Origin of the sequence: Sphingobium aromaticiconvertens, from assembly GCF_037154075.1 — a bacterium.
Taxonomy (GTDB): domain Bacteria; phylum Pseudomonadota; class Alphaproteobacteria; order Sphingomonadales; family Sphingomonadaceae; genus Sphingobium; species Sphingobium aromaticiconvertens.
Window position 1 is genome coordinate 1,697,902 of record NZ_JBANRJ010000001.1, and the last position, 57,671, is coordinate 1,755,572.

General features: G+C 61.0%; 49 protein-coding genes, 1 tRNA gene and 1 pseudogene (2 of these 51 only partly in view). 24 read left to right on the forward strand and 27 right to left on the reverse strand.

Annotated features, from left to right (window positions below; genetic code table 11):
- From guaB to WFR25_RS08085, 3 genes are all read left to right on the forward strand, one after another.
- On the forward strand, positions 1-573 hold the 3' portion of the coding sequence (gene guaB / locus WFR25_RS08075) for an IMP dehydrogenase (protein ID WP_336970011.1). It extends 885 nt beyond the left edge of the window; only the last 573 of its 1,458 coding nucleotides appear in the window; its start codon lies beyond the left edge, outside the window; its stop codon occupies positions 571-573.
- Positions 574-662: 89 nt separating this feature from the next.
- Positions 663-1,835 carry an RsmB/NOP family class I SAM-dependent RNA methyltransferase gene (locus tag WFR25_RS08080; RefSeq protein WP_336970012.1) on the forward strand — a complete coding sequence of 391 codons (1,173 nt, stop codon included), beginning with the start codon at positions 663-665 and terminating at the stop codon, positions 1,833-1,835.
- A 79-nt stretch (positions 1,836-1,914) separates the two neighbouring features.
- Positions 1,915-2,436, forward strand: coding sequence for a tetratricopeptide repeat protein (locus WFR25_RS08085; protein ID WP_336974780.1), 522 nt, complete (start codon positions 1,915-1,917; stop codon positions 2,434-2,436).
- Positions 2,437-2,460: 24 nt separating this feature from the next.
- Here the strand turns inward: WFR25_RS08085 and WFR25_RS08090 are convergent.
- A pseudogene (locus WFR25_RS08090) lies at positions 2,461-3,201 on the reverse strand (response regulator); the annotation flags it as partial.
- Between the two features lie 276 nt (positions 3,202-3,477).
- Between WFR25_RS08090 and WFR25_RS08095 the strand changes: the two are divergent.
- A complete protein-coding gene (locus WFR25_RS08095) occupies positions 3,478-7,149 on the forward strand; it encodes a DUF7149 domain-containing protein (RefSeq protein ID WP_336970014.1) in 3,672 nt (1,223 codons plus the stop codon).
- 191 nt (positions 7,150-7,340) lie between these two features.
- Here WFR25_RS08095 and WFR25_RS08100 read toward each other — a convergent pair whose 3' ends face one another.
- Positions 7,341-8,087, reverse strand: coding sequence for a DUF6118 family protein (locus WFR25_RS08100; RefSeq protein WP_336970016.1), 747 nt, complete (start codon positions 8,085-8,087; stop codon positions 7,341-7,343).
- Between the two features lie 17 nt (positions 8,088-8,104).
- Positions 8,105-11,098: a Ti-type conjugative transfer relaxase TraA gene (traA, locus tag WFR25_RS08105; RefSeq protein WP_336970017.1), complete on the reverse strand. Its 2,994-nt coding sequence runs from the start codon at positions 11,096-11,098 to the stop codon at positions 8,105-8,107.
- Positions 11,099-11,270: 172 nt separating this feature from the next.
- On the opposite strand from traA, the gene WFR25_RS08110 reads away from it, so the two are divergent.
- Together WFR25_RS08110 and WFR25_RS08115 are read left to right on the forward strand one after the other, a co-directional pair.
- Entirely contained in the window at positions 11,271-11,576 is a 306-nt protein-coding gene (locus tag WFR25_RS08110; RefSeq protein WP_336970019.1) for a conjugal transfer protein TraD, read from the forward strand.
- Positions 11,577-11,598: 22 nt separating this feature from the next.
- On the forward strand, positions 11,599-11,829 hold the full coding sequence (locus tag WFR25_RS08115; RefSeq protein ID WP_336970021.1) for a conjugal transfer protein TraD: 231 nt from the start codon (positions 11,599-11,601) through the stop codon (positions 11,827-11,829).
- Here the strand turns inward: WFR25_RS08115 and WFR25_RS08120 are convergent.
- Together WFR25_RS08120 and WFR25_RS08125 are read right to left on the reverse strand one after the other, a co-directional pair.
- Positions 11,826-13,340 carry a HEPN domain-containing protein gene (locus tag WFR25_RS08120; RefSeq protein WP_336970023.1) on the reverse strand — a complete coding sequence of 505 codons (1,515 nt, stop codon included), beginning with the start codon at positions 13,338-13,340 and terminating at the stop codon, positions 11,826-11,828. The two genes, WFR25_RS08115 and WFR25_RS08120, sit on opposite strands and share 4 nt — an antisense overlap.
- Complete coding sequence (locus WFR25_RS08125) at positions 13,337-13,981, reverse strand: hypothetical protein (RefSeq protein ID WP_336970024.1); 645 nt, start codon at positions 13,979-13,981, stop codon at positions 13,337-13,339. Before WFR25_RS08125 ends, WFR25_RS08120 begins: the two co-directional genes overlap by 4 nt.
- Before the next feature lie 180 nt (positions 13,982-14,161).
- Between WFR25_RS08125 and WFR25_RS08130 the strand changes: the two genes are divergently transcribed.
- The 6 genes from WFR25_RS08130 to WFR25_RS08155 all read left to right on the forward strand — a co-directional run bounded on the left by WFR25_RS08130 (position 14,162) and on the right by WFR25_RS08155 (position 19,552).
- Positions 14,162-14,308, forward strand: a complete 147-nt coding sequence (locus WFR25_RS08130; RefSeq protein WP_182913834.1) for a hypothetical protein — start codon at positions 14,162-14,164, stop codon at positions 14,306-14,308.
- Positions 14,309-14,616: 308 nt separating this feature from the next.
- Positions 14,617-15,711, forward strand: a complete 1,095-nt coding sequence (locus WFR25_RS08135) for a patatin-like phospholipase family protein (RefSeq protein WP_336970027.1) — start codon at positions 14,617-14,619, stop codon at positions 15,709-15,711.
- A complete protein-coding gene (locus WFR25_RS08140; protein WP_336970029.1) occupies positions 15,704-16,720 on the forward strand; it encodes a cyclic GMP-AMP synthase DncV-like nucleotidyltransferase in 1,017 nt (338 codons plus the stop codon). The genes WFR25_RS08135 and WFR25_RS08140 overlap by 8 nt, the downstream gene beginning before the upstream one ends.
- Entirely contained in the window at positions 16,721-18,424 is a 1,704-nt protein-coding gene (locus WFR25_RS08145) for a ThiF family adenylyltransferase (RefSeq protein WP_336970031.1), read from the forward strand. It abuts the gene before it with no gap.
- A 4-nt stretch (positions 18,425-18,428) separates the two neighbouring features.
- The gene (locus WFR25_RS08150; protein ID WP_336970033.1) at positions 18,429-18,935 is read left to right on the forward strand and encodes a Mov34/MPN/PAD-1 family protein; all 507 of its coding nucleotides are present in this window, start codon (positions 18,429-18,431) and stop codon (positions 18,933-18,935) included.
- A 386-nt stretch (positions 18,936-19,321) separates the two neighbouring features.
- A complete protein-coding gene (locus tag WFR25_RS08155) occupies positions 19,322-19,552 on the forward strand; it encodes a hypothetical protein (RefSeq protein WP_336970035.1) in 231 nt (76 codons plus the stop codon).
- A 121-nt stretch (positions 19,553-19,673) separates the two neighbouring features.
- Here the strand turns inward: WFR25_RS08155 and WFR25_RS08160 are convergent, their stop codons facing one another.
- Positions 19,674-19,994, reverse strand: a complete 321-nt coding sequence (locus tag WFR25_RS08160) for a helix-turn-helix domain-containing protein (protein ID WP_336974783.1) — start codon at positions 19,992-19,994, stop codon at positions 19,674-19,676.
- Positions 19,984-20,409, reverse strand: coding sequence for a type II toxin-antitoxin system RelE/ParE family toxin (locus WFR25_RS08165; protein WP_336970037.1), 426 nt, complete (start codon positions 20,407-20,409; stop codon positions 19,984-19,986). The genes WFR25_RS08160 and WFR25_RS08165 overlap by 11 nt, the downstream gene beginning before the upstream one ends.
- A 424-nt stretch (positions 20,410-20,833) precedes the next feature.
- Here WFR25_RS08165 and WFR25_RS08170 point away from each other — a divergent pair, with 424 nt between their 5' ends.
- Positions 20,834-21,037, forward strand: coding sequence for a helix-turn-helix transcriptional regulator (locus WFR25_RS08170; RefSeq protein WP_093082076.1), 204 nt, complete (start codon positions 20,834-20,836; stop codon positions 21,035-21,037).
- 59 nt (positions 21,038-21,096) lie between these two features.
- Here WFR25_RS08170 and WFR25_RS08175 read toward each other — a convergent pair whose 3' ends face one another.
- From WFR25_RS08175 to WFR25_RS08200, 6 genes are all read right to left on the reverse strand, one after another.
- Positions 21,097-22,332 (reverse strand): tyrosine-type recombinase/integrase, encoded by a 1,236-nt coding sequence (locus WFR25_RS08175; protein ID WP_336970039.1) that lies wholly within the window; start codon positions 22,330-22,332, stop codon positions 21,097-21,099.
- A 95-nt stretch (positions 22,333-22,427) separates the two neighbouring features.
- Positions 22,428-24,254, reverse strand: coding sequence for a PAS domain-containing protein (locus tag WFR25_RS08180; RefSeq protein WP_336970040.1), 1,827 nt, complete (start codon positions 24,252-24,254; stop codon positions 22,428-22,430).
- A gap of 115 nt (positions 24,255-24,369) precedes the next feature.
- Complete coding sequence (gene rsmA, locus WFR25_RS08185; RefSeq protein ID WP_336970042.1) at positions 24,370-25,215, reverse strand: 16S rRNA (adenine(1518)-N(6)/adenine(1519)-N(6))-dimethyltransferase RsmA; 846 nt, start codon at positions 25,213-25,215, stop codon at positions 24,370-24,372.
- A 5-nt stretch (positions 25,216-25,220) separates the two neighbouring features.
- Positions 25,221-26,252 (reverse strand): 4-hydroxythreonine-4-phosphate dehydrogenase PdxA, encoded by a 1,032-nt coding sequence (pdxA, locus tag WFR25_RS08190; RefSeq protein WP_336970044.1) that lies wholly within the window; start codon positions 26,250-26,252, stop codon positions 25,221-25,223.
- The gene (locus WFR25_RS08195) at positions 26,230-27,552 is read right to left on the reverse strand and encodes a peptidylprolyl isomerase (RefSeq protein ID WP_336974786.1); all 1,323 of its coding nucleotides are present in this window, start codon (positions 27,550-27,552) and stop codon (positions 26,230-26,232) included. Before WFR25_RS08195 ends, pdxA begins: the two co-directional genes overlap by 23 nt.
- Before the next feature lie 175 nt (positions 27,553-27,727).
- Positions 27,728-30,052 carry an LPS-assembly protein LptD gene (locus WFR25_RS08200; RefSeq protein ID WP_336970045.1) on the reverse strand — a complete coding sequence of 775 codons (2,325 nt, stop codon included), beginning with the start codon at positions 30,050-30,052 and terminating at the stop codon, positions 27,728-27,730.
- A gap of 161 nt (positions 30,053-30,213) precedes the next feature.
- On the opposite strand from WFR25_RS08200, the gene WFR25_RS08205 reads away from it, so the two are divergent.
- The gene (locus WFR25_RS08205) at positions 30,214-31,659 is read left to right on the forward strand and encodes a leucyl aminopeptidase (protein WP_336970046.1); all 1,446 of its coding nucleotides are present in this window, start codon (positions 30,214-30,216) and stop codon (positions 31,657-31,659) included.
- A gap of 92 nt (positions 31,660-31,751) precedes the next feature.
- Here WFR25_RS08205 and WFR25_RS08210 read toward each other — a convergent pair whose 3' ends face one another.
- Positions 31,752-31,907, reverse strand: coding sequence for a hypothetical protein (locus WFR25_RS08210; RefSeq protein ID WP_336970048.1), 156 nt, complete (start codon positions 31,905-31,907; stop codon positions 31,752-31,754).
- 120 nt (positions 31,908-32,027) lie between these two features.
- Between WFR25_RS08210 and WFR25_RS08215 the strand changes: the two genes are divergently transcribed.
- Both WFR25_RS08215 and ndk read left to right on the forward strand, forming a co-directional pair.
- On the forward strand, positions 32,028-32,465 hold the full coding sequence (locus WFR25_RS08215; protein ID WP_336970049.1) for a DNA polymerase III subunit chi: 438 nt from the start codon (positions 32,028-32,030) through the stop codon (positions 32,463-32,465).
- A 108-nt stretch (positions 32,466-32,573) separates the two neighbouring features.
- Positions 32,574-32,996, forward strand: coding sequence for a nucleoside-diphosphate kinase (gene ndk, locus WFR25_RS08220; RefSeq protein ID WP_336970051.1), 423 nt, complete (start codon positions 32,574-32,576; stop codon positions 32,994-32,996).
- A gap of 81 nt (positions 32,997-33,077) precedes the next feature.
- Here ndk and WFR25_RS08225 read toward each other — a convergent pair whose 3' ends face one another.
- Together WFR25_RS08225 and WFR25_RS08230 are read right to left on the reverse strand one after the other, a co-directional pair.
- On the reverse strand, positions 33,078-33,743 hold the full coding sequence (locus WFR25_RS08225) for a hypothetical protein (protein WP_336970053.1): 666 nt from the start codon (positions 33,741-33,743) through the stop codon (positions 33,078-33,080).
- 7 nt (positions 33,744-33,750) lie between these two features.
- The gene (locus WFR25_RS08230; protein WP_336970055.1) at positions 33,751-34,422 is read right to left on the reverse strand and encodes a glutathione S-transferase family protein; all 672 of its coding nucleotides are present in this window, start codon (positions 34,420-34,422) and stop codon (positions 33,751-33,753) included.
- Positions 34,423-34,570: 148 nt separating this feature from the next.
- Between WFR25_RS08230 and WFR25_RS08235 the strand changes: the two genes are divergently transcribed.
- Entirely contained in the window at positions 34,571-34,783 is a 213-nt protein-coding gene (locus WFR25_RS08235) for a hypothetical protein (RefSeq protein WP_336970057.1), read from the forward strand.
- On the opposite strand, the gene WFR25_RS08240 is transcribed toward WFR25_RS08235, so the two are convergent.
- The 5 genes from WFR25_RS08240 to WFR25_RS08260 all read right to left on the reverse strand — a co-directional run bounded on the left by WFR25_RS08240 (position 34,784) and on the right by WFR25_RS08260 (position 39,637).
- On the reverse strand, positions 34,784-34,975 hold the full coding sequence (locus WFR25_RS08240) for a hypothetical protein (RefSeq protein WP_336970059.1): 192 nt from the start codon (positions 34,973-34,975) through the stop codon (positions 34,784-34,786).
- Between the two features lie 77 nt (positions 34,976-35,052).
- Positions 35,053-36,621, reverse strand: a complete 1,569-nt coding sequence (locus WFR25_RS08245; RefSeq protein ID WP_336970060.1) for a DHA2 family efflux MFS transporter permease subunit — start codon at positions 36,619-36,621, stop codon at positions 35,053-35,055.
- A gap of 4 nt (positions 36,622-36,625) precedes the next feature.
- On the reverse strand, positions 36,626-37,801 hold the full coding sequence (locus WFR25_RS08250) for an HlyD family efflux transporter periplasmic adaptor subunit (RefSeq protein ID WP_336970062.1): 1,176 nt from the start codon (positions 37,799-37,801) through the stop codon (positions 36,626-36,628).
- Positions 37,798-39,219 (reverse strand): efflux transporter outer membrane subunit, encoded by a 1,422-nt coding sequence (locus WFR25_RS08255; protein WP_336970064.1) that lies wholly within the window; start codon positions 39,217-39,219, stop codon positions 37,798-37,800. The genes WFR25_RS08250 and WFR25_RS08255 overlap by 4 nt, the downstream gene beginning before the upstream one ends.
- Positions 39,212-39,637, reverse strand: a complete 426-nt coding sequence (locus tag WFR25_RS08260; protein ID WP_336970065.1) for a MarR family winged helix-turn-helix transcriptional regulator — start codon at positions 39,635-39,637, stop codon at positions 39,212-39,214. The genes WFR25_RS08255 and WFR25_RS08260 overlap by 8 nt, the downstream gene beginning before the upstream one ends.
- Positions 39,638-39,892: 255 nt before the next feature.
- Here WFR25_RS08260 and WFR25_RS08265 point away from each other — a divergent pair.
- The 5 genes from WFR25_RS08265 to WFR25_RS08285 all read left to right on the forward strand — a co-directional run bounded on the left by WFR25_RS08265 (position 39,893) and on the right by WFR25_RS08285 (position 41,932).
- Positions 39,893-39,966 (forward strand) — tRNA-Gln (locus WFR25_RS08265).
- Positions 39,967-40,240: 274 nt separating this feature from the next.
- A complete protein-coding gene (locus WFR25_RS08270) occupies positions 40,241-40,711 on the forward strand; it encodes a helix-turn-helix domain-containing protein (protein ID WP_336970068.1) in 471 nt (156 codons plus the stop codon).
- Between the two features lie 48 nt (positions 40,712-40,759).
- Complete coding sequence (locus WFR25_RS08275; protein ID WP_336970070.1) at positions 40,760-41,125, forward strand: hypothetical protein; 366 nt, start codon at positions 40,760-40,762, stop codon at positions 41,123-41,125.
- 32 nt (positions 41,126-41,157) lie between these two features.
- Positions 41,158-41,595 carry a hypothetical protein gene (locus tag WFR25_RS08280; protein ID WP_336970071.1) on the forward strand — a complete coding sequence of 146 codons (438 nt, stop codon included), beginning with the start codon at positions 41,158-41,160 and terminating at the stop codon, positions 41,593-41,595.
- Between the two features lie 70 nt (positions 41,596-41,665).
- Entirely contained in the window at positions 41,666-41,932 is a 267-nt protein-coding gene (locus WFR25_RS08285; RefSeq protein ID WP_336970073.1) for a hypothetical protein, read from the forward strand.
- A 181-nt stretch (positions 41,933-42,113) separates the two neighbouring features.
- On the opposite strand, the gene rpoC is transcribed toward WFR25_RS08285, so the two are convergent.
- Both rpoC and rpoB read right to left on the reverse strand, forming a co-directional pair.
- On the reverse strand, positions 42,114-46,370 hold the full coding sequence (gene rpoC, locus WFR25_RS08290) for a DNA-directed RNA polymerase subunit beta' (RefSeq protein ID WP_336970075.1): 4,257 nt from the start codon (positions 46,368-46,370) through the stop codon (positions 42,114-42,116).
- An 83-nt stretch (positions 46,371-46,453) separates the two neighbouring features.
- Complete coding sequence (gene rpoB / locus WFR25_RS08295) at positions 46,454-50,635, reverse strand: DNA-directed RNA polymerase subunit beta (protein WP_336970077.1); 4,182 nt, start codon at positions 50,633-50,635, stop codon at positions 46,454-46,456.
- A gap of 365 nt (positions 50,636-51,000) precedes the next feature.
- Between rpoB and WFR25_RS08300 the strand changes: the two genes are divergently transcribed.
- Together WFR25_RS08300 and WFR25_RS08305 are read left to right on the forward strand one after the other, a co-directional pair.
- Positions 51,001-51,411, forward strand: coding sequence for a MerR family transcriptional regulator (locus WFR25_RS08300; protein WP_336970078.1), 411 nt, complete (start codon positions 51,001-51,003; stop codon positions 51,409-51,411).
- Between the two features lie 40 nt (positions 51,412-51,451).
- A complete protein-coding gene (locus WFR25_RS08305) occupies positions 51,452-53,254 on the forward strand; it encodes an acyl-CoA dehydrogenase C-terminal domain-containing protein (protein WP_336970080.1) in 1,803 nt (600 codons plus the stop codon).
- A gap of 34 nt (positions 53,255-53,288) precedes the next feature.
- Here the strand turns inward: WFR25_RS08305 and WFR25_RS08310 are convergent, their stop codons facing one another.
- The 4 genes from WFR25_RS08310 to WFR25_RS08325 form a co-directional block, all read right to left on the reverse strand.
- Positions 53,289-54,659, reverse strand: a complete 1,371-nt coding sequence (locus WFR25_RS08310; RefSeq protein WP_336970081.1) for a cell wall hydrolase — start codon at positions 54,657-54,659, stop codon at positions 53,289-53,291.
- Between the two features lie 18 nt (positions 54,660-54,677).
- Positions 54,678-55,595, reverse strand: a complete 918-nt coding sequence (gene cysK, locus WFR25_RS08315; protein ID WP_336970083.1) for a cysteine synthase A — start codon at positions 55,593-55,595, stop codon at positions 54,678-54,680.
- Positions 55,592-56,893, reverse strand: a complete 1,302-nt coding sequence (locus WFR25_RS08320; RefSeq protein WP_336970085.1) for an MFS transporter — start codon at positions 56,891-56,893, stop codon at positions 55,592-55,594. Before WFR25_RS08320 ends, cysK begins: the two co-directional genes overlap by 4 nt.
- Before the next feature lie 170 nt (positions 56,894-57,063).
- On the reverse strand, positions 57,064-57,671 hold the end of the coding sequence (locus WFR25_RS08325; protein ID WP_336970087.1) for a helicase HerA-like domain-containing protein. 1,024 nt of this gene lie beyond the right edge of the window; 608 of the gene's 1,632 nt are visible here — the last part of the coding sequence; its start codon lies beyond the right edge, outside the window; its stop codon occupies positions 57,064-57,066.

Here is a 57,671-nt window from a genome sequence, read left to right on the forward strand (position 1 = left end):
ATCGGCCCCGGTTCCATCTGCACGACTCGTGTCGTCGCGGGTGTGGGCGTGCCGCAACTGACCGCGATCATGGATTCGGCGGAGGAAGCCGCCAAACATGGCGTGCCAGTCATTGCTGATGGTGGCCTGCGGACCAGCGGCGACGTGGCGAAGGCGCTGGCGGCTGGTGCTGGCTGCGTCATGGTCGGGTCGCTGCTCGCGGGCACAGAGGAGGCGCCTGGCGAAACCTTCCTTTACCAAGGCCGCGCCTATAAGAGCTATCGCGGCATGGGCAGCGTCGGTGCGATGGCGCGCGGTTCGGCCGACCGCTATTTCCAGCAGGACATCAAGGACCAGATGAAGCTGGTGCCCGAAGGGATTGAGGGGCAGGTACCCTTCAAGGGACCGGCCAAGGACGTTATTCACCAATTGGTCGGCGGCGTGAAGGCGGCGATGGGTTATACCGGCAGCAAGACGATCAAGGAACTGAAGGAGCGCGCCCGCTTCGTCCAGATCACCAATGCGGGACTGTCCGAAAGCCATGTCCACGACGTCACTATCACGCGGGAAGCCCCCAACTACCCGACGCGCTGAAAATCCCCCTCCCGCTTGCGGGAGGGGCTAGGGGAGGGCCTATGTCTACTATTTATCCCCGGCTCCTCGCTCAACGGAAGCGGTAAAACATGACACCCGCCGCCCGCGTTCAGGCCGCGATCGACTTGCTCGACGCCATCATTGCCGCTGCGCGCGATGGTGGTCCGGCTGCCGACACGCTCATCGCGACCTATTTCAAGACCCGTCGCTATGCCGGATCGAAGGACCGCCGCGCGGTGCGCGAGCATGTTTATGCCGCCATCCGCCGCACCGCCGATTGCCCGGAGACGGGACGCGTCGCTCTGATCGGCCTTGCCCGCGAACAGCCGGACATCGCCGCGCTGTTCGACGGATCGTCCCACGGCCCCGCACCGATCATGCCGGAAGAGGCGGGCGCCGCACCTGGTATCGTTCCGAGCTGGATCGCGCCGCTGATCGCGCAGCCGGTGGAGCAGGAAGCATTGCTGGGCCGCGCGCCGGTGGACCTGCGCATCAATCGCCTGAAAACCACGCCCGAAGCCGTGGCGCCGGATTTCCCCGACGCTACGCCGATCCCCGGCCTCCCCGACGCCCTGCGCCTGCCTGAAGGCTGGCCGGTCGAGCGCAGCGAGGCTTGGATAGCAGGCCGCGTCGAAGTGCAGGACGCCGGCAGCCAACTTATCTCCATGGCCTGCGACGCGCAGGCCGGCCTGACCGTCATCGACCTGTGCGCAGGGGCAGGGGGCAAGACGCTGGCTCTGGCCGCGGATATGGCCGGGAAAGGTCGCCTGATCGCCGCCGACTCGATCCGCTCGCGGCTTGCGCGCCTTGCCCCCCGTGCCGAGCGGGCAGGCGCATCGGGTATCGAAACCCTGTTGCTTGATCAGGGGCATGAAGGCCGCGCCCTCGATGCATTCGCGGGGCAGGCCGACATTGTGTTGGTCGATGCGCCCTGTTCGGGCACCGGTACCTGGCGGCGTAACCCGGAGGCGCGCTGGCGATTGACGCCCGCGCGACTCGACCGGCTCGTCTCTGAACAGGCGCGTATTCTTGATTTCGCCGCGCCACTGCTGGCGCCAGGTGGCCTGCTCGTCTATGCCGTCTGTGCGCTGACGGATCGGGAAGGACGCGATCAGGTGGAGGCTTTTCTCACCCGCCATCCGGGTTTTACGGTGGAAGCTGTACCCGTAACGATGGGCCGTGTGCATGGAGGTGGTTGTCTTTTGACCCCCGTGCATGATGGCACCGATGGCTTCTTCTTTGCGCGGCTGCGGCATGGCTGAAAAGGCCGCCCAAAAACAGGGCATGGACATTGGCCTGCAAAGCCGCGAAAATCAGCCGGAATCGCTGTTGGAGACCTTGATGCGTTTTACCCCTGCCTCGATCGCCCTCGCGGCCCTGCTGACCACCGTGTCCAGTGTGGGCCTGACGCAGCGGCCTGACGCGCAGATCGAACCGCTGTCGCTCGAATGGATGCGGGCGGGAGAGGCGGCGAGCAAGGCGGGCAATCTGTCCGGCGCAGTTGATGCCTATGAAAGCGCGCTGGCGGTCGATCCGCGCAACCGTGCCGCTTATGTGGCGCTGGCGGACGTCGCGCGCGCGCAGGAATTGCCGGGCAAGGCGATTCGCCTGTATCGAGAGGCGCTGCTGCTCGACCCCACCGATGTGAACGCGCTGGTCGGGCAGGGTGAAGCGATGGTGGCCAAGGGCGCTGTCGCCAAGGCAAAGGAAAACCTGGCAGTCGCGCAGAAGGCGTGCGGTGCCGATTGTGCCCCGGTAGGCAAGCTGTCGGCCGCGATCGCGAAGGGCGCGCCCCCACCCACGGTCCTGAGCGTTAAGGACGTGATACCGGCACCGGCCACACCGCAAACCGAAAAGCCGTAAAGCTCAAAAATCTTGTAATAGGTGTCAGTTCCGGCCTTCACATAACAGCCGCTCCACTCGACCAGTCAGTTCGTCGACCGCGAACGGCTTTGTGACGACTTCCATGCCCCGTTCGATATGGCCGTGGTTCAGCACGGCATTTTCGGCATAGCCGGTGATGAACAGGATCTTCAGGCCAGGCTTGAGCACGCGTGCGGCTTCGGCCACTTGTCGCCCATTAAGCCCGCCAGGCAGGCCGACGTCAGTAATCAGCAGGGCCACATCAGACCGCGATTCCAGGATTTTCAGCCCGGACGGACCATCGCCTGCTTCAACACAATGATAGCCGCGTTCTTCCAGCGCGTCGACGATCAGCATCCGCACCGATGGTTCATCGTCCACCACAAGCACTGTCTCGCCCGCGCCCTGTATCGGGGAGCCTGCCTTCTCCGGAAGCACTTCCTCCACCTCCTCGCCCAGATGGCGGGGGAGGTAGATGCACACCATCGTGCCCTGATCGATCTCGGAATAGATGCGGACGTGACCAAGCGACTGGCGTGCAAAGCCATAGACCATCGACAGACCCAGACCCGTGCCCTCGCCGATCGGCTTGGTGGTGAAAAAGGGATCAAACACCCGCTCGATGATCGTCTTGTCTATGCCGGTTCCGGTATCGCTGACGCATAGCGTTACATATTGGCCGGGTTCGATGCCTCGCTCCAGTGCAGCCCGCCGATCCAGCCATTTGTTGCCAGTCTCGATCGTGATCGTGCCCCCTTCGGGCACCCGGTAATCCTGGTAAGGTACTGAGTTTACATCGACATTTAGTCGATGTAGGTTTTTGATACCATCATAGATGCCATCTGTCCATTGGGTTTGTATCGGTTGAATTGACATTTCACGGCGAGAGAATGTCCTGCCGAGAAGGTCGAGTGATGGGTCAGTGGCATCGGGTTAGCAGACCCACATCAGCAAGAAAGTGCTCACGACCGTTTGCCTATCGCCCGAGAGCCGCTAACTGTCGCGCAGTCGGCAATTCCGCCCGCCGCAGGCTATGATACTATGAACCTCACGATCCACAGTCCACGCGAAGCGCTCGGGAAAGCAGACCGTGCGTTCAAGCCAACCCGGCAGCAGATTGATCGATTCAAAGCCGAGTTGCTGAAGCTTCTAGACCACAGCAATCCTGCGGAGACCGAGGAATATCACAAGAATTTAATAGCCGACTTTCTCAAGCGGACCTATTTTTCGCCAGCCTTCTTCATCAATACCAAGGGCAGGACTGACCTCGTTATTCATACCGGCACGGACGCCTCGCACCCCGTGGGAGTGCTCATTGAAGCGAAACGCCCGGCCAACGCCCACGAGATGGTCCGGATCGACCAGCTCAACACGAAGGCCTTCCAGGAGCTTGTCCTCTATTACATGAGAGAACGTTTCAACCACAATCGACGTAACTTGGGCATAAAAAACCTCGTCGTGACTAATGGTTGGCAGTGGTTCATATTTTCAGCAGAGGTTTTCGAACGCGAGTTCGCTCAGAATTCGCGCTTCGTTCAGCTATACACTGACTTTGAGGCGGGCCGCCTAGCTGGCAAGACGACGGACTTTTTCTATAAGGAGATAGCCGCGCCTGCTATCAATGCGATTGAAGGCGATATCCGCTTCACCCATTTCGACATGCGCGACTACCATGCAGCGATAAGGGACGATGTCTCCGGCAAAGACGACGATCTCGCCGTGCTCTACAAGCTGCTCTCCCCCGCATCACTCCTCCGGCTCCCCTTCACCAACGACAGCAACACCTTGAATCGCGGGTTTTATACCGAGCTGCTGCACATTATCGGCCTCGTGGAGACGCGACAAGGCAGCAAGCCGATAATTTCGCGCAAGCCAGTGAAGGATAGAGAGCCGGGCTCGCTCATCGAGAACACGATTGAGCAACTCGAAAGCTTGGACAAAATCCAGAGGATTACCGAACCATCGAGATTTGGAGCGACGGGTGATGAACGCGCGTTCAACGTCGCTCTGCAACTGTCACTGACTTGGGTTAACAGAGTGCTGTTCCTGAAGCTTCTCGAGGCTCAACTGACGGCCTATAATCGCGATCCGGGCGGAGCTCGATTTCTCGGTGTGGAGCAGGTTTCCAGTTATGAAGAGCTTAACCGACTGTTTTTTCAGGTGCTTGCGCGTCGACCGGACGAACGCAGCTCTAATATTGCGGCAAAATACGGTCACGTCCCATACCTAAACAGCTCACTGTTTGAGGTGACTGATCTTGAACAGGAGACGGTTGTTATCAGCAACCTCGAGAATCGTAGGCTACGGACTACGACATCGACTGTCCTACGCGACGAGGTTGGCCGACCGATCTCAGCAGATCTCACCGCCCTAGAGTATTTGCTCAGGTTCCTCGACGCCTATGACTTCTCCAGCGATGCCGACGGCGAAATCCGGGAAGACAGCCGCACGTTGATCACCGCACCCGTGCTCGGTCTCATCTTCGAAAAAATCAATGGCTACAAGGACGGCTCTTTTTTCACGCCGGGCGTCGTCACAATGCACATGTGCAGGGATGTCGTTCGACGTGCGGTCCTACAGAGATTTAATGACCTTAAGGGTTGGAATTGCGAAACCTTTGGTGACCTCTACGATCTTATCGACGACCGCGCGGAAGCAAACTCCATTGTGAACGGCATCCGGATTTGCGACCCAGCGGTAGGATCAGGGCACTTCCTTGTCTCCGCCCTCAACGAGTTGATGGCGCTGAAGGCAGACCTGCGAATTCTCCAGGACCGGGCAGGCAGGCGTCTTAAGGAGTACAGCGTCGAAGTCATCGCTGACGAACTGTTGATCACCGACGAAGAGGGGCAGCCCTACCGATACCAGCGCGACAGCCCCGAGAGCCAACGCGTGCAGGAGGCACTATTTCACGAGAAGCAGGCTCTCATCGAGGGTTGTCTGTTTGGGGTCGATATTAATCCGAATTCCGTGAATATTTGCAGGCTAAGACTATGGATCGAACTCCTTAAGAATGCCTATTTCCGGCCGGACGGCACACTGGAAACGCTTCCCAACATCGACATCAACATACGTTGCGGAAACTCCCTCCTGTCGCGCTTTGATCTTGATGCGGAGATTGGAGGCGCTTTGAAGAAGAAAGGTTTGCGCATCTCCGACTACCGGTCGGCAATTACTTCGTACCAGAATGCTCGAACCAAGGACGAAAAGCGCGAGATGCGCTCTTTTATTGATGAGTTGAAAGGCGGCATCCGAAACGAGATCCTTCACAACCATCCGCAGGCGCGCAGGCTGCGGAAGGCTAAAGTGGATGCTTCGTTCCTTCGCGACCAACATCGCCTGTTTGAGAACGAAGCGGAGAGGAAAGCGAGGACCGCGAAGCTAGCAAAATTGGAACTTGAGATTGCGTCAATTGAGAGGCTGCTAGAGCAGATCAAGACGGATCGGATGCTCCGCGATTCGTTCGAGTGGCGGTTTGAATACCCGGAAGTACTAGACGAGGACGGTGCCTTCGTCGGCTTCGATGTGGTGGTTGGCAACCCGCCATACGGGGTGTCAATTACCGGCGACGAGCGTGAATACCTCGTCCGCAGCATTGGCAAAGTGCCCGACTACGAAATCTACTACCTTTTCCTGAATCGTGGGCGGCAGATCGTCCGGCCTGGCGGTAAGCTGGCCTACATTCTGCCAAATTCGTTCCTCTTTAATGTGAACGCGGCTGACTATCGGCTATCGCTGCTGCAGAGTTGGCATGTGGACGAGGTTGTGGACTGCACGGCTGTGCAAATCTTTGACGACGCCGTCGTGCGGAACGCAATTCTTGCTACTACGAAAGCCGCCAGCGCTCCCGCTATCGGCTACAAGGAGACAGCTGGCGCTGCCGATCTAGCGGAACTGCTCGCAAGACCGATAAAATATATACCTGCATCGAGACTACAGACGAACAACGTCAACTGGGGCCTGCTGTTCAAGCTGGATGAGGACGTGCTCGACTTGGTGCAGAGGTTACGCACTTTCTCAAGGTTAGAGGAATGTTTCGAAGTTTCTCAAGGTTACATCCCTTATCGCCAGAAAGACCTCGTCGTCCTGCATGGAAAGGAAGAGGCTGCAGCTATCGTTAAGGAAAGGAAATGGCATGCGCAAAGCGCGATTGATGAAACCTACATTGAAGAACTCTGGGGTCGATCGCTGAGCCGCTATAGTCATACACCCACCGGTTCTTTTGTTCGCTATGGGCGACATGTCGCTTCCTACGTTGACATGCGCTTCTTTGAGCAGCGTCGGCTTCTGGTCCGGGAGATTACCAATCCGCGGGTGATGGCGACGCTAGTCGAGGACACGTTCGTCAACGACCCGCAGATCATATCGATCATACCAAAAGGTGATACGCCGCTGGACGTTTTGTGGGCCATCCTCAACTCACGGCTTGCCAGCTTCTACCACTTCAGCGCTTCGCCTAAAGCGACAAAGGGTCTGTTCCCCAAGATCCTGGTCATCGACGTGCGCGCATTCCCAATACCCGCCCGGATTGAAGGTACGGAAAGCGAGGCCATCACCAGAATGGTGTCCGATGCGTTCCGACTGAAAGCCGCCGAGAATATCACGGAACTCGCCCGCGTGGAGGGCGAGCTGGAGGCAGCGGTAAACAGGCTCTATGGTCTGAGCGCCAAGGATGTGGCAATCATAGATCGAGAACTGCTGGGGAGGATTTGAGCCATCGCTTCACCCGTTCGCGAATTGAGAATGACACATAGCCTGCATCCACCACCCGGCATGAGCCGTTAGTGCCCTTTAGTCGGTCTGATAACCTATATCGCGCGAATTGCTAACATTCCTGTAAAGTCTACATTTAATGTCACAGCCAAGCGATATTCATGCTGGAGGAGTTCTGCCTTGCAAGAGCCTCAACGCTTCCTGATGCTGATAGTGCATCGCACTGGCTCCTTGATTTTGGCAGCCGCATGTTCGCACGCGGTAATGGTATCCCGGTTTTCGTCTGCCATATCGGCGGCGTTGACGATTGCCTCCCATGCTTCGGGATTATCGGTTCGCATTAGACGAATACCGGCATCCCATAAGGTAGGCTCGCCTAGCGTGCGACGGGCAACCCTTTCCGGCCAGAGCCAGCTTTGCGGACCGATGCCGGCCGCCCAGCCGGGATAGATCAGCCACAGAAGCGAGATGGCCACTGCCGCGCCGCTAACGCAATAGAATATGTGCCAGCGCTGTTGCTGTTTGGTCCGAGTGGCTCCGACCGCGCGCATCTGATCCGCATGGGCTTGATGATGCAATTCCAGCGATTTCTTGATGGTCGCCTTGTCCGTCTCGCGTGCGGCATCCGCCGCCACATTAATCCGCTCCGCCATGCTCTCCGGCGTCAACTGCATGGCAGGTGCATCCATGATTGTTTTCGTCTGCCCCGCCAAAGTCGCGAGATAGCCGTTCATCTTGGCGAGTGTCGGCCCATAGTCGGGGAAGTCGAGGCTCTGCTTCTCGACGGCGATATGCTCAAGCGCGCGGGCCATCACCGCCATGCGCCCTTCAAGCCGTTCCTCCATAGTGGCGACGCGCTCCGAGAGATGCGCGAACGCCTCGGCGGCGGCATTGGGCCGGGGTTCCGGTTCGTTCAAAAGGCTCTGCTCGTCGTCCATATCATGGTCTCCTTGGGTTAGCGGCTCATGCCGCGACTGATGTCGCGTCCGTGATCGAAGGGGATGGAGGATGCGAGGTCGTGGGACAGGCTGCGGCCCGCCTGCTGGCCGATCTCAAGCCCCAGCTCCCGGCTGCGCAGGCCCAGCACCGATTCAAGCTGGGCGTCGCGTTCGAGACTTTTCGCCATGCCCGCCATCTGTTGCACGGCACTTTTCGCGCCCCGGAAATTGCCGTCGCGCACAAGCTCGGCATGATGGCGCTGCAACTGCTGCCACCCTTCGACGAACCGGTCGGCGCGCTGGAACGGGTCCATGCGGATTTCGGTCTCTAATTGCATCGCCCGCACGGCGGCCTGGCTGCGCCCCTCGGCGGCCTCGCTGACAAGCTCCGGGCTGCTGCGGAATGCGCTGCTGAGGTCCGACGAACCTTCGGGGCGGATTGCGTCCAGAGCGTCGCGCGCCCTGTCTAACGCCTCGCGCTGATGCGGCATGGCGTCCAGACCCTGCGCGCGGGTCTGCTGGATCGCTTGCCATGCCTTGGCATAGCGCTCCACCGCACCGCGCACGCCGCCAGCCCGAAGCGGCTGCGCGTCATGTTCGGGCTGACGCTGGACGGCCCGCTCCTGCGCTGGCAGTTCGGCCTTGGGCTGGAAGCCCGCAAAAATGTCGCGTTCCTGCTGCGGCTGCATAATCGGCCGGAAACTGTCGAACATCCCCCGCGCCTTCTCGACAATGGGCCTGACGATTTCCGCGATCCGCTCGCCAAAGCTAATGCCGCGACGCTCGGCATATTCCCTTGCGGGGTCGGATTGTCTGTAATCGGTGGCCATGTCCTTGCCGCGCTCGCGCGAAAGCGTGCGGACAAGCCGGGACTGATCGCGAAAATCGTCGCGGCCATAATGAACCGTCATGCCGTCGCGATGGCGGGACATGGCGACATAAGCCCCATGCCCATCCATGCCCGGTGTCGCCAGCACATGCGCCCTGGCCACGGTCATGCCCTGCGCTTTGTGGATGGTGGCGGCATAGCCATGGTCGAGGTCGCGATAATCCTTGGTGTCGAACGATACGGAACGCCCGTCATCGGTGCGGACGGACATATGGCTTTCGTCCACCTTCTCGATGGTGCCCAGCGTGCCGTTCTTCACCTCCAGGCTGCGCTCGTTGCGGAGGAACATAATGCGGTCGCCGGACGCGAATAGGCGGTCGCCGCGCTCGGTCTTCACCTGGCGCTCGTCGCCCAATTCGCCCGCATCGCGCATTGCCGCACGCGCCGCCTCGTTGAGGTCGCGCACCTCGGCATTGGTGTGGGTCAGGATGATGCGGCTGGCGTCCGGGTTGGCCTGCCGCTCGCGATCCCAGCGCTCGACAAGATCGCTGCGCGCGTCTTCGCGCGTCTCGGCTTGATGCACCATGCCCTTGTCGGCATAGGCGGCAATGGCCTCGCCAGTCCTGCCCGTGGCCAGATGCCGGGTAGCATCCTGCTGCCATCCTTCATGCTGGCGGCGAACCTGCGTGATCTCGACGCCGCCATGGCGCTCATGGATCGCGCGGAACGCCGCGCCCGCCTCGATCGACTGCAATTGCTGGGGATCGCCGACAAGAACGACCTTCGCGCCAACATCGGCGGCATGGGACAGCACGCGCTCCATCTGGCGCGTGCCGACCATGCCCGCCTCGTCGATCACCAGCACGTCGCGGGCACTGAGCAAATCGCGGCCCTGCGCCCAGCTATGCTCCATGCTGGCGATGGTGCGCGATGCGATGCCGGAACCGTTCTCCAGTCCCTCGGCGGCGATGCCCGCAAGCGCCGCGCCGCGAACATTCAGCCCCGCGCTTTCCCACACGTCGCGGGCTACGCCCAACATGGCGCTTTTGCCGGTCCCGGCATAACCCAGCGCCAGTGACAAGCCGCGCCCGTCCGTTATATGGCGCAGCGCGGCTTCCTGCTCTGCTCCCAGGGCAAGGCCACCACTCTCGGCGGCGCGACTGGCGTAGGTCGCCGCCGCCGAGAGACCATCGCTCCGGTCCATCGCAAGCCGGTCAGCGGCGCGGCTCATCCGCTGCTCGGTCTCGATCATCTCGCGCGACGTGAACCTATCGTCGCCGCGCCCGTCCTTGCCCAGGGCAATGAGGTCTGGCGATCCTCTAACCGCGCGCATGGCGGCGTTGAACTGGTCTTGGCCGTCGCTATGCCGGTGAATGAACATCGCCATGTCGCGGTTGGTAAATGTCGCCTGTTGGTGAGTAATGGCGTCAAGCGCGATGCCGGGATCGGCGATAATGCGTTGGCCATTCTCCCGTGCGATCTCGCGGTGCATCTCGGCGCGGTCGGCTTCCAGCCCTTGGGCGTCCATCCGGTGCGCGGGACCACCAATCTTGCTTTGCGGCTCAAGGTCTATGCCCTGCTCGGCAAGGCTGCGGCGGTCGATGCGCGCGTCTATGTCGAGTTCGGCAAGGCGGGCGTTGACGTGGGTCTCCCAGCGTTCGCGCCAGCGCTCGACATTCTCATGATCGTTCCACTCGCGCACCTTTGCCCCGAAGCCAGCGGTGCCGTCTTCGCGCTGCACAACCTCGCGCATCGTGAGCATGACATGGGCGTGCGGCTTGGGCTGGCGATCTGCGCCTATATCCCAATGCACGTTGAGGTCGGCGATCATGCCGCGATCAACAAACTCGGCGGATACGAAGTCACGGGCCAGTTCGATGCCCTGCGCCTTGGTCATTTCGCGCGGAATTGCGAACTCGACCTCGCGGGCAAGCTGGGCGTCCTTGCGCTTCTCGAATGCCTCGACATCGTTCCAGAGGCGCTCGCGGTCGCGCCACTGTTCGGGCGCACCTTCGGGCAACATGATTTCGCTATGCTCGACGCCGGACCGGGCGCGGAAATCTTGGGGCCGATCAAGGCGTTCATCGTGCAGGCGTTCGCCCGCGCGGTAGGCGGCGGCGGAGACAGCGGAGCGGCCCGCCGCGCGAGAGATGACCTGAACGGAGAAATGGAAGATCGCCATAGCGACATACCATTTACACTACTGAGCGCACGTCGGAACGACGTATAAGCGCGCCCTTCTCGAAAATTTCTCGGACGGGACTAGGCGGTGTCAGGCTGTCCCGGCGACTCTACTGCGCTTGCGGAGAGATTATCTTATCATAGCGCCATCGTCACTCAATGGAGACTTTGCGATGCGCAAGCCCCGCGATTTTGATTCGGAACTCAAGTCCCTCGCCGACAAGGCCAAGACGCTTAAAGAGCGGCGTGTCAGGCAACTTGGCGAACTTGTCACGGCCACCGGGGCGGACGCGCTTGATGCCGATGTCCTGGCTGGAGCGCTGCTCCATGCCGCCACGGTAAAAGACGCCGCAACAAAGGAGGGATGGCGCAAGGCGGGCGCGGCTTTCTTTCTCGGCAAAGGCGACAAGCCTGCGGGCGGACCTTCTGGCCAGCAAAGCGGCACTCTCCCGCTCGACGGCAGCGCGGCATCGGCTTGAGGCACGAAAGGCGCGAACCGACATGCGGGACTGGGCCGTCGCACGCAGGGAACGCACCCGGCATCTGATCGAATTGGGCGGCCTCGTCGTCAAGGCGGGGCTGGTCGATCTGACCGACGATGACCGCACCACGCTCTACGGCGCGTTCCTCACCGTTGCTGACCGGCTGCGCGGCGAGGAACGGGCCAATGCACTTGCCCTCTGGAAGCGCAAAGGCAAGCGGGCCTTCGAGGCGGAACAGGGCGACGGTTAGCGCGAAACAGACAAGCGCACATTGCTGTCCGGTTGTGCATCATACTCGACCATCGCCGCCATGGGTGGGCTGCTCTTGTCGCAATAGCGCACGGTGATGAAGTCTTCTCGGATCGCAGGGCACAGGCCGGAGCCATAGAGAATGTCCGCGAGCGCGTCGAAGGTCGTCGCCTTGGCGCGATAGGCACCGGTCCACCGCACGGTCCAAATGTCATCGTTGGCCTTGACCCGGTAGCCCGCCTTCTGCGCAACGTCCATGACCGCGCCTAACACCGTGTCCGCGCGCACGTCGAAGTCCAGCACGGCGGACAGGTCTGCCGGTTCGGAACGGACGGCCTGTGCGGACTTTACCCGCCATAGCGTTGCCTCCGCGCCAGCCATGAAGAAGCACAGGCAGACAATCACCAAGGGCAAATGGTCAACCCAGTCCCTGCACCTGTCGGAGCGCCAGAACTGGCGAACGGGACCGAGCAAATTCCATCGGCCCTGTGGCGGGGCGGCACGTCGCACGATCCGCCATGTCCGTTGCAGCATGTTTGCGGGGCGAGCGGGCCAGGAAAGGGCTATCGCTGTCGTCGGCTCTCTGGGCGGCGGAAGCATCGACGCAGGCAGGCTTTCGGCAAGCGAAGCCTGATGATCCGCGCAGGCGAACGCTGCCCGTACCTGCAAAATCTCCACTCGCGCGAACGCCCATGCCAGTTCCTCGCCCGAAATGCGGTAGGACTGCCCATAGCGTGCTTCGACATAGGCGCGGCGGATGCAGCCGAACGCGCGCCGCTCGAATCGGGTGTCTCTTGGCCATGCCAGAGACAGGCGCGGGTCCAGCGCTTCCGCCGCCTCGCGCAGTTCATCCAGCGCATGGGTGCGCGGCGCGTGCAGGCTGATCGACCGCAAGACCGACAGATAGAAATGCTCGCACGCCTGATGCAACATCAGCGCCGCCATCGGCGCATCGCCCCGGTCCCGATAGAAAGCCGCGCCTGCTAAAAATCCGGTGCCGCGCTCATGCCACCGGATGAACTCCACCGCACCCCGGATAGCCCGTTCCCGCACCGGAAGGCGGTGAGGCTCTTTCAGCCGCAAGCCCTCCATCTGGTATAGCGCGATGCCCTGTTCGGCGATGGTGACGAAATGAGGGACGCCTTCGACAAGAGCGGCGTTGATCCGCTCAAGGCTTTCCACCGCCAGCCGCACCGGGCGGGCAATTTCGCCATGCTCCCATGCGCGCCGCAGCCGGTCACGCACCAGTCGCCAGTCGCGTTCGCTGCGGGCAAGGCGGGGATAGTTGACGACCGCCAGCAGGCGAAATGCTTCCCCCGGCGCTACCTCCTCCCATTCTTTCTCGGAATGGGGACCGTGCAGGATCAGGGTGAGGATGCGTCCCGCCCGGAAATGTTCGGAGCATCGGCCCTTGGTCGTTTCCTCGAACGCCTCGAAGACGATTGTGGCAACGTGAAGAAGCTCCTCACGGATCGGCGCGGGCAGATGCTCGGCATCGGTGCGCAGCATCATGGCCGCGCCTCCTGTGGGCGACGTTGGCAACCCTTCGGGCGCGGATGGCCGGTCACGTCATGCACGCGATCCACCAAGGCACGCACAAGGGGCGTGATCGTGGCGGGAATGAAGCCGCCCGTGCGGGGCCGGTCTTCCTCCCAATCATGATAATAATAGCCCCATTTCCAATAGGGCGAGAGAACCACCGCCAGCCGCGCCATGTCGGGGCAATCATGGCCAAAGCCGCAGGCATTGGCGTAGGCCAGCGCCTTGGCGATGTCCTGCTTGATGTGACTGGCGTTCCACGCATCGGCAAAGCCGATGTCGAGAAGATAGGCGCACAGGGCCTGCTGGGTCACGAAACCCGCTTGATGCAGCGCTTCCTTTGCAAATCGCGGCTCGGTGAGGAAATCCGCTTCGAGAGTGGTCATCCACCGTTCCGCATTGTTATAGCGGAAGCGGCTTATGCTTCGGCCCTCTTTCGTCCGAACAAGTGTCGCGGGTTCATCCTCGTAGCGTTGGTGAAGCGGTGCCAGTGCGCCACCCCAAGGCGAGGCGATTGCCGACGCGGCAACTGGCGCGATGGTCAATGCGCGCAGCAGGGCGCGGCGCGACGTAGCGATCTTCGAATCACCCAAGAGAGAATCGGATAAAGTCATGGGTCTGCCTTCCTCAGTTCACTGTCACGGCCGCATCAAAATGCTTTCGCAGCGCTAAGCGGCACCGCTTATAACATAAAAGAAAGGCAATGTTCAATAACCGGCACCGGTTATTCTGGTTCTGATTGAACAGGTGTCACACGCGGTTACGACGCAAATATGGGAAGGCCACCGCTCAACGTGAAATCAACCAACATCCGATTGCCCGAAGGTCTGGGCGAGCGGATTGACAAGCTGGTGGGGCGGCAGCGCCGCGCAGCCTTCATTCGGGAAGTGCTGGAACGGGAAGTCGAGCGGCGCGAGAACGAGCAAGGTAAGGCTGGTTAAAACGGGCCATTCTTCCTGACCAAATCCCGAAGCTGTCATTGTCGGACAGCCGGTGATGGTCAGGTTCCGTCACAGAGTTTAGGGGCCACCGCGAACGTGTGAGGTTTACCGCCAAAATCTATGACTGGCGGCGATGCGCCTTTCCTTGCCGTTCGACAGCAATTCGCTGACGCTTGGAAGTGGGCAGCAAAAATCTGATTGGGCTGCGACTTTCCTGTCGTTCGTGAGAAATGCGTTGAACGGCCGATTTTGCGATGGAAACTGTCTTATGCCTTGGTGCGCAAGGACAAGTTTGTTACGCTAGAAACATGGATAAAGAGAAACCGTTGCGCGTCCTGACCATCGATGGGGGAGGAATGCGGGGTATCTACTCCGCAGCGTTTCTTCATGAGTTGTCGTCACTTTTCGCGAAGAAGAGGGGCTGTAAAGCGTTGGATGTTGGAAAGGGGTTCGATCTTATAGTTGGGACCAGCACAGGAGCGATTGTTGGTTGCGCATTGGCTGCGGGCGAACCCCTGTCCAAGGTCGTCAAACTTTACCGTGAAAATGGACCTAAGATCTTTCCAGAGCGAGTGCCCTCCTCGACGATGAAGGTGCTAGGCCAGATGCCACGCCGTGGGGATATAAACCGGCGTGGTGCCGCAGCATTGAAGACCGCACTTACGGCTGTGCTTGGCACCAAGACATTCAAAGAGATCGAAACATTGCGGGGTATCGCGTTGTCGATACCGGCTGTCGAGATGAGTCAACAACGGGCATGGGTTTTCAAAACCAGTCACTGGGGAGGGACACGTGACGATGACACGAAATTGGTCGACGCCTGCATGGCAACGAGCGCCGCTCCGATTTTTCGTTCATTGGCTGCGGTTGATGTAGGCGGTGATCTAGGTGGTTATAGAGTTTTTGCGGACGGTGGCCTGTGGGCCAACAATCCCGTGCTCGTCGGCTTACTGGACGCGATTAAGATGAACAGTACACGTCCTATCGAGATTTTTGCCCTTGGTAGCTATCCAAAGCCTGACGGCGAGCGCATTGCAAAAGCAGACTTGGATCGCGGTTACGGCGACTGGCAATTCGGCGCTAAAGCAGCCTCCCTCAGTATCGCAGCGCAGGAATTTGCGTTCGACAACATGGCACGCATGTTCGCGAAGGAGTTTACTAATTTAGGTCGACCTATAAGCGTCATACGTTTCCCAAAAGGCGATCTACGACCGGATATCGTCCCATACCTAGAATTAGACAATTCGTCTGATAAGGCGATGACCGCATTGATCGATCAAGCACGCGCTGATGTGAACTTGGCAAAAAGTGCCTGTGACGACACCGCCGATGCAACCGGCCAGATCATCAATAGCCTTTTTGAAAACATGCCGTGCTGGGGGGATGACGCAAATAATGTTTAATACATCGAAGCAAGTCCGTGGATTTCATGACGAAAAGGTTGCCATCGTCGGAGATGAGCGTGCCAATATGCGCGCCCGCCGAAACAGCAACCGTAACCGCCTGAAGGCCGGTTTAGTCAGAGACGGAAAGCCAAAACCGCTCGGATCGCATACGCAGGGTTCGTATGCGATGCATACGATGGTCCAGGATGACAATCTTGATTATGATATTGATGACGGTCTTTATTTCAAGGCTGACGATCTAGTCGGCGCTCAAGGGGCCTCCATGTCTGCCCTTGACGTACGCAAGATGGTTTGCGCGGCTGTGCAAGATGACAAATTCAACACGCCGCCAGATGTGCGAACAAATTGCGTACGAGTCTATTACAATGCTGGATATCACGTCGATATTCCAACATATCGACGAATCGAGACTACCAACATTTGGACTAACAAAGTTGAATATAGCTACGAGCTAGCGGGAGCTAGCTGGCGGACGTCCGACGCAAAGCAGGTCACCGTTTGGTTTCGGGAGACAAACAAGGAGTTGAGCCCGGAGTCGGTTGGCGAGGGCCAGTTCCGGCGCGTTGTCCGATACTTAAAGATGTTCAGCAAGAGCCGGTCCTCCTGGAAGGGAAAAAATCCGAGCGGGTTTGCGCTTACCAAGTTAGCGTCGGAATGTTTCGTTAGCAGGCTCAACCGCGACGACGATGCGCTTCGAAGTACAATGAAGGCTATCGCAGACCGACTTGTATACAATAAGGCGGTGCAGCATCCGGTGGTGGATGAAAACCTTATTTCTGATGGGGATCCCCGGCCTACGTATTTTATGGATCGCTTGAATGAGAACCTCGGTCACCTGAATGTTCTGAATGAGGTCGATTGCACTCATGAAAAGGCGATGAAGGCCTGGGATAAGGTTTTTTGCACAAGCTGGTTTTCTGAGCAACCGCCGGAAGACGGCGACGATGATGGGGAGCCGAAGTCTCCTGTAAATAAGAGCGGAGGCGGGACGTACGCTACCAGTTAGATGGCAATCATGGATACCCGCGCTAATGCCGTCAAAATTATAGATGATTGGCTTCGGGTCGCCTTCCCAGAGGCGGCCCGAGCTAATACTTGGCAGCTTGATAGGAGCGGCTTGAGCTCGGCATTCACAGGCTGGTGCCTACGCCTGAGGCAGGACGTATCGCTGCTCATCGCAGTGGATCAGCTCTTCCCTTACACGAAGCCGGTTGCTGCTTTCTTCGGGCCTGGTGCACCGAAAGACGGTCCCCATATTGAGGACGACGGGCGCCTGTGCTTGGTTACGTCCGAGACGACAACGGACAGTCTCGATCCAGCAGGAGTAGTGGCGCATTTTCTGGACAAAGCGTCTAATTTGTTAGGCGCCTTAGACCGCGGTGAGCTACGAGAGGACTACGTCGTTGATTTCGAGGCCTATTGGTCCCGCAGCAGCACAACAGGTCAATCAGTTCAGACACTTTTCGATATCGCACCACCTACACGATCTCTGTTCCTGGGGACCTACGGCAGTCAGCGAATTGTCTCGGACGATGAAGAACGACTGCGTCGTTGGATCCAACATAGGGTAGGGGTGGACTACAAGAGAGACTTTGATCGCTCGCTCTTTTTGTGGATGGATAGCCTTCCTGAGCCGTCCGCTTACCCAAAATCGTATCCGGATTTGCGCACTCTGTTCGATAAGGCCAATCAGGCCTCGACGTTAGATGGGGTGAAACCGATCAATGGTTCGGATAGTGTAGTGGTTTTAGGTGGTCCGTCCTCACTAGGACGCACCGCTGGTGGTGCCATCATCCTGTCGTCTGGTGAAAAGCGCCGAGAGTACAAAGGTTTCCGGCCCGGTAAGGCACCCGCCGCGACCCTTCGATCCGGGCTGAAGTTTAATCTTGCGTCCATCAGACGAGTTGACGCGGCTAGTTCTAGGATCCCGTTGCCGCAACTAATCGACGCAGATTTCGCACATATTGCGATAATTGGATGTGGGTCTCTAGGTGCAGGGGCAGCAAGATTGTTAGCGCAGCAGGGCGTCAAGAAATTTAGTTTATTTGACTCAGATACGCTCGGTTGGGAGAACATCGGTCGACACGAACTCGGGGCCAGAAACATTGGTGCCAACAAGGCTGATGCTCTCAAAGCGAAGCTGCTCGCCGACTTACCCGACATCGTAAATATAGCTAGCTACGGTACAGACTGGCGACGCGTTATTGCCAACGATCGATCGGTATTCGAGAGTGTCTCGGTGATTATAAGCGCAACCGGCGATTGGGGGTCCAACGCTGCATTGAGCGACTTGCAGTCCGCTGGGCTCTTGGAGATTCCGGTGATTTACACTTGGCTGGAGCGAAATGCGATCGCAGCCCATGTTGTTGCATTACAAGGACCAAAGGTAAGCCTTCGCAGCGGTTTTGATAACACCGGTAGGCCACTCACAGCCGCCGCGTCTTGGTGGTCGGAGGATTTAGACCCTCGCTGCGGAGGCGCTGCATCACCTTACGGCGCCATTGATCTTGCAGCCGGGCAAAGTCTTGCCGCTCGGGCGGCGCTCGATATCGCATCAGGGAGTGCCGTTGCCCCGGTATGGCGGGTATGGGTTGGGCTTTCCTCCGACCTTGAACAAGGCGGGGGCTTTTGGTCAGCTGCTTTTAAGTCTGTCGTCGGCGATCCTGCCGAGGGTGGGAAGACGATGGCCGGCCAATGGCGAACGGAGTGAGACAGTGGAAGCCCTTGCACAGGTAGTTACCTACGAAGGTCCAGGCGGCCTTGTCATACATATCGAGCAGCCTGCGCTCGCGCATCTTTATCGCAATGCTCAACATAAATGCTGGTCCCGCGAGGCCGGCGGCCAGCTATTCGCTTCCATTAAGCATAATCGTTGGGTTGTTACGAAAGCGACTGGTCCCCGTACTACCGACTTTCGCTCACGATTTGGTTTTCGTCCCGACCGGAAAGCAGAAAGGGCGGAAATTTTGGCACTTTTTCAGGAAGGCCTGCATTACGTGGGTGATTGGCATACTCACCCTCAAAACGTCCCGTCGCCATCGCATACAGATATCCGTAACATCACCGAGACCGTTCAAGCGTCTGAACACTCGCTATCGGGATTTTTATTGGCTATCGTTGGCCGCTTACCAGCGCCCGACGGCCTGTGGCTTTCTTTCCATGATGTCCGTGGTGGCTATGCTAAATGTCCCCTGCGTTGCAATCTTTCGAGTGAAAACTAGATATGCTGTCGTGGGGCCGAAACGTAGATCAGGATCGGTCCTGCAGGAATGAGCAGGCAGAGCTCCGGGAAGCGGATAAACCGTCTCACGACGTTCATCGGCTATGTACCTCCGCCAAACATCGCCTCAAGATCGGCAATGGTGATGATTCATTTCCTCGCATTAAAGCTGCCCGCCAAACTTCGCTGGGTGGGTCGATAGCCCGATCGTATACGGCGCGGACTTGCAAATCATCTGCGCGGGCGGAGGTGATCACACGACCGGCGTTAGTCGTTAAACGCCAAGGCCTGTCATTGAGAAAGCTAAAATGAAGGTTCAAAACTGTCGCGCAACGAAATGTTTGGTTGTTCGACGACCTAGGGGGCGGCGGGATAAAGGAGGGGGCTGTGAAGGAACCGAAAGCATTTAATGTACATTTTCGCTGTGAAGACCGTGAACTGGCTTTGGAGTGGTTAAAAAAATTTCCCCCTATAGGTGCCTGTGCATACGGCGACCTTCGAAAAATTGGTAATATAGAATTTGAGAAATACATGTTTGTCGTGCAATTTACAAACGAAGACGATGCTCGATCTATGCGAGGGCATTTTTATCCAAGCACAGGACAGCATAATAATTAATTTAATTATTATGATATAACTACATAGGCAGTCACTTAATAACCGCATCCCCAAATCTGTGATCGAGGCACCTGCCCACTTCCGGCCAATGTGCGACAAGCAGGCATCTCCGACGGGGCAGCTACGCGACCGCCTGTAATCCCTTGCGTTGGATGATGGACAGAAGGCGCAGTGCAGGCCCGCCGGGCCGCTTCACGCCGCGCTCCCAATCCGATACAAGATTGCGCGAGACGTTGAGATAAGCCGCGAACACCGGCTGCGAGACATGCTCGCGCTCGCGGATCGCCCGGATTTCATCGCCTGCCAGCGCGGGAGCAGGGGCAAGGCACGTTTCATTGAATGTACGCAGCGTCGCCCGCGACACCACGCCCGCGTCGTGGGCGTCGCTCATCATTTCATGGATCGCGCCCGCAATCTCGCTGCGATAGCCCTTATCCTTCATCACAGTTCCCATCGTCTATCTCCACCAGAGTTCCTGACGCCACCAGTCGGTCCAATTCCCCGGCGTTCCATTCCAGCGCCTCGGTCGCCGCGTTGCGGAGCAAGCCCAGGTCCGCCTTTGATATGTTCGCCTGCGCACTCTTGGCGAACCCAAAAGCGAATATCGCCTTGTCACCCTGCCGGAACAGGATCAACGTACGATAGCCGCCCGACTTGCCTTGCCCGGTGCGCGCGACCCGTTGCTTGATGACACCGCCGCCAAGATCGGCATCCACCAAGCCGCTTTCTGCGCGCTGCACGGCTTCACGAAGCGAGGCATCGGCAATCCGCTCTTTTCGCGCGAAGCGCTCGAACCAACCATTTTTGAAGATGCGCGCGATGGCGGTTCTCCTGCTCTCTGTGGTTATATATAACACTTAGCGTTATATTTCAACATGGATTGGAAGGAACGATACGACATCGGCCTTCTTGACAGCGCATAGGCTGCGGGCGAGCATGAGTTTGCTTCATGACGCTGCCGAGGGTGGTCCTTTCAAAGGAGCCTTCAATGAACGACTCGACCTAACGCCTGCTGGCTGTCCCCCGAACCGGGGCAGATGCGAAGGCTTGGCATGAAATTTTGGTACAGGCTGGGAAAAAATCTTCCCTGATTGTCATCAGTGAGAAGCCTACGCCAAATTCCGCCGTCTTCCGCCGTTGACCGCCAACTGCCGCCAGCGTTCACCGACCCGTGAAAGCGTAGCTGCCAGCCCGCCCGGAACACTCTTGTCCGGGACGGCAAGGCATCCAATGCTCGTGGTCGGGGGCGCGTGCAACATCCTGATTTGAAGAGACTGCCCCATGACCAACAGTGATCGTATCATACGCCTGAAAACCGTCCTCGCCCGCACAGGGCTTTCCCGCACGACGCTTTATCGCAAGATGGGCGAAGGCACTTTCCCGCGCCAAGTGAAGATCAGCGTCCATGGCGCTGGCTGGCGCGAGTCCGCCATCAACCGCTGGATTGCCGATCCGGTAAGCTATCGGGAAGAGTTGGGCGTTTGATCTTGTTGCCGTGCCCCACCTGTTGGAGGGATGGGCACGGCAACATCGACGGCTTGCGATCAGGCGGCTTGGCTCTTCGCCTTACCGAACTTGCCGGTTACGACCTTCTGCCCGTCCCGCAGGAAGTCGAGATGGTCGGACCAGTGCTGCATCATGCGGACCCGCTCGTTCCAATATTCGCCTCGCGTGTATGCGCGACGCACGGCGTTGTTGTCGCAATGGGCAAGCTGCCGCTCGATCGCGTCGGGATGCCATAGTCCCATTTCGTTGAGCAGTGTCGCCGCCATCGCCCGGAAGCCGTGGCCGGTCATTTCGTCCTGTGCGAAGCCCATACGCCGCAAGCCGGCGTTGATGGTGTTCTCCGACATGGGCCGCTCTACCGAGCGGAGCGACGGGAACAAGTAGCGGCTATAGTCGGCATCATGTTCGATGGTGCCAAGGATCGCCAATGCCTGCCGGGAGAGGGGAATGGTATGGGCGCGGCGCATCTTCGTCTTGTGCGCCGGGACCGTCCACAGCGCTTTGTCGAAATCGAAGTCGGCCCATTCGGCATTGCGTAGCTCGCCGGGGCGCACGAACACGTGCGGGAGCAGTTGCAGCGCCGCTTTGGTGTTTGCAAAGCCCTCGAACGCCTCAATGGCGCGCAACAGTCCGCCCGCATTATCCGCGTTGGTGATCGCGGCGCGGTGGACGGGCTTAGGCGCGATCAGCGCTCCGCGAAGGTCCGCTGCCACGTCACGCTCCGCGCGCGCCGTGGCGATGGCATAGCGGAATATCTGGCTGCATGTGCTGCGCAGGCGCTTGGCCGTCTCGTAGCGGCCCTTGCCCTCCATTTTGCGCAGCATGGTCAAGACCTCCTGCGCGGTGATGGCGGTGACAGGGCGCTTGCCAAGCGACGCATTGATAAAGGTCAGCAGCCAGCGCAGCTTCTTCATCGTGACGGCAGAGCGGCCTTCGCGTTCGACTTTCACCAGCCATTCGTCGGCAACCGCCTTGAAGCTGTTGGACGCAGCCACCGTCGCGGCGATCCGATCCAGCTTGATCTTCTCGGCGGGATCATTCCCCTTTGCCAGCACCTTGCGGGCGGCGTCGCGCTGCTCGCGGGCGTCGGCAAGGCCGATGTCGGGATAAATTCCAAAGGCCAACGTCTTTTGCTTGCCAAGGTGGCGATAGTTCATCCGCCAGTAGCGCCGACCATTGGGTGCGACATAGAGGAAAAGGCCATCGCTATCGGTGAGTTTATAGGGCTTGGCTTTGCCCTTGGCATTTTTGATCGCAGCGGCGGTGAGCGCCATGATGGTATCTCCTTTTCGAGGAGGGGCGCGCTACCATCAGATATACCATCAAGTTGCTGGTATCCGGTGGTCCGAGACCGCTCCGTATGGGATACCTATACCATGAAAAACCGCAGAATTCCGCCGTTTCCGGCACATTCTGATACTCTCTGGGAGAGTATTTTGGTGACCCCTTCGGGCATCGCATCGCGCGCGTTGATGCACAGGTTCAATATGGCGTTTTCCAACTGGTTGGCATCCACCAGCGCCGGCCAAAGACCAGCGGCAGCAACCGTTTCCACGGCGATGGACGGGCCGACGGTCCGCTGGATCAACTCGACCAGTTCGGTCATCAGTCGGTTGACGACCAGCGGCTTGGGCGACAACGTCTGGCGTCGGGAAAAGGCCAGTAATCGGTGGGTCAGGGCCGCTGCGCGCCGTGTCGCGCCCTGACCTGCGGCCAGATATTTCTCGACATCGCGCCCCCGTCCCTGGCTCAATCGCACGCCGATCATTTCGAAAGCGCCCGAAATGCCCGCCAGAAGATTGTTGAAATCATGGGCAAGACCGCCGGTCAATTGGCCCACCGCCTCCATCTTCTGCGCCTGACGCAATGCATCTTCGGCCGTCGCCAATTGGGCCTGCTCACGCAATCGATTGGTCACATCATAGACGAATTGATAGGCGCCTATCGCCTGCCCTTCTGCATCGCGCAACAGATTGAAATGCATCTCATAATGCTGGCGATCCTCATCGCCGTCGCCGAACTGGCCGACTTCGACAAATTCCTCGCCACCCAGCGCACGCTCCCACAAAGGCTTGATCTGGGAGAGATTTTCGGGCTGATCCGCCATCAGGTCCAGCATATTGTCACCGACCTTGGGCCGCACGCCAAAGAGGCGTGCATAGGTGTCGGCCGACGCCTCGTTGATCGCCAGCCAACGCCAGTCGCTTGCGACTACCTGCACCAGCGCGCCGGTGCCTTCTACCGTATCGGCCAGAACCTTGCGCTCGGCCAGCGCCGTGGCCACGCGCACCTCCAGCGTCTCGTTCAACTGTTGCAGCGCCAGTTCCGCCTGTCGCCGCGCGGTGATGTCCTGAAACAGCACCGCCACCTGGTTCAATTCGGGCGGTTCGATGCGAAAGGCCGACAGCGACAGGAAGCGCCCGGTCTGTTCCAGTTCGCGTTCGAACCGGATCGGCACGCCACTTTCCAGCACCCCGCCATAGCGCGCGACCCAATCATTGGCCTCGTCGCCGACCATCTCGCGCAGTTTCTGACCGACGACATTGGGAATGCCCGCATTGACAGCATAGGCGGGATTGGCTTCGATATGCACATAGTCGCTCAGCGGACCATGCGGGCTGTCCATGAATTCGATGATGCAGAAGCCCTCATCCATCGCTTCGAACAGGGTGCGGTAGCGTTCATCGCGCTCGCCGCGTTGGCGGATGGTGAGTTGCAGGTCGAGTTGGGCCATGACCTGGCTCGCCAGTACCTTGAGGGCACGCTGCTGTACTTCGCCCAATATCCTTGGTTCCACATCGAGGACGCACAATGTCCCGATCGGCAGCCCTTCACGCGTCTTGAGCAGGGCGCCCGCGTAAAAGCGCAGATGAGGGTCGCTTGTGACAAGCGGATTGCAGGCAAAGCGGGCATCGGTGGTCGCATCGGGGACCAGCAAAAATTCATCTTCCAGTATCGCCTTGGCGCAAAAGGATGTTGCCAGCGGGGTTTCTCGCACGCCAAGGCCGGTTTCCGCTTTGAAAAACTGCCGATCCGTATCGATCAGGTTGACCACGCCGATCGGTGTGCCGCACAGGTCGGCGGCCAATTGTGCAATCTCGTCGAAGGCGCGTTCCTTCGGCGTATCCAATATCTGATAGTGACGCAGCGCCTCAATCCGGCGCTTCTCCCATGTCGGCTGCTCTTTACCGTTCATGCCGATTGATGTCTGCTCTGTCATGCTGCCTTGGTCATTTGATGTGGCTGCGTATATTTCCGCCGCATCAGATAACGCCTAACAAGGCGATCGGATGCATTGACAGTTCAGGCTGTCATGCTGCGCCCATGATCCGCGCTACGTTTACAAATTCCTCAACGCTCAGGGTTTCCGCGCGGCGCTGCGCGTCGATCCCAGCGGCTTCCAGGGCTGGCAGCGCGCCGGGCAGGCCCTTCAGGCTTTGGCGCAGCATCTTGCGCCGCTGGCCAAAGGCCGCGGCAGTCAGCCGTTCCAGAATTTTGAGCGACACGTCATCAGGGGCGGTTGTCGGTTCGATATGCACGACCGCCGACATCACCTTGGGCGGCGGGGTGAAGGCGCTACGATGCACCTTCATCGCGATCCGGGCGGTGCTGCGCCACTGCGACAGCACGGCCAGGCGACCATAATGGTTGGTGTTGGGCGCTGCGACAATTCGTTCCGCCACCTCCATCTGGAACATGAGCGTGAGGGAGGACCACCAGGGTAGCGGCTCCCACGGCGCCGAAAGCCAGCCGATAAGCAGCGCGGTGCCGACATTATAGGGCAGGTTGGCGACAATATGGGCGCCGTCTCCGGCCAATGCCCGCGCATCGACTGCCATCGCGTCATCCGACACGATCTGTAATTGCGCTGGAAAGGCGGCATTCAGTTCTGCCAGCGCAGGCAGGCATCGCCGGTCGCGCTCCACGGCCGTCAACTGTGCGCCCGCCCGCAATAGCGCCCGTGTCAGGCCGCCGGGGCCGGGACCGACTTCATAGGCCGGCTTATCCTCCAGCGATCCCGGAATGGCGGCAATCCGGTCAAGCAACTGCTCGTCCAACAGGAAATTCTGCCCTAGAGCTTTGCTTGCCTGTAACCCGTGCGTGGCGATCACCTCGCGCAGCGGTGGCAGCGGGGTTGTGGGCGTCCGAACGGGCATCAGGTTTATCCGGCGTAGGCCAGCCGCGCGCGGGCTGCATCCGCGGCCATGCGGATCGCGGCCATCATCGCGCCGGGGTTGGCGCTGTTGGTGCCCGCAATGCCAAAGGCGGTGCCATGGTCGGGCGATGTCCGCACGATCGGCAGGCCCAGCGTGATATTGACGCCTTCATCGAAATAGAGCGTTTTGATCGGGATCAGCGCCTGATCGTGATACATGCACAGCGCCGCGTCATAGGCCTCTCGCGCCCGGTAATGGAACATGCCATCGGCGGGCAGCGGGCCGATAATATCCAGTCCCTCAGCCTTCAACTGCGCGATGGCGGGGGCGATGATCTCAATCTCTTCCCGGCCCATCGCGCCGCTTTCCCCGGCATGGGGGTTCAGGCCCGCCACAGCGAGGCGTGGCCGCGCCACCCCGAAATTGCGCTGCAACCCCTTGGCCGTGGTGATCGCGCGTGCGCGGATCAGGTCGATGGTCAACGCGGCGGGCACTTCGCTCAAGGGAATATGGATCGTGATCGGCACGACCCGCAGCGATGGCCCGGCCAACATCATCACCGAATTGTCAGGCGACACGCCGCAGCGTTCCGCCACGAATTCCGTCTGTCCCGGATGGGTAAAGCCCACGCCATAAAGCTGCGCCTTGCTTACGGGCGCGGTCACGACACCGCCCGCCGAGCCGGAGCGCGCCAGACCGATGGCGACCTCCAGCGACTGGAATGCGATGCGCGCGCCATCAACGTCCGGCATGCCGGGCACGACCTTGCCCGCGTCCGCGATCTGAAGGCAGGGTAGAGCGTTGTCGAATGCCGCAGGCACCTCTTCGGGGCTGGTGACGGTCGCGATCGGGCCGGCCCACACCGCACGAAGAGACGCGGCGTCACCCACCGCGAAGAAGGGCGGCAGGCCACGCGCCTCGCGCATGACCCAGCTCTTGGCCACGATCTCTGGCCCTATGCCAGCCGGATCGCCGAGCGATATGGCAAAGGGTGCCAGCGGCGGGGCGGCCGGATCAGTTATAATCGATGACCGCATCGCGCCGCAGGTCGCGCAGGTAGATGCGGGCGCGCTTATTGACGCGCTCCTCTTCCATCTGCGCCTGGATTTGTTCGTAATTGGGGGCGTTCGCCGAGGAGGCTTCGTCGCGGCCGCACAGGATCAGCACGCGCACGCCATCGGTGATGGAGCCAAAGGGCGGGGTGGATTCGCCTATCTGGAGACCAAGCAGCATTTCCTGCAACTGCGGTGGCAGGTCGCGGACCTTCACATTGTCATTGTCGACAACATCCGCGCCCATCTTTGCGCCCAGTTCATTGGCTTCGCCGCAGCCCTTGATCGCCTTGGTCGAGGCGGCAAAGCTGGCGGCGCGGGCCGAAGCCTGTTCCTTGGTCGTGCCGGCTGGGAAAGCGATCGACAACTGCTTGAGGCTGAGTAGAGCGTCGCGCGGATCGGCGGTCAGAACCTTGCGCTTGTCCATCACATAGATGATCGACATGCCGCCCGGCACCGGGATCGGGCCGGCGATCTGGCCAACCTGCATATCGGTCGCGGCGGCCGCCAGTTCGTCGGGCAACTGCGCCGGGCGTACCCAGCCCAGATCGCCGCCCACCGCAGCGGTCGATGCTTCGGAAAACTGCCGCGCATAAGCTGCGAAACTGCCGCCACCCTTGATCTGCTCGATGATGTTCTTGGCGTTGGCGATAATCTGTTGCTGGTTTTCGGGAGTCGCCGACAGGTAGATTTCGCCGATCTTGAACTCGTCGCTGCCCTTGGCCGCGTTGAGACGATCGACCACCGATTTCACTTCCTCTTCGCCGACATTGACGAAAGGCTGGACGTTCCGACGAAGCAGGCGGCTCCATGCCAGTTCGCCCTCGATCTGGCGTTTGATGCTGGCGGGCGCGCTGCCCTGAGTCCGCAGATATTGTTCGAACTGCGTCGGTGACTGGCGGAAATTACCCGCGACCCGCTCGAAGCTCTGCTCCACCTCGGCCGGATCGACCTTGATATCGTTGGCGGCAGCCTCCTGAATCTGAAGTGTTTCGTCGATCAGGTTGCGAAGTACCTGAACACGTAACCGTTCCTTTTCGTCATCGGCCACCTTGCCGCCATTGGCTGCGAGGATCAGCGCCAGGCGCTGGTCGACATCGGTGCCGGTGATGATGCGGCCGTTGACGATCGCGGTTGCCTTGCGGATATTGGGATCGCTCTTGCCAAAGATCTGCATGTCTTTGGGCAGCACCAATTGACCGTCTTCATCGGGAACGGTCTGGGCGGACGCGCCGGACGCGACCATGCCCGAGGCCACCATCGAAAATGTGGCGCAAGCCAGCATGGTGGAGCGCAGGGTCGACCGGAGGACGTGCTTGCGGGCGGCAATGCGGTTAGGCAAGGGGCGGCCAGGCAGGGGAAGGACGGCATTCATCGGTGACTAGATTCTCCAAACTGTCCCTGCGGCAATGCCGCTGGTCGCCTTAACCGGCGCTGAGCGGCTGCGGCGTCGGGTTGTCCTATATGCCAATGTTACGAAAAGCCAGTCGTAGCATGAAGCTGTTGCCTTGCCGCGCATCGCCGGTAGTCTGATAGTCGCGCCGCCAGGTCAGGCCCAGGGTCAGGCAGTCATCCTCATAGGCGATGCCAAGGCGATGGCGCACCGGCTCATAGCCGTCGGCGATGCTCAATGGATCTTCCTTTTGGCCGGTCAGATCGATGACGGTCGATCCGAACACCGACCAGAAGCGGGCGAACTGCACACGTCCGCCCAGCCGTAGCTCCTCCCGATCGCGCAGATCTTCCATGGTTGCAGCGGCATTTCTGTCCAACCGCAGATAGCCGACCATTGCATAGGTCTTGCGGTTGCCGACCGTCGCATCGATCTCGTTCCGGCGGATCGCGGCGCTGTCCTTGTCTATCCGATAGCGATGGGTCAGCGCGATGAAATCCTTATACCGCACCGTCGTGCGCCCCACGATATCGGACAGCCGGTCGGTCAGGCCGGTGCCTTCGGGCAGGATAGCGGGGCGTGAATTGAGGCGATAGCTCTGGCCGATCACGGCTTCCAGCGAGAAATCAGGCAGCGCAAGGCCATATTCCAGGCCATAGGTGACGCGGCTGGAATCCTCGAACCGATCATAGCCCGCAAAGCGGTTGAGCGCGAAAAGATTGCTATCTTCCAGATCGATTGCGCGCGCATCCTCATTGGGCAGGGACAGGTTGGCAAGCTTGGGTGCGGCGACCATCTGGATGCGCGGGGTGATGCGCTGCGTGCCGCCAAAGGCCTCGCCCATGAAGGGCCAGCGCATGTCGACCGCCGCCGCCGCGATGCCCCGCGTCTGCCAGCCGTCATTGCCGCGATAGCTGGGGGTGGAGGTCAGCGCATTGTCGCTGCTGTGATAGACGTCGCCGCGCAGATAGGCGGTGAAGGTGACCTCCTGCCCCATGCCCGTCAGTGTGCGCAGGTTCCACTCAAAGCCTGCAAAGGCGCGCTGCGTGTCCTGTCCGTCGGTGCGGGTGATCGCCAGGCTGTTCGCCTGCAACTGGATGCGCCCGCCCAGCAATGGGTCGGTCATCCGCAGGCGATAGTCGATGACGGGCAGGGCGATCGGCGTCTGCCCCTGCGAATCGCCGGTACGCAGCGTTTGCACCGCCCAGCCCGCGATGGAGAAATAGCTGTTCTCACCGATCCGCTGCGCCGACAGAGTAGAGCGGAGCCGGTCGTCGCGACTGATGTCGTAGCGGCGCAGGAAAGTACGGTCGGATGCGAGTCGGAGTGATCCCGCCACGCTCCATTCGGGTGTTAGTTGTAGTCCGCCGGTAGCATCGAAATAGCTGCGGAAATCCTTTTCGGCCGATGCCGTGGGGTTGGTCGCTGACCGGCGGCTGCCATAGGTAGCATAGCCGGTGATCTGATAAGCGCCACGATCCCACAGATGTCGATATTGCGCCTGCGCCATCGGCAGCGCATCGCTATACACATGCGGCGTGATGGTCAGGTCGCGATTGGGCGCGATCTGCATATAATAGGGCAGGGCCAGTTCCAGCCCGTTGACGCGATCATAGCCGATATTGGGCACCAGCAGGCCGCTGCCCCCACCTTCGCCAACCGGGTGCGACAGACCGGGCAGCGGGATCAGCGGCAGGCCGAACAGTTCGACAGTGGCGTTCTTGTAGGAAACGCGCTGGACATTGGGGTCATAGATGACCTTGACCGCGTTGATCTGCCAGGTCGGTTCCTTGGGGCAACCCTCGCTATCCTCGACCGAACAGCCCGTATAGCTGGCGCGATGGAGCGTGTAGACGCCATTGACGCTCGTACCCTGTACCGCCGCCAGTCGCCCGCCGGACTGAAGCACCAGCAGCATATTGTCGACCGCGCCGTCCTTTAGCGTGTCGGTGACGTCGAACCGGTCGCCATAGGCGATGTTGCCTTCCGGATCGGTGACGGAGACATTGCCCTGTGCCTCCACCTTGCCCGTCGTGCGATTCCACACCACCTGATCGGCGCGCAGCCGGTTGCCCTCGCGCAGCAGCTGGACATTGCCGTTCGCCGTCACCAGTTCGCTGTTGCTGTCATAGGTCAGCGCATCGGCGGCAAAGCCGATCTGGTCATCGCCGCTCGGCACCGGCGCATCGGGTGCGCTGATTGGTGCTGCCGGATCGTTGAGCTTCGGCTCCTGCATGACCGGCGGCGTCGGTGCAGGCGTACCCTGCGCGCGGACGTCCACTGCAATGGCCAGCGACGCGACGGCGCAGCCCAGCAGCAAGCTGTGTCGGACGGAAAAGGAGACTGGGGGCAGGGGAAAGGGCAAGGTCAGGGGCACTCGGCTGGGGCGCATGTGCCATCGCCTATCGCATTGCTTTGGTTCCGCCGCAATCTTCTGTGTCCGCTCTTTTGCTGCAAAATCGGGCGAACGGCTTTGCCAGACGCGTTCGGGCGCACTATCTGACCAGTTTGACGAGCGCTTGCGCGCTCTTTTCGCAACGATAAGGATCCTCCATGGACATCGCGATCAGTTCCACCCGCCCTGCCGCAGACACTCTGGTTTTCGTCGTCGCCAAGGATGGCGTCGCGGCGCTGCTCTTGGTTGCAGCAAAGACGCTTGCGGCTGGCGCCGAAGCGGCCCGGTTCAGTGGAGAGGCAGGCGCGACCTTTGAAACGTTTGTGGAGGAGGATGGCGTGGTCCTGCGCGTCCTGCTGCTGGGCATCGGCGGCGGTAGCGTGTCGGACTATGAACGGGCGGGTGGTGCCGTGACGGCGCGTCTGTCGACCAGTGGCGCGACCCATGTGGCGGTTGAACTTCCCGCCGGGACAAGCGGTGAACTGGCCGCGCATCTGGCACAGGGCGCATTGTTACGGGCCTGGCGGATCGACACCTACCGCACGCGTCAGAGCGAGAAGGCCAAGCCGACGCTCACGACCCTTACCGTCGTCAGCGCGGACGCGCAGGCGCATTGGGATCGCCTGTCCGCCGTTGCGGCTGGCGTCGCGCTGACCCGTGAACTCGTCTCTGAACCCGCCAACATTCTCTATCCCGAAAGCTTCGTTGAGCGCTGCCAGCACCTCACAGAACTTGGCATCAAGATCCGCGTACTGGATGAGGTCGAGATGGCCTCGCTCGGCATGGGCGCGCTGCTGGGCGTGGCGCAGGGGTCTTTCCGCAAGCCGCGCCTGCTGGCGATGGAATGGGACGGCACGGATGGCGCGCAGAAAAAGCCGCTCGTCCTGATCGGCAAGGGCGTGACCTTCGACACCGGCGGCATCTCGATCAAGCCTGCTGCGGGCATGGAGGACATGAAGTGGGACATGGGCGGCGCGGGCGCCGTGGCGGGCACGATGAAGGCGCTCGCGGGGCGCAAGGCCAAGGCGCATGTCGTCGGCATTTGCGGCCTTGTCGAGAATATGCCTGACGGCAACGCGCAGCGCCCCGGCGACATCGTGACCTCCATGTCCGGCCAGACGATCGAGGTGCTGAACACCGACGCCGAAGGCCGCCTCGTCCTGTGCGACGCCGTGACCTGGGCGCAGAAAACCTATGCGCCAGACGTTATGATTGACCTTGCTACCCTTACCGGCGCGATGATGGTCGCGCTGGGCGACCAGCATGGCGGCCTCTTCTCGAACGACGACGGCCTTGCAGATGACCTTGCCGCTGCGGGCAAAGCGACGGGCGAGCTGCTGTGGCGCTTCCCGATGTCCGACGCTTATAACAAGCTGATCGACAGCCCGATTGCCGACATGAAGAATATCGGCCCGCGTCTTGCCGGATCGATCACCGCTGCCCAGTTCATCAAGCGCTTCGTCGATGAAGGTGTCAAATGGGCGCATCTCGACATCGCCGGCATGGTCTGGTCGGACAAGCCTGGCGCGCTGCATGACAAGGGTGCAACCGGCTATGGTGTGCGCCTGCTCGATACGCTGGTGGCGGAGAAGTTCGAGAAATAAAGGGTTTAGGGGGCGGTGATCGTGAAGCCGCCTCTTTTTTATCATCGCGGATCAAGTCCAGGAGGGCGGCGGGGGACCGCCAGTTCCCAACCCTACCCCTGCTTCTTTGCCTTATGCGCCTGCAACAGCGCATCAAGCTCCGCAATCCGCAGCCGCTGCGGCGTATCCTTAGCCAGACCCTTCAGTCGACATTCGGCCCACAGGCTCTTGCGCTCGGATTCCAGTGCTTTCAGATACAGGTCGGCCATGTCGTCTCCATATTAAGGCGTGACCATAGAGGAATCACCCGCCCAGCGCGACAGGCATCGGTCGAATTTTGGCACCGTCGAATCTTCGACAAGCACGGCCTGAACGGATAAGGGCAAAGCATGCAGGTCGATTTCTATCAGTTGAGCCGTGATCCAGTGCACAAGGTGTTGCCCGCTATTGCCGCGCGCATCCTGTCCACGGGCGACAGGCTGCTGGTGGTCGCTGACACGCGCGACCGGCTTGGTGCGATTTCGCAGGGTCTTTGGAGTGCCGCGCCAGACAGCTTCCTGGCCAATGGTGTCGCAGGGGAGGGGCGCGAGGCGGTTCAGCCCATCCTCCTCACCGACTGTTGTGAGGCCACGAACGGCGCGCGCCATATCGCGCTGGCCGATGGACAATGGCGCGAGGAGGCGCTGGTCTTCGACCGAGCCTTCTATTTCTTCGACGCCGACACGATCGACGGCGCGCGACAAAGCTGGCGCGACCTGTCCCGCCGCGAGGGCGTTACGCCCCGCTTTTGGCGGCAGGAGGGACGCAAATGGGTGCAGGGACCGTAAGGCGCTCCCTCTGCCTCTGCTGCGCTGCACCAAAGCACCCCTTGCGGCCCTCGCCGGACGAGGCTAAAGGCCGCGCCAACTTTTCTGTACATTGGAGTTTTTGAGGCCATGGCCGCTACCCGCACCTTTTCGATCATCAAGCCGGACGCCACGCGTCGCAACCTGACCGGCGCCGTCACCAAGATGCTGGAAGAAGCTGGTCTGCGCGTTGTCGCATCCAAGCGCATCCGCATGAGCCGCGAACAGGCCGAAGGCTTCTATGCCGTGCATAAGGAGCGTCCCTTCTTCGCCGATCTCGTCGCCTTCATGATTTCCGGCCCCGTCGTCGTGCAGGTTCTGGAAGGTGAAAACGCCGTTCAGCGCAACCGCGACATCATGGGCGCGACCAATCCTGAAAATGCCGATGCCGGCACGATCCGCAAGGAACTGGCCGAGTCGATCGAAGCCAATTCGGTCCATGGTTCGGACAGCGAAGAAAATGCCGCGACCGAAATCGCCTATTTCTTCAAGCCCGAAGAACTGGTCGGCTAAAGCGATTTCCAGTCAGACGGACTCATCTGACGGTTAAGAAATCGCGGCAAACCAAAAATCCGGGGCCGGTTCGTCCGGCTCCTATTGTTCCTTCGCAGGAACCAGCTTCGCCCAGCGCGCATCCAGTTGCGCCTGGGCGTTGTCGTTTGTAGCTCGCTTCACCAGTGACAGCCCGCGCAACGTTACCCGGTGCCCCGTCAGCAGCCGCCCAACGATAGTGTAGCCGATGTCATAGAGCGCGATGTCATCATGCGTTTCTCCATCGACCAGGAATCGCGTTTCGATCACTATGGGTAGCCGCTCGTCGCCCCGGCTGTTGTCGGGAAGGCCAGCGTTTCCGCGTGCGCGCTTCAATCCGTTGTCGAACCATTGCACCTCGATCCGGGGATTGCCCGTCGTTTCGACCGAATCGATTTTCAGCGCGTTGGGGAAGCGGATCGTCAGGCTCTGCACCACCTGATCGGCGGAGGCCGGCTTCAATGTCAGGCGTTCATCGCCATCGCTGGCCGCATTCAGCACCAACTGCGCCGCACGGCTGGACGCCTTGCGACTTTCCGCCGCCCTGGTTGCCGCATCGTCACTGCGCTCGGACCAGTTCAGCCACAATGTACCCGCGGAAATCAGGACCGCCAGCACCGCCAATATCTCGCCCAATGTGATCCAGCGCCGCCGGATCGCGGCTGCCTCTGCCGCGCGGGCCTCTGCCTTGCGCGCGGTTTCGGGGGAAGGCGGTGTCTCGTCGGTCATGCCTGCATCAGGCCGTTTGTGGTGGGACTTCGAACTTGTCGATTACCCACTCTTCGGCCTGCGCGCCGCCGATCCATTCCTGCATCCAGGGATGGGCGATGACCGCGCGCATATAGCCGTCAGCAAAGCGGGCGACGGGCAGTTGATAGGTGATGAGGCGAGTGACGACCGGCGCGAACATCACGTCCACCGCGCCGAACTCCCCGAACAAAAAGTCCCCCTCGCCGCCAAAGCGCGCACGCGCCTGCGCCCATAATTGCATGATCCGGGCAAGATCCTGCGCCACCGGCTCCGATGGCGTAACGGCGGGATAGATTTGCCGGATGTTCATGCTGTGCTCGCGCCGCAGCGCCGCGAAGCTTGAATGCATCTCCGCCGCCATCGACCGGGCCATGCCACGCGCGGCCGGATCGGTCGGCCAGAAGGCAGTCCCGCCCGATTTCTCGTTCAGATATTCGATGATCGCCAAACTGTCCCACACGACGACATCGCCGTCCCACAGGATCGGCACCTTGCCGGACGATGGCGCGAACTCGTCGCCCTCGCGGCGCTTTTCCCACGCTTCGTCATAAAGCGGCACGACCGCTTCCTCGAATGGCAGGCCCGACAATTTGCACGCCAGCCAGCCGCGCAGCGACCAGCTCGAATAGGCTTTGTTGCCAATGAACAGTTTCATCATGCTCCACCTTTAAGCGGAGCGCGCGCCCCAAGTCGAGGGGTGGTGTCGCGAAAAGGCTCCGGTCCCTCTCGACTACGGGATCGACCCCGCCACCATCAGCCGCTATCGGCTGGCGTCATTATTCCGAGACTGGACAGGGGCCATCCGAATGACCGCGATCGAGCGCGCTGCGCGCGCCATGTATGACGAGGTACAACCCGATTGGGACTGGAGCGATCCTGACGCAGAATTGCTACGGCGTATGTATCGCGCCAATGCTCGCGCGGCCCTGACCGCGCTGCGTGAGCCGGGCATTGCGATGGATGCTGCGGCGTTGCGCGTGTGGCAGGCGCAGGTCGATACGATCCTCAGCGAAGGGTGATCAGGCCGCGCGGGCGAGCATCACGTCCTGAACGGCAGGTTTTGCGCAAAGAGGAGCGGACACTGCGCTGGACGAGAGCGAGGCGATGTAACGCTCGGCGGCAATGGTGTTACGCCGGTGAGCAAAATAAAGCGCGATCACGGAAAACATGGGAAACCTCAAATCGTGAAATTTGCTGCATTGCAGCATCATGTTCGATTTGCTCCCTCACGGCGATTACTGCAAATGCAATTCGTCCATAGTCGATTGCAGAAAACGACATCTCCCTCTCAATCCACCGCGATCGGCCCGCTCATTGGGGCAGGGCGGCGGGTGATCCAGACCAGCCCGATCAGGACGATCGTGATGCCGCTGGACAGCCAGGCCAGGTCGTCGATAGCCAACAGATAGGATTGTTGCACCATCTGCCGGGTGAGCGCCGCCGCCGCTTGCGTCGCGCTGGCGCCCATATGAGTCAGTGCTTCGATGGCGCCGGTGTAGGTGGAGGAGTCCTGCGTCATATGATCGGCCAGGCGGCTCTGGTGCAGCGCCTCTCGCCGGTCCCAGGCGGTCGTGATGACGGAGGCGGCGAAGCTGCCGCAGGTGATGCGTGCGAAGTTGGAGAGGCCCGTTGCTGCCGGCACTTCATGCGCCTTCAGGCCGTCCAGTTGGATCGTCAGCATGGCGAGGAAAAAGCCGCTCATACCACAGCCATTGATGATCTGGGGGATTACCAGCACCCAATAGCTGGCCTGCGTCGTGAATTCGGAGCGTAGATAATAAGAGAGCGCGAAACAGGCAAAGGAGAAGGTCGCGATCAAGCGGGCATCGACCTTGCCCGAAAGGCGCGCCATGAATGGCGTGAAGAGCACCGCCGCTATGCCGGCCGGCGCGGCGACAAAGCCCGCCCAGGTTGCGGTGTAGCCCATCTGGGTCTGGAGCCACAGCGGCAGCAGCAGCAGGTTGGAGAAGAAGAGGCCATAGCCAAGGCAGGTGACGACCGTGCCCGCCCAAAAGTTACGCCGCCGGAAGAGTGAGAGATTCACCGCCGGATGCGCATCCGTCAGTTCCCAGATGAGCCAGGCGATGAAGCCGACGACGGCGACCAGTGCAAGCAGCACGATCTGGGTCGAATTGAACCAGTCTGCATTTTTGCCAAGGTCGAGCGCAACCTGAAGCGCGCCGACCCAGACGATCAGCATCCCCACGCCAACCGTATCGATCGGCAGTTTGCGCGTCGGCGTTTCGCGATGCTTTAGCGCGCGCCAGCACACCGTGGCGCAGAACAGGCCGACCGGCGCGTTGATCAGGAAGATCCAGCTCCAGTGATAATTGTCGGAGATGATGCCGCCCAGAATCGGTCCGCTGACAGGGGCGACAAGGGTTGTCATCGACCAGACGGCGAGCGCGGTAGATCGCTTTTGTTCAGGGAAGATGGAGATGAGCAGCGCCTGGCTGCCGGGGATCATCGGTCCCGACACCGCCCCCTGAAAGATGCGGAAGACGATGAGCGAGGGGAGGCTCCAAGCCAGGCCGCACAGAACCGATGCCAACGTAAAGAGGATGACCGAGGCGACGAACGTCCGCACGACTCCGAAGCGGCCCATCAGCCAGCCCGTGAGCGGTACGGCAATACCATTCGCTACGGCAAAGCTGGTGACGACCCATGTGCCGGTGTCGGCACTTTCGCCCAGATTGCCCGCGATTGTGGGCAGCGAGACGTTGGCGATGGTCGTATCCAGCACCTGCATGAAGGTGCCGAGCGCGAGCGCAATGGCGGTCAGCACCAGCGTGCCGCCGGTCAGCGGTGGGAACGCCGCCCCTTCTCCACCCGCCCCGTTTCCATTGGGCCCGCTCACGCGCTTATTGCCCCCGGCCGCGATTGGCGGCGATGATCTGCGCGATCCGGGCCTCTGCATCGGCGCTGCCGGTGTCGCTCACCTGATCGGGGAAAACTGGCGCTGCGGGCTTGCCCAGCAAGGTGCCGGACTGATCAGCCGTATCGACGGTGGCCGTCACCGACAGGCCCAGCCGCAATGGATATTTGTCCAGCTCCTTGGGGTCGAGCGCAATCCGCACGGGCACGCGTTGGACGATCTTGATCCAGTTGCCGCTGGCATTTTGCGGCGGCAGCAGGGCGAAGGCGTTGCCACTGCCCGCCGACAGGCCGACCACGGTGCCATGATATTTGATCTTGCTGCCATAGGTGTCGGACACCACCTCTGCCTTCTGGCCGATGCGGATGGTATTGAGCTGGGTTTCGCGGAAATTGGCATCCACCCAGGCCCGACGTAGCGGGACGATGACCATCAGCGGGGTTCCGGCGGCGATTTGTTGGCCGATCTGGGCGTTACGCTGGGCAATGACCCCATCGACCGGGGCGATTACATGCATATGGCTGCGGCGGATGGCTGCGCGGCGATAGTTGGCGATGGCGGACAGCACGGCCGGGTTGGTCGATACATTGGTGCCCTGAACCTGCGTGTTCGCCTGCGTATATTGGCTGCGCGCGAGGGTTAGCGCGGCCTGCGCGGCCTTCACCGTGTCGGCGGCGTGGGCGACTTCCTCGCCCGAGACGGCGCCTGCTTGTGCGGCCTGCCGACGGCGGGCAAGGTCGCTTTGTGCGCGGGTGAGGTCGATCTGGGCGCGGACGATCGCTGCGTCGCTCTGATCCACCTGACTATAGGCAGAGCGAAAACCGCGAACAGCCTGCGCCAGTTGCGCTTCCGCGGCGGCAAGGTCGACATCGGCGGTCGCTGGGTCCAGGTCGATCAGCGGCTGGCCAGCCTTCACCGTCTGGGTATTGTCGGCGTGCAACGCCAGCACCGTGCCGGGATCGCGCGCGGTGATCGTCACCATGTCGCCCGCGACATAGGCATCATCGGTTTCCTCCGCCGGGGGGCGGGTGAAGGCATAGATGACATAGCCGATCGCCGCGACCAGCACGACCAGTCCCAGAATCAGGAAGCCCTTGCGCCGGGCGCCGGGCTTGCCGCCTGCTTCGTCCTGAATCTGAGGGGCGGGTTCAACATCGCTCACTGGCTATTCCCTTCTGCGGGCATGATATCGGGCGCGAAGCCGCCGCCGGTGGCGACGACCAGTTGGACTGCGGCCAATGCCGCGTCTGCCTCAAGATTGACTTGCGCCTGCTGTGATTGCAGCAGTTGGAGATCGGGACCGATCAGGTCGAGGCGCGATTGCAGGCCGGACTCGACGCGAACGCGGTTAAGCCGGGTAACATCGGCCAGTCCCTGTGTCGCGGCACGCTGCTGTGTCAGTTCATCGCGGGCAGCAGCAATGCGGGCAAGCGCATCGGCGGCTTCCCGCACTGCGCCCGTCACGGCGACATTATAGGCCGCGATGGCGCCATCCAGTTGAGCCGTCGCAGCGGCATGGTCGGCCTTCAGCTTGCCACCATCGAAGATCGGCAGGTGGATCGCCGCGCCTGGGCCATAAGTAGCGGCAGCGGTAGAAAAGAGATTGCCCAGACCAAGTGCCTGAACCCCTACCAGCGCGGTCAGGTTGATATTGGGATAAAAGGCCTTGCGCGCCACCGAGCGACCGGCCGCTGCCGCTTCTATCCGCGCCTGCGCCCCGGCAATGTCGGGGCGACGCGACAGGAGATCGGCGGGCAGGGTTTTGGGGATCGGCAGGGCGCTGTCCAGCGCCACGCGGGTCGGGCCGATACCAGCATAATAATCAGCCCCATGCCCCGCCAGTTCGGCCAGCGCATGAACCAGCAGCGTCCGTCGCGCCTGTGCCTGAAGCACCGATTGCCGCGCCTGCGCCAGCAGCGTCTGGGCCGCGCGGGCGTCCAACTGGCTGGCGAGCTTGGCGCGAATGCGTGCGTCGACCAGGCCGAGCGAGCGTTCGCGCTGCGCCACGGTGGCATCGCCCAGCGTCACAAGATGTTCGGCGCGGACCAGTTCCACATAGGTCTGGGCCACCGCGCCGGTCAGCGCCAGCCGAGCCGCTTCATGGTCCAACTGTGTCGCGCGAGTGCTATCCCGCGCTGCTGTGATCGCGTCCGCCTGACGACCAAAGAAGTCGAGATTCCAGCCGAGGTTGACCTGCGCCTGCCCCTGCCACTGGGTCGAGCCACCATAGGGCGGCGGAATGATATAGCGTTCGGACAGGCGGGTGCGCTGTTCATTGGCGTCCAGCGTCACCTGTGGTCCGGCCTCGCCCTGACGCGCGGACAGCAACGCTTGCGCTTCCCGGACACGGGCCAGCGCGGCCTCCAGACGGGGGCTGCTCGACAAGGCGTCCGACATGATCCTGTCAAGCTGCGGATCGCCAAGCGCACGCCACCAGTCGCCGGGCGCCAACGGCGCGGGCGCGCCGGTCAGGCCGAGCGCCTCGGGCGCGAGCGCTGTGACCGCCACGCGATTATCGGGCGCGGCACAGGCTGCCAGCGCCAACGATGCGCCAAGCGCGATCGGAAAGACCTTATGCATTGTCTTCGGCTCCCCGTGCGCTTTCCATGGCAATCAGCTTTTCCTCAATCGTTCCAAGCATCGCGAGAAAGCGATCGACATCGGCCCTTGGAAAATCCTCCAACAACACATTCCAGATATTGAGCACGCGTGGCGTCAGTCCCGTCAGCGCGGCCTTTCCTTCTGCCGTTATCGCGAGTTTTGTCACGCGCCGGTCGGACGGATCAGGATGCCGCTCGATCAGACCGCGCTGAACAAGCTGGTCGATGACGCGCGTCATGGCGCCCGTGTCATGGCCGATGTCGCGCGCTACGCCGCTCGCCGTGTCGGCAACGCCGCTGTGGAGCAACGCCAGAGCGACCCATTGGGTGAAAGTAAATTCGCCGTCATTGAACGCGGCTTCCACTTCGGCATGGGCCAGGCGGTGGACGCGCTTCATCAGATATCCCAGTGAGACACGGGGACTAAGCGTTTCGAGGCTGTAATAAGGGGCGTCCATATCTCTGCCTAAGCATTGGTTGCCGAGGCAGCTATACCCTTCTGCGAGTCGTTTCAACACTTGAGTTGCAATAGGAAATGGACTGAAGTGCGGATCTTCGATCAAAAACCGGATGAGCGGGCTTCTAAAGCATCTTGACCAATCTTTCGACGGGGCCTATCTGCGCGCTTCCGGTTACCCGCAGGGGTGGCCCGATGCCCGATCGTCTAATGGTAAGACAACGGACTCTGACTCCGTCAATCAAGGTTCGAATCCTTGTCGGGCATCCAAAATCTTCTGACATTCTTGAACAACGGCTTCGCGATACTGCCATGATGGGCAGATTTGCTCATTCTTTCGAAACATCCTGATGGCATGCACCGGGGATGTGCGAGCGAAACCCGCTATTGAATCTACTTCCTTCTGAAGCGGCGGTCATGGAAGCCGTGGGGGCCGCGCGATGAGGGGAGTAGCTCACATCCGATCGGTAAGGGCGGGCGGATCATCGCGCATTGCCAACAGCGATCCCGTTTTCCTATCTTCCTCCAGAATGGAGCGAGAATCATGGCACTAGGTCAGTTATCAGATCGGCAGAGGCGGTGTCTGGAACTGGTGTCCCAAGGCCTGACTTCAAAAGAGATCGCACCGATTCTGGATGTGACGCCGGGCGTGGTCGATAATTATATCGCAGCGGCAATAGCGAAGCTCGGCGCGAGCGGGCGGCGAGACGCCGCGCGGATCGTGCTTGGGCATGAAAAAGTGATGGTGCAGCCATTGCACCTGCAATCGGAAGCCATTGCGCCAGCGCTTCCGTTGGCTGATGAAATGCATCAGGCCGATCAGACGCAGGGCACAGACTCCAAGCCAATAGGTACCTTGCATCACCTGTTCAGCCTTCCACCTATGGGAGGGCGAGAGAATGACCTGAATGTAGCCGACCGGCTATTGGTAATAGCGCGGATCAGCTTTCTGGCCGCCGTGCTGCTGATAGCCACTATCGTGACCGTTCAGGGCGTTATCCTGCTCCTCACCTGATTTTCGATTGAACCCATATATTCGCGCATTTTGCGCCACGGAGATGCTATGCCTAAATTCAATCCCGCAGCCGGACAGGTCGTGGCCGACGATTTGCGCGCTGCTTTCGAAAGCCTGGACAACAGCGTGCAGAATGCTGCTCGCCTCATCTCCACATTCCTTGAAACCTGTGAGGGGTCCGGTCTGGCGCCTTCGGCATCGCAACGCGCGCTCCGCGCGATGGGCGATTCGATCAGCAAGGTCATCGAGGGCCGTGGCGAAATGATCAATGCACAGCGCGTTCTCGTGTCACTCAAGGGCAACAGCAACCTCGAAGTTTATGACTATGGATGCTGGATGTTGAATGACGAGAAGCCCGCCATTACGGCAATACAATCCCCAGATCAGCGTCTTCCTGCGGATGCCAAGGTCTGAATCGATCATGCAGGGAGAGATGAACAGATCCGATGCCTCTTCTTTTTGCCTCGTTCGCAGTGCTGATGCTCGTCAGTTGCAGCTACTCTGTCCTGGCCGGCGGGCGCGATGGGCGTGTAGCGGTAGCCATGCTGGTGTCGGCGGCCCTGATGACACTAATGATTACAGGCGTCACGCAGGATCGCTGGGCCGTGGCTTTGGTCGACGCCGCCCTGTTCGCAGGGTTGATCGCGCTGGCGATGCGGTCGAACCATTATTGGCCGATGTGGTTGGCAGGACTGCATGGCGCGGCCATGGCCACACAGATCGTATCGCATCTCAATCCCGATTTGCCCCGCAACATCTATCAGGCTGTTGTCGCCTTCTGGTCGATCCCGATGCAGGTCGCGATCGTGGTTGGCATTCTGCTGGATCGGCGAGCCGTGAACCATGTTAAGCTTCTCGCCCGGACCCGCCCAACCGCTCGGTAGTGATATTGCAAAGGGCGCGCTGACGGCGACGCAGGTCCGACGGTATATCGTGGCTCGGCGGGAGCGTACCTTGCTGGCCAAGGATCTGTTTTCCGATCCGGCCTGGGATATGTTGCTCGAATTATTTGCTTCGTCGCTGGAGGGGCAAGAGGTGACGGTGGCAGGAGCCTGCAACGCTGCTGCCTGCTCTCCGACAACGGGGCAGCGCTACTTGCGGCTGCTGCATGATGCCGGGCTGGTTCACCGAAGGGATCAGCGGCGCGAGATGAAGTTGAGAATCGTTTCAATAACCGACGAGGGGCGGGACTTTGTCCAGACGTTCCTGACCCGGTTGTAGGATCGGTATCTGTCCGACGGGTCGCACTGTCGCCAGAGCATTCTGAAGTCGACTGGAACAGCCGGTGGCTCGCAGAATGCAAAAACAAAAGAAAAGGCCCGCCGGATCGCACAGATCCGGCGGGCCTTTTCTGTCAGCCATGGATCAGGCGGGGCAGGGTATCCCACCTGATCGTCATGGCCTATTCCATATCGCTGGTCGTGAAGTCCTCACCCTGCACCGCACCCAGCGGGTCGTCGCCGATGGCGGCTTCCGGTCCCTGGGCCAGTTCAGCGGCATGTTCCGCCGCCGCTGTCTTCGGTGCGATCAGGTCCACCTGGCTGGCGGCGCGCAGAGCAGCCCGCATGGCGGCGTCACGGCTGGAGGCCGCAACCCGCAGGCGGTTCATGCCAGCGCCCGTACCTGCCGGGATCAGGCGGCCGACGATGACATTTTCCTTCAGACCAACCAGCGTGTCCTTCTTGCCCTGGACCGCCGCTTCCGTGAGGACGCGGGTGGTTTCCTGGAAGGACGCCGCCGAGATGAAGCTGCGGGTTTGCAGCGACGCCTTGGTGATGCCGAGCAGAACCGGCTTGCCCTGGGCAGGCTGTTCGCCCGGAGCCAGCTTGGCGTTGATCTCGTCCATCTCTTCGCGATCGACCTGCTCGCCCACCAACAGGGTGGTTTCGCCGGACTCGATGATCTCGACCTTCTGCAGCATCTGACGAACGATCGTTTCGATGTGCTTGTCGTTGATCTTCACGCCCTGGAGTCGATAGACTTCCTGGATTTCCGCGACCAGATATTCTGCGAGCGGCTCGATGCCGAGCACTTCGAGAATATCATGCGGGTCCGGGCTGCCACCGATCAGGTTGTCGCCGCGCTTCACGAAGTCGCCTTCCTGAACGTCGATCACCTTGCTTTTGGGGATCAGATACTCGACCGGCTCGCTGCCATCCTCAGGAGCGATGGCGATCTTGCGCTTCGCCTTATAGTCCTTGAGGAATTGAACGCGGCCCGAGATCTTGGCGATGATCGCGTTGTCCTTGGGCTTGCGCGCCTCGAACAGCTCGGCCACGCGCGGCAGACCGCCGGTAATGTCGCGGGTCTTGGCGGCTTCGCGAGAGACGCGTGCCAGCACGTCACCGGCCTGCACGGTCTGACCGTCTTCGACCGACAGGGTCGCGCCGACCGCCAGCATATAGCGGGCGGCTTCACCCGAACCATCGTCCATCAGGGTCAGGCGCGGACGCAGATCCTCCTTGGTGCGGGCAGCGCCGCGATGCTCGGTAACGACGCGCTGGGCGATGCCCGTGGCTTCGTCGGTCTGTTCGGTCAATGTCTTGCCGTCGATCAGGTCGACATATTTCACGACGCCGCCGCGTTCTGTGATCACCGGCATGGTGAACGGATCCCACTCGGCGATCCGATCGCCCAGCTTCACCTTGGCATTGTTCTCGAACAGGATCGTCGCACCATAAGGCAGGCGATGAACGGCGCGCTCGCGCCCTTCATTGTCGATGATCGCCAGTTCGCCGTTGCGGGCGAGGCTGAGGCGACGGCCACGGCTGTCGGTGATCGTCGGCATGTCGCGCAGTTCCAGGGTGCCGTCGGCGACGGCCTCCAGGTTCGACGTTTCGTTGAGCTGCGCCGCGCCGCCGATGTGGAATGTACGCATGGTAAGCTGCGTACCCGGTTCACCGATCGACTGCGCCGCGATGACGCCGACGGCTTCGCCGATATTGACCGGCGTACCACGGGCCAGATCACGGCCGTAGCATTTGCCGCAGACGCCCATCTTGCTTTCGCAGATCAGCGGGCTGCGGATCTTGACGGCCTGTGTGCCGACAGCCTCGATCTGCGCGATCATGGCTTCGTCCAGCAGGGTGCCGATCGGAATGACGACACTGCTGTCCTTGGTGTCGATGATATCCTCAGCCGTGGTGCGGCCCAGGATACGCTCGCCAAGCGACGCGATGACCGAACCGCCCTGGACGATTGCCTTCATCTCCAGCGCGCGGTCGGTGCCGCAATCTTCCTCGACAATCGTGCAATCCTGGCTGACGTCGACCAGACGGCGGGTCAGGTAACCCGAGTTTGCCGTCTTGAGCGCGGTGTCGGCAAGACCCTTACGGGCGCCGTGAGTGGAGTTGAAATACTCAAGGACGGTCAGGCCTTCCTTGAAGTTCGAGATGATCGGCGTTTCGATGATCTCGCCCGAAGGCTTGGCCATCAGGCCGCGCATCCCCGCAAGCTGCTTCATCTGCGCCTGCGAACCACGAGCACCCGAATGCGCCATCATGTAGATGGAGTTGATCGGGGCCAGACGGCCGGTCTTGGGGTCCTTGGGCTGGGCCTTGATCTCGTCCATCATGGCGTTCGCGACCTGGTCGCCGCAACGGCTCCAGGCGTCGATCACCTTGTTGTACTTTTCCTGCTGGGTGATGAGACCATCCTGATATTGCTGCTCATAGTCAGCAACCAGCGCCTTGGTCTCGTCAACCGTGCCGACCTTTGAGTCGGGGATCACCATGTCGTCCTTGCCGAACGAGATGCCGGCCTGGAAGGCGTGCTTGAAGCCCAGCGCCATGATGGCGTCGGCGAACAGCACGGTATCCTTCTGGCCGGTGTGACGATAGACCTGATCGATGACGTCACCGATTTCCTTCTTGGTCAGAAGGCGGTTGACGACGTCGAAGGGAACGCGGTGCGATTGCGGCAGGCATTCGCCCAGCAACATGCGACCCGGCGTGGTCTCATAACGCTTCATATACTGCTCGCCAGCTTCGTTCGTCTGCGGAACGCGGCTGATGATCTTGCTGTGCAGCGTGACCGCCTTGGCGAAGAGGGCCTGATGGACCTCCTGCATGTCGGACAGCAACATACCTTCGCCCGGCTCGCCTTCGCGTTCCATCGACAGATAATAGATGCCCAGCACCATGTCCTGTGAAGGAACGATGATCGGCTTGCCGTTGGCGGGCGACAGGATGTTGTTGGTCGACATCATCAGGACGCGTGCTTCGAGCTGGGCTTCCAGCGAAAGCGGAACGTGGACGGCCATCTGATCGCCATCGAAGTCGGCGTTGAAGGCCGAGCAGACCAGCGGGTGAAGCTGGATCGCCTTGCCCTCGATCAGCACAGGCTCGAACGCCTGGATGCCCAGACGGTGAAGCGTCGGTGCGCGGTTCAGCATCACGGGATGCTCGCGGATCACCTCGTCCAGGATGTCCCAGACTTCCTTGCGCTCCTTCTCGACCCACTTCTTCGCCTGCTTCAGGGTCATGGACAGACCCTTGGCGTCGAGGCGGGCGTAGATGAACGGCTTGAACAGTTCGAGCGCCATCTTCTTGGGCAGGCCGCATTGATGCAGCTTCAGCTCAGGACCGATCACGATGACCGAACGACCCGAATAATCGACGCGCTTGCCGAGCAGGTTCTGGCGGAAGCGGCCCTGCTTGCCCTTGAGCATATCGGACAGCGACTTCAGCGGACGCTTGTTGGCGCCGGTGATGACGCGGCCACGGCGGCCATTGTCGAACAGGGCGTCGACGGCTTCCTGCAACATGCGCTTTTCGTTGCGGACGATGATGTCCGGCGCACGCAGTTCCATCAGGCGCTTCAGGCGGTTGTTACGGTTGATCACGCGGCGATACAGATCGTTCAGATCCGATGTCGCGAAACGACCGCCGTCCAGCGGCACCAGCGGGCGCAATTCTGGCGGAATTACCGGCACGACGTCCAGGATCATCCACTCGGGACGGTTGCCCGATTCCAGGAAGCTCTCGACGACCTTAAGCCGCTTGATGATCTTCTTGGGCTTCAGTTCCGACTTGGTGACGGCCAGTTCGTCCAGCAGCGCCTGCTTCTCGCCCTCAAGGTCAAGATCCATCAGCATCTGCTTGACCGCTTCCGCGCCGATCCCGGCGGAAAAAGCGTCCTCGCCATATTCGTCCTGCGCGTCGAGCAGTTCGTCTTCGTTCAGAAGCTGGAACTTCTCCAGCGGGGTCAGGCCCGGCTCGGTGACGATGTAGGATTCGAAATACAGCACGCGCTCAAGCTGCTTGAGCTGCATGTCCAGCAGCAGGCCGATGCGCGAGGGCAGGGATTTGAGGAACCAGATATGGGCAACGGGCGCGGCCAGTTCGATATGGCCCATGCGCTCGCGGCGGACCTTCGAAACGGTCACTTCCACGCCGCACTTTTCGCAGACGATGCCCTTGTATTTCATGCGCTTATACTTACCGCACAGGCATTCATAATCCTTGATCGGACCGAAGATGCGTGCGCAGAACAGGCCGTCACGCTCAGGCTTGAACGTGCGATAGTTGATGGTTTCGGGCTTCTTGATCTCGCCGAACGACCAGGACCGGATGCGCTCTGGCGAGGCAAGGCCGATCTGGATCTGGTCGAAGGTTTCGGTCTTCTGGACCGGATTGGCGAAGTTGGTCAGTTCATTCATTTTTTCATTCCCTCATGAGGGCAAATCTGTCGGGCGAAGGAGGGGGAGCGCTGCTTGTCGAAGGCAGCGTTCCTTAAAGTCCTTTATTCCGCTGCCTCGGCGAAGCCGCCATCGTCCTCGCTGATGTCGTCCAGCGACGCGAGTTCGACGTTCAGGCCCAGCGAACGCATTTCCTTGACGAGCACGTTGAAGCTCTCGGGGATGCCGGCCTCGAACGTGTCGTCACCCTTGACGATCGCCTCATAGACCTTGGTGCGGCCGACCACGTCATCGGACTTCACCGTCAGCATTTCCTGCAACGTGTAGGCGGCGCCATAGGCCTGGAGCGCCCAGACCTCCATTTCACCGAAACGCTGGCCACCGAACTGCGCCTTGCCACCCAGCGGCTGCTGCGTGACGAGCGAGTACGGCCCAATCGAACGGGCATGGATCTTGTCATCGACAAGGTGATGGAGCTTCAACATGTAGATGATGCCCACCGTGACCTTGCGGTCGAACCTGTCGCCCGTGCGGCCGTCATACAGGTCGCTCTGGCCCGATGTGTGCAGCCCCGCCAGTTCCAGCATCGCCGAGACGTCCGCTTCGCGGGCGCCGTCGAACACCGGCGTACCCATGGGCACGCCGCGCTGGAGATGCTCGGCCAGATCGATGATCTGCTCTGGCGTGCGTGCTTCGATCTCGCCGACATAATGGTCGCCATAGATGGACACGAGGCGATCCTTGACCGCGTCGGGCATATCGCCCGCCGTCGGGTTGGGATTGGCCTCACGCCAGTCTTCCAGAGCGTGCTTGAGCTGCTGGCCCAGGCCGCGCGCGGCCCAGCCCAGATGCGTTTCAAAAATCTGACCGACGTTCATGCGCGATGGCACACCCAGCGGGTTCAGCACGATGTCGACATGGGTGCCATCTTCCAGGAACGGCATGTCCTCGACCGGCAGGATGCGCGAAATGACGCCCTTGTTACCGTGACGGCCGGCCATCTTGTCGCCGGGCTGCAGCTTGCGCTTCACCGCGACGAACACCTTGACCATCTTCAAAACGCCCGGCGGCAGCTCGTCGCCGCGCTGAAGCTTGTCGACGCGATCCTCGAACTTGTCGACGATCGACTTCACCGCTTCGTCATACTGGGCCTTTACCGCCTCGATGTTCGCCTGCATGGCATCGTCCGCAACCGCGAACTTCCACCATTCATGGCGTTCCACCTCGGCCAGCAGGGCCTCATCAATCTCGCCGCCCTTCTTGACGCCCTTGGGCGCCGCAGTGGCGGTCTGGCCGATCAGCATTTCGGACAGGCGGTTGAAGGTTGCGCGGTTGAGGATGCCGCGCTCGTCTTCACGATCCTTCGCGAGACGGTCGATTTCCTCGCGCTCGATCGCCATCGCGCGCTCGTCCTTGTCGATGCCGTGGCGGTTGAACACGCGGACTTCGACGACGGTGCCGGCAACGCCGGGCGGCAGACGCAGCGAGGTGTCGCGCACATCGCTCGCTTTTTCACCGAAGATGGCGCGCAGAAGCTTTTCTTCCGGCGTCATCGGGCTTTCGCCCTTGGGCGTGATCTTGCCGCACAGGATGTCACCCGGCTCCACTTCGGCGCCGATATAGACGATGCCTGCCTCGTCGAGATTGCGGAGCGCTTCCTCGCCGACGTTGGGAATGTCGCGGGTGATGTCCTCTGGCCCCAGCTTGGTGTCGCGGGCCATGACTTCGAATTCCTCGATGTGGATCGAGGTGAAGACGTCGTCCTTCACGATGCGTTCGCTGATGAGGATACTATCCTCATAGTTGTAGCCGTTCCAGGGCATGAACGCGACGAGGGTGTTGCGCCCCAGCGCCAACTCGCCGAACTCGGTCGACGGGCCATCGGCGATGACGTCGCCCGCGTCGATCATGTCCCCCACCTGGACCAGCGGGCGCTGGTTGATGCAGGTGTCCTGGTTCGACCGCTGGAACTTTTGCAGCGTGTAGATGTCGACGCCCGACTTGCCGGCGGCAATGTCGCCGGTCACGCGAATGACGATACGGGTCGCATCGACCTGATCGACGATACCCGAACGTTTGGCGGCGATCGCGGCGCCGGAATCGCGGGCAACCGTCGATTCCATGCCGGTGCCGACGAAGGGTGCTTCCGCGCTGACGAGCGGCACGGCCTGACGCTGCATGTTCGATCCCATGAGCGCGCGGTTGGCGTCATCGTTTTCCAGGAACGGAATGAGCGATGCCGCGACCGAAACAAGCTGCTTGGGGCTGACGTCCATCAGGGTGATGTGGTCACGTGGCGCCATCAGGAATTCGCCAGCTTCACGCGAGGAGATCAGATCCTCGACGAAGCCGTTTTCGCTGTTCAGCTCTGCGTTCGCCTGCGCGATCGTGTGCTTGGCTTCTTCCATCGCCGACAGATAGACTACGTCGTCCGTAACCTTATGGTCGATAACCTTGCGGTACGGCGTTTCGATGAAGCCATATTTGTTGACGCGGCTGAAGGTTGCGAGGCTGTTGATCAGACCGATGTTCGGGCCTTCCGGCGTCTCGATCGGGCAGATGCGGCCATAATGGGTCGGGTGAACGTCGCGGACTTCAAAGCCAGCACGCTCACGCGTCAGACCGCCCGGCCCAAGCGCCGACACACGACGCTTGTGGGTGACTTCCGACAACGGGTTGGTCTGATCCATGAACTGCGAAAGCTGCGAGGAACCGAAGAACTCACGCACGGCGGCTACGGCGGGCTTGGCGTTGATGAGGTCGTTGGGCATCACGGTCGAGACATCGACGCTCGACATGCGCTCCTTGACGGCGCGCTCCATGCGCAGCAGCCCGACGCGATACTGGTTTTCCAGCAGCTCGCCGACCGAACGCACGCGGCGATTGCCGAGATTGTCGATGTCGTCGATCTCACCCTTGCCGTCCTTCAGGTTCACCAGTTCCTTGACCACGGCGAGGATGTCGTCGGCCCGCAGGGTGGTGACGGTATCCTCGACGTCGAGGTCGAGGCGCATGTTGAGCTTCACGCGGCCAACGGCCGAGAGGTCATAGCGCTCCGGATCGAAGAACAGGCCGCCGAACAGGGCTTCGGCGGTTTCGCGCGTCGGCGGCTCGCCGGGGCGCATGACGCGATAGATGTCGGACAGGGCCTGGTCACGATCTTCGGCCTTGTCGGCCTTCAGCGTGTTGCGAATCCACGGACCAGTGGTGACATGGTCGATGTCCAGCAGGTCGATATGATCGATGCCAGCCTTGTCCAGCGCCTCAAGATTTTCGGCCGACACTTCGTCGCCCGCCTCGATATAGATTTCGCCGGTCTTGTCGTTGACCAGATCATAGGCGCTGTAGCGACCGTAGATTTCCTCGGTCGGGATCAGCAGCGTGTCTAGGCCGTCCTTCTCTGCCTTGTTGGCGGCGCGGGGCGAAATCTTCGTGCCAGCGGGGAAGACGACTTCGCCCGACTTGGCATCGACGATGTCGAAGGCTGGTTTCTGGCCGCGCCATGCCTCAACAGTGTAGGGGATCTGCCAACCGCCCTGGCCGCGCAGGAACGTGACCTTGTTGTAGAACTCAGCCAGAATGTCCTCGGCGTTGAGGCCAAGGGCAAAGAGCAGGGCGGTGACGGGCAGCTTGCGCTTGCGGTCGATGCGGACATTGACGATGTCCTTGGCGTCGAACTCGAAGTCGAGCCACGAACCACGGTAAGGAATGACGCGCGCGGCGAACAGATATTTGCCCGACGAATGGGTCTTGCCACGGTCATGGTCGAACAGGACGCCCGGCGAACGGTGCATCTGCGACACGATGACGCGCTCGGTACCGTTGATGATGAAGGTGCCGTTGCCCGTCATCAGGGGCATGTCGCCCATGTAGACGTCCTGCTCCTTGATATCGAGGACCGAGCGGCTTTCGGTATCCTGATCGACTTCGAACACGATGAGGCGCAGGGTAACGCGCATCGGCGCTGCATAGGTGATGCCGCGCTGACGGCATTCCTCAACGTCGTACTTCGGGTCTTCCAACTCGTAATGGACGAAGTCCATTTCGGCGGTGCCGGCGAAATCGCGGATCGGGAACACGCTGCGCAGCGTCTTTTCCAGGCCCGAAACATAGCCGATGGACGGATCGGACCGCAGGAACTGTTCGTAACTCTCCCTCTGAACCTCGATCAGGTTCGGCATCTGCACCACTTCGTGGATGTCGCCGAACACCTTGCGGATGCGCTTCTTTGCGCCGGTGGTGTTGACGCCTTTAGTAAGGTGCGGGGAGGGAGCCTTGGTCGCCATGCGTGTTCCTGCTTTCATTCGTCGCAAATATTTCACATCCCAGTGAAAATTCAGCCGATTCGTGAGGGGGAATCCCACGAAAAAAAGTGCGGGTCGGGGCTGTCCGAACCGCACTGCCAGCATCTGGTGATACCCGCAAAGTCGCCCAATTCTGCCAAAAACCGTGTGCAATGCGGTAGCTGGCTCCCGAACGACCGGGGCGCGAAACCCTGGCCAGGAAGGCGTCAGGCATCGACTAGTCTTGGCAGCTATATAGCGCCGCTGTTGGATTTTGTTAAGGGGGTAGCTTGGCTTTTGTTGATCCGGTGCAGGGCGCCTTGATCTGTGTATTGACGTAAACGTAAACGTAAACTACGTTTCCTTTTATGTACCAGCGCAGCACCATTGCGGGCATTGAACTGCCCGACGCCCATAACCGCGACAACTACAGCATTTCCGATCTGTCGGAAGAGTTTGGCGTCACCGCCCGCGCGCTTCGTTTTTACGAGGATGAGGGGTTGATCGCGCCGCAGCGGCAGGGATTGGCGCGTATCTATTCGCGCCGGGACCGGGCGCGTCTTGCCTGGATCTTGCGGGGCAAACGAGTGGGCTTTTCGCTCCAGGAAATCCGCGAAATGATCGACCTGTATGACGCGGACGAAGATCATGAGGCGCAGCGCCGCGTCACCATGGCGAAATGCCAGGCGCGTATCGACCTGCTCAACAACCAGAAGGCCGACATTGACGCTGCCATCGCTGAACTGGCGAGCTTTGTTGAGTCGATCAGCAAGCCCTGACCGAAGCTGAATTCGAATAAAACATAGACCGGAGAAGATCATGCCCAGCTACGCCGCCCCCGTCCGCGACACCCGCTTTGTGCTTGACCATGTGGTGGGGATCGACCGCTACGCCAATTTGCCGGGGTTTGAGTCCGTTTCGCCCGATCTGGTTGATGCGATCCTGGGCGAAGGCGGCAAGTTCGCCGCCGAAGTGCTTTTCCCGCTGAATGCGGTCGGTGACAAGGAAGGCTGCACGCGTCATCCCGATGGATCGGTGACGACGCCCACAGGCTTCAAGGACGGATATGACCAGTTCGTGGCGGGCGGCTGGACGACGCTGCACGCACCGGAAGCCTTTGGCGGGCAGGGTTTGCCCTCCGTCATCGCAACGGCGGTCAGCGAATATGTGCTGTCGGCGAATCAGAGCTTTGAAATGTATCATGGCCTGACCGCGGGTGCGATTGCCGCTTTGCTGGTCAAGGGTAGCGATGTGCTGCAAGCGACCTATCTGCCCAACATGGTGTCGGGCAAATGGACCGGCACCATGAACCTGACCGAGCCGCATTGCGGAACGGACCTTGGCCTTATCAAGACCAAGGCGGTGCCGCAGGCCGATGGCAGCTACCAGATCACCGGCACCAAGATTTTCATCTCGGCCGGTGAGCATGACCTGACCGAGAATATCATCCATCTGGTACTGGCCAAGACGCCCGACGCCCCTGAAGGCAGCAAGGGCATCTCGCTGTTCGTCGTGCCCAAGGTCATGGTGAAGGAGGATGGCTCGCTGGGCGACCGCAATGCCGTCAGTTGCGGGTCGATCGAGCATAAGATGGGTATTCACGGCAACGCCACCTGCGTCATGAACTATGACGGGGCGACCGGCTGGCTGGTCGGCGAGGAGAATAAGGGACTGGCCGCAATGTTCATCATGATGAACGCGGCGCGGCTGGGCGTGGGCCTTCAGGGTCTGGCGCAGGGCGAGATCGCCTTCCAGAACGCGGTTCACTATGCCCATGATCGTCGTCAGGGACGGGCGCTGACTGGTCCCAAGGACCCGCAGGAAAAGGCCGACACGCTGTTCGTCCACCCTGATGTCCGCCGGATGCTGATGGAGGCGAAGGCGCTGACCGAAGGGCTGCGCGCCCTGATCCTGTGGGGGGCGCTCCAGGCCGATCTCGCCGAAAAGGCCGGGACCGAAGAGGAGCGTCTTGCCGCCAACGACCTCATCTCGCTGCTGACCCCGGTCATCAAGGGCTATGGCACTGACAAGGGTTTCGATGTCGCGGTCAATTGCCAGCAGGTATTTGGCGGCCATGGCTACATCTGGGAAAATGGCATGGAGCAATATGTGCGCGACGCGCGCATCGCCCAGATTTACGAGGGCACCAATGGCGTGCAGGCGATGGACCTTGTCGGTCGCAAGCTGGCGCTGAACGGCGGCCGGGCGCTTCAAGCCTTCCTGAAGATCGTTGCCACCGAGGTTGCCGAAGCCAAGGGCAATGGGAAACTGGCGGGTTTTGCCGAAGCGCTCGAAAAGGCGACCGGACAATTGCAGGCCGCGACTATGTGGCTGATGCAGAATGCGATGAAGAACCCCGACAATGCCGGGGCGGGCGCGCATAGCTATATGCACATATTGGGCATCGTCTCCACTGGCCTTATGTGGCTGCGGATGGCGAAAGCGGCCAGCGACCTGCTGGCGGCGGGCGAGGGCGATGCCCGCTATCTGGAGGCAAAGCTGGTGACGGCGCGCTTCTTTGCCGAGCGGATCATGCCCGACGCGGGCGCGCTGCGCCGCAAGATCGAAGGCGGAGCAGAGAGCCTGATGGCGCTGGACCCGGACATGTTCCTGGCGGCTTGATTGTTGAGATCAGCGCTTAAACGCGCTGACCGCCTTATTCTGTAGAGGACAAGAGTTTGGGCGGTGGCATGATCGTCACCGTCTCGAACCGCTCCTTGCGTCGGACGCCGGACAATTGCGGGATTTGCGCGGCTGGCGTGGCCGCAGGCTGGGCGACGGCTGCCTGAGAGGCGCCTGGCGTCCGGTCACGCATACATTGCCGCTTGTCCGCGCGCGGGGTCAACGCACAGTTCCACAAAGCGCGCTGCAACCCGCTGTCGGCATTGTGGATATAGGAAAAGGCCATCGTCTCGATCTGCGCGGGATTGAGCGGGAAGCGGCCCGGCGCGCCATCGCTTGCCCGCCAGCCCATCAATCGACATTCGGAGCGTCCGGCACAAAAGGTTTCGGCCAGCGCGGGCCAACTATCGGGACTGGTTCCGCGCCCCAATTCGAACAGGAAGCTGCGTGCGCCCGGCTCCATGGCGATCAGCCTGCCGCTGCCGAAAACCTTGCCCAGAGACTCCGTTCCGACCGGCTGTTGGAAGCGGGTGGTCAGCAAGGCAGCCTTCTCAGTACCGGTCAGCGGGGGTGCCACTTGATGAAGCAGCCCCAGTTGGAAAGGCGTCGTCCCTGGCGTGCCCTGATGCGCTGGCGACAGGCGGGCGATGCGCGCAATCAGCGGCTCAACGCTGTCCACCGTCTGGCGAAAGGCGGGTGGCGTGCCCCACCAACCGGTCCAGCGAAAGAAGAGGTGGGTGCCGACCGCTGCCACCTTGTCCAGCGAACTGCTCCAGTAAGGCACAACCCAATTGGTGTGATAATGGGTGGCAAGGCCGATTGGCTTGAACACCTTGCCCGCCAGCGCAGCGGTTGCGATCTCCCGTGCCCGCGCCCAGGCGGACGCCGAAGGCGTCCGGGCGGCCAGCGCGCCGTCGCAGGTGAAGGTGAACTGACAACCGGTTGTCCGCTCCTGTCCTTGAAAGACTACGCCGCACACGGTCTTAGGGAAAGCGGGATGGCGCGTGCGATTGAGCACGACCTGCGCCACCGCTTCCTCGCCCACGGCGTCGTCTCCCGCCTCATAGATTTGCGCGGCGGCCAGGCAGTCGGTTGCGCGGCCCAGATCTTCCGGCGACCCGGCAAAAAGGAAAGGGCGTGCGGCCGGGTTGGGCAGCCGGGAAATGGGGATGGCGGCGTTGAAGGCGCGCGCGTCATCCTGCGCGAGCGCATAGACTTTGACAGGTTCGACCGCGGGAGGAGGAGATGGGGGGCGAACGGCCCTTTCCGCGCGGTGGGCGAGTGCGGCGGAAGGCGTTTTGCCGCCTTCATGCCACGCGACTGCACCGGGTATCCCCAGAAACAGGGTGGCCCAGAGCGCGCACATCAAGGGATGCGGCGTGGATGCAGTCGCTGGCACGGTCATGACGGGCCGTCTCGAACCCTATTCCGGCAGGAAATCGGGAACCGACAGATAGCGTTCGCCGGTATCATAGTTGAAGCCAAGTACCCGGCTGCCTGCGGGCAGTTCTTTCAGTTTCTGGGCGATGGCGGCGAGCGTCGCACCGGAGGAGATGCCGACGAACACCCCTTCTTCCCGCGCGGCGCGGCGGGCATAGTCCTTGGCGTCGGCGGGATCGACCTGGATCACCCCGTCCAGCAACTGGGTGTGGAGGTTGGCAGGGATAAAGCCTGCGCCGATGCCCTGAATGGCGTGTGGACCGGGTTGGCCACCGCTGATGACCGGGGAGAGGGTCGGTTCCACGGCATAGACCTTGATGCTGGGCCAATGTTCTTTCAGCACCTGTGCGACGCCAGTGATGTGACCACCCGTGCCAACGCCCGTAATGACCGCATCGAGAGGGGCGTCGGCGAAGTCGGTCAGGATTTCCTGCGCGGTGGTACGGACGTGGACGTCGATATTGGCCGGGTTTTCGAATTGCTGGGGCATCCAGGCGCCAGGCGTCTGGCTCACCAGTTCGATCGCGCGCTCGATGGCGCCCTTCATCCCTTTTTCGCGGGGGGTCAGGTCGAAGCTGGCGCCATAGGCCAGCATCAGGCGGCGGCGTTCGATCGACATGCTTTCGGGCATGACCAGAACCAGCTTATAGCCCTTCACCGCTGCGACCATCGCCAGGCCAACGCCGGTATTGCCGGAGGTCGGCTCGATAATCGTGCCGCCGGGCTTCAGGTCGCCGGAAGCTTCGGCGGCCTCGATCATGGCGAGGGCGATGCGATCCTTGATCGATCCGCCGGGATTGGACCGCTCGGACTTGATCCACACTTCAGCATCGCCGAACAGCCGCTGCACGCGGATGTGCGGCGTGTTGCCGATGGTTTCCAATATGGTGGAGGCCTTCATAGTGCTTTCTCCTCTATGACGTCCGCTCGCCCGATGTCGGGTGGATCGAAGCTGCGTGCAAGGCGCAATTCGGGGAAGAGCCGCGCCCAGATGATGGTGATGACGATAGCACCGATGCCGCCGCCAATGACAGCGGCGATCGGGCCAACCAGTGCCGCAAGAAAGCCGGATTCCGCTTCGCCTAGTTCGTTGGAGGCCGAAATGGTAAGTTGCGACAGGCTGGACACGCGACCGCGCATGGCGTCGGGTGTGTGGAGCTGGATGAGTGACTGGCGGACATAGACCGACACCATGTCGGAGCAGCCGAGGACGATCAGCGCGCCGATGCCCAGTTCCATGGCATAGTGGCGTGGCGCAAAGGCGGTGAGGCCGAAGGCGATGGTGGCAAGGCCGAAGATGATCACCGCCACCAGCATCTTCATGCCCACCTCGCTTTTCATCGGGCGGAAGGAGAACCAGAGCGCTGTCAGGCCCGCGCCGATACCGGGTGCGGCGGCAAGGTGGCCAAGCCCCTGCGAGCCGACATGGAGAATGTCGCGGGCGTAGACCGGCAGCAGCGCGGTCGCCCCCGCCAGCAGCACCGCGAACAGGTCGAGCGTGATCGTCGCCAGCACCAGCCGGTTGCCGCGCACATAGGCAAAGCCGTCGATCATCTGGCGGATCGGATGGCGGCTGGTGTCACGTGGCGGCTGGGGCACGGGACCGATCAGCAACATGCACGAAAGCCCCACGCCATAGAGCAGCGCGGCCATCGCATAGGCGCCCCATGGCGTAAACGCATAGGCATAGCCGCCCAGCGCCGGGCCGATGATCATGCCCGTTTGCCATGCGACGCTGGAAATGGCGATGGCGTTGGGCAGCATTTCGCGTGGCACCAGATTGGGCGCCAACGCGCTATAGGCGGGGCCATTGAAGGCCCGAGCGATGCCGACGATGACGGCGATACCAAAGATCAGCGGCAGACTGACCCAGCCTTCATAGGTGGCGAAGGCGAGCAGGGCCGAGGCGACGATCAATAGGCTGAGGGTGATCCGGGTGATCTTGCGCCGGTCGAAATGATCCGCGACCCAGCCGGTGACAGGCGTCAGGAAAAAGAGCGGCAGGAACTGGGCAAGGCCGATCAGACCAAGTTGTGCCGCCGCGCCCGATGTCGTCATCGTCTCACGCGCGATATTATAGGCCTGCCAGCCCAGCACGATCATCATGCTGTATTGCGCCAAAACCGCCGCGACCCGCCCGACCAGATAGGCGCGGAAATTGGCGTGACGCAGCGGGTGGCTGGACTGTGATATGGTCATTATGCGACCTTTAGCGCGGCTGAATGCGAAGCGGCAACCTGCGTTGCTGCGGTGGCGGCGATCAAATCTGTGGGGCGGGAAATGGCAGCTTGGATGGACAGGGAGGCATCCGGTCATGCACCTTCATCATTCGTCATTCCCGCCTTCGCGGGAATGACGAGGGAAGAGCGTTACTTGAACAGACTGCCCAATAGGCCACGCACCAGTTTGCCCGCGATCCCGCCGGACGATGCCTTGCGGCTGGTGCCGCCGAACACAGCCTTGCCGAGTTCGTTCGCGACCTGACGACCGACCGAGGAACCCACCGCGCGGGTGGCGGACTGGACCGCTTTGTCAAAACCAGACGGCTTGGCCGCTTCGCGGGCGGCAATGGCGTCCTGTCGGGCCTGCTCCTTCAACTGCTGTTCGCGCTGCTTCGCCTCTACCTTGGCCTGGATGGCGGCGGCCTTGTCGGCCTCCACCTGCGCCTTGGAAGCCTCTGCCGCTGCGGCGGAAGCTTGGCCGCGAGCCGCCAGGATTTCCTCGGCGGATTCGCGGTCGACTACCGTGTCATACTTGCCCGCTACCGGAGAAATGGACTGGATGATCGCGCGCTCTTTCACATCGACGGGGCCAAGGCGCGAACGGGGCGGGGCGATCAGGGTGCGCTGGACGATGCCGGGTGAGCCATCCTCCTGCAGCAGCGACACCAGCGCTTCACCGGTCTTGAGTTCGGTGATGGCGGTTTCGACGTTCAGATCCGGGTTGATGCGAAAGGTGTCGGCTGCGGCCTTGATCG

Bases quoted from the DNA above. Each gene is read 5' to 3' on its own strand.
- WFR25_RS08080 (WP_336970012.1), top strand. From the start codon at position 663: ATGACACCCGCCGCCCGCGTTCAGGCCGCGATCGACTTGCTCGACGCC.
- WFR25_RS08085 (WP_336974780.1), top strand. From the start codon at position 1,915: ATGCGTTTTACCCCTGCCTCGATCGCCCTCGCGGCCCTGCTGACCACC.
- WFR25_RS08095 (WP_336970014.1), top strand. From the start codon at position 3,478: ATGAACCTCACGATCCACAGTCCACGCGAAGCGCTCGGGAAAGCAGAC.
- WFR25_RS08100 (WP_336970016.1), bottom strand. From the start codon at position 8,087: ATGGACGACGAGCAGAGCCTTTTGAACGAACCGGAACCCCGGCCCAAT.
- traA (WP_336970017.1), bottom strand. From the start codon at position 11,098: ATGGCGATCTTCCATTTCTCCGTTCAGGTCATCTCTCGCGCGGCGGGC.
- WFR25_RS08110 (WP_336970019.1), top strand. From the start codon at position 11,271: ATGCGCAAGCCCCGCGATTTTGATTCGGAACTCAAGTCCCTCGCCGAC.
- WFR25_RS08115 (WP_336970021.1), top strand. From the start codon at position 11,599: ATGCGGGACTGGGCCGTCGCACGCAGGGAACGCACCCGGCATCTGATC.
- WFR25_RS08120 (WP_336970023.1), bottom strand. From the start codon at position 13,340: ATGATGCTGCGCACCGATGCCGAGCATCTGCCCGCGCCGATCCGTGAG.
- WFR25_RS08125 (WP_336970024.1), bottom strand. From the start codon at position 13,981: ATGACTTTATCCGATTCTCTCTTGGGTGATTCGAAGATCGCTACGTCG.
- WFR25_RS08135 (WP_336970027.1), top strand. From the start codon at position 14,617: ATGGATAAAGAGAAACCGTTGCGCGTCCTGACCATCGATGGGGGAGGA.
- WFR25_RS08140 (WP_336970029.1), top strand. From the start codon at position 15,704: ATGTTTAATACATCGAAGCAAGTCCGTGGATTTCATGACGAAAAGGTT.
- WFR25_RS08145 (WP_336970031.1), top strand. From the start codon at position 16,721: ATGGCAATCATGGATACCCGCGCTAATGCCGTCAAAATTATAGATGAT.
- WFR25_RS08160 (WP_336974783.1), bottom strand. From the start codon at position 19,994: ATGAAGGATAAGGGCTATCGCAGCGAGATTGCGGGCGCGATCCATGAA.
- WFR25_RS08170 (WP_093082076.1), top strand. From the start codon at position 20,834: ATGACCAACAGTGATCGTATCATACGCCTGAAAACCGTCCTCGCCCGC.
- WFR25_RS08175 (WP_336970039.1), bottom strand. From the start codon at position 22,332: ATGGCGCTCACCGCCGCTGCGATCAAAAATGCCAAGGGCAAAGCCAAG.
- WFR25_RS08180 (WP_336970040.1), bottom strand. From the start codon at position 24,254: ATGAACGGTAAAGAGCAGCCGACATGGGAGAAGCGCCGGATTGAGGCG.
- rsmA (WP_336970042.1), bottom strand. From the start codon at position 25,215: ATGCCCGTTCGGACGCCCACAACCCCGCTGCCACCGCTGCGCGAGGTG.
- pdxA (WP_336970044.1), bottom strand. From the start codon at position 26,252: ATGCGGTCATCGATTATAACTGATCCGGCCGCCCCGCCGCTGGCACCC.
- WFR25_RS08195 (WP_336974786.1), bottom strand. From the start codon at position 27,552: ATGCTGGCTTGCGCCACATTTTCGATGGTGGCCTCGGGCATGGTCGCG.
- WFR25_RS08200 (WP_336970045.1), bottom strand. From the start codon at position 30,052: ATGCGCCCCAGCCGAGTGCCCCTGACCTTGCCCTTTCCCCTGCCCCCA.
- WFR25_RS08205 (WP_336970046.1), top strand. From the start codon at position 30,214: ATGGACATCGCGATCAGTTCCACCCGCCCTGCCGCAGACACTCTGGTT.
- WFR25_RS08210 (WP_336970048.1), bottom strand. From the start codon at position 31,907: ATGGCCGACCTGTATCTGAAAGCACTGGAATCCGAGCGCAAGAGCCTG.
- WFR25_RS08215 (WP_336970049.1), top strand. From the start codon at position 32,028: ATGCAGGTCGATTTCTATCAGTTGAGCCGTGATCCAGTGCACAAGGTG.
- ndk (WP_336970051.1), top strand. From the start codon at position 32,574: ATGGCCGCTACCCGCACCTTTTCGATCATCAAGCCGGACGCCACGCGT.
- WFR25_RS08225 (WP_336970053.1), bottom strand. From the start codon at position 33,743: ATGACCGACGAGACACCGCCTTCCCCCGAAACCGCGCGCAAGGCAGAG.
- WFR25_RS08230 (WP_336970055.1), bottom strand. From the start codon at position 34,422: ATGATGAAACTGTTCATTGGCAACAAAGCCTATTCGAGCTGGTCGCTG.
- WFR25_RS08235 (WP_336970057.1), top strand. From the start codon at position 34,571: ATGACCGCGATCGAGCGCGCTGCGCGCGCCATGTATGACGAGGTACAA.
- WFR25_RS08240 (WP_336970059.1), bottom strand. From the start codon at position 34,975: ATGATGCTGCAATGCAGCAAATTTCACGATTTGAGGTTTCCCATGTTT.
- WFR25_RS08255 (WP_336970064.1), bottom strand. From the start codon at position 39,219: ATGCATAAGGTCTTTCCGATCGCGCTTGGCGCATCGTTGGCGCTGGCA.
- WFR25_RS08260 (WP_336970065.1), bottom strand. From the start codon at position 39,637: ATGAAGCGCGTCCACCGCCTGGCCCATGCCGAAGTGGAAGCCGCGTTC.
- WFR25_RS08270 (WP_336970068.1), top strand. From the start codon at position 40,241: ATGGCACTAGGTCAGTTATCAGATCGGCAGAGGCGGTGTCTGGAACTG.
- WFR25_RS08275 (WP_336970070.1), top strand. From the start codon at position 40,760: ATGCCTAAATTCAATCCCGCAGCCGGACAGGTCGTGGCCGACGATTTG.
- WFR25_RS08280 (WP_336970071.1), top strand. From the start codon at position 41,158: ATGCCTCTTCTTTTTGCCTCGTTCGCAGTGCTGATGCTCGTCAGTTGC.
- rpoC (WP_336970075.1), bottom strand. From the start codon at position 46,370: ATGAATGAACTGACCAACTTCGCCAATCCGGTCCAGAAGACCGAAACC.
- rpoB (WP_336970077.1), bottom strand. From the start codon at position 50,635: ATGGCGACCAAGGCTCCCTCCCCGCACCTTACTAAAGGCGTCAACACC.
- WFR25_RS08300 (WP_336970078.1), top strand. From the start codon at position 51,001: ATGTACCAGCGCAGCACCATTGCGGGCATTGAACTGCCCGACGCCCAT.
- WFR25_RS08305 (WP_336970080.1), top strand. From the start codon at position 51,452: ATGCCCAGCTACGCCGCCCCCGTCCGCGACACCCGCTTTGTGCTTGAC.
- WFR25_RS08310 (WP_336970081.1), bottom strand. From the start codon at position 54,659: ATGACCGTGCCAGCGACTGCATCCACGCCGCATCCCTTGATGTGCGCG.
- cysK (WP_336970083.1), bottom strand. From the start codon at position 55,595: ATGAAGGCCTCCACCATATTGGAAACCATCGGCAACACGCCGCACATC.
- WFR25_RS08320 (WP_336970085.1), bottom strand. From the start codon at position 56,893: ATGACCATATCACAGTCCAGCCACCCGCTGCGTCACGCCAATTTCCGC.